The 56182-nt window shown below is 69.1% G+C and carries 60 protein-coding genes and 3 pseudogenes; 8 read left to right on the top strand and 55 right to left on the bottom strand.

The window, feature by feature from the left end; genetic code table 11:
* Positions 1-46: 46 nt before the first annotated feature.
* The 5 genes and pseudogenes from MUU72_RS30015 to MUU72_RS29995 all read right to left on the bottom strand — a co-directional run bounded on the left by MUU72_RS30015 (position 47) and on the right by MUU72_RS29995 (position 7239).
* Positions 47-1968, bottom strand: a pseudogene (locus MUU72_RS30015) (ABC transporter permease/substrate-binding protein).
* Positions 1961-3667: a sugar ABC transporter ATP-binding protein gene (locus tag MUU72_RS30010; RefSeq protein ID WP_248016571.1), complete on the bottom strand. Its 1707-nt coding sequence runs from the start codon at positions 3665-3667 to the stop codon at positions 1961-1963. Before MUU72_RS30010 ends, MUU72_RS30015 begins: the two are co-directional and overlap by 8 nt.
* A 279-nt stretch (positions 3668-3946) precedes the next feature.
* The gene (locus MUU72_RS30005) at positions 3947-4948 is read right to left on the bottom strand and encodes a LacI family DNA-binding transcriptional regulator (RefSeq protein ID WP_248016570.1); all 1002 of its coding nucleotides are present in this window, start codon (positions 4946-4948) and stop codon (positions 3947-3949) included.
* Between the two features lie 474 nt (positions 4949-5422).
* A complete protein-coding gene (locus MUU72_RS30000; RefSeq protein WP_248016569.1) occupies positions 5423-5851 on the bottom strand; it encodes an organic hydroperoxide resistance protein in 429 nt (142 codons plus the stop codon).
* Positions 5852-6216: 365 nt separating this feature from the next.
* Complete coding sequence (locus MUU72_RS29995; protein ID WP_248016568.1) at positions 6217-7239, bottom strand: NADP-dependent oxidoreductase; 1023 nt, start codon at positions 7237-7239, stop codon at positions 6217-6219.
* 87 nt (positions 7240-7326) lie between these two features.
* Between MUU72_RS29995 and MUU72_RS29990 the strand changes: the two are divergent.
* From MUU72_RS29990 to MUU72_RS29980, 3 genes and pseudogenes are all read left to right on the top strand, one after another.
* Positions 7327-7755 (top strand): annotated as a pseudogene (locus MUU72_RS29990) (MarR family winged helix-turn-helix transcriptional regulator); the annotation flags it as partial.
* Positions 7756-8376: 621 nt separating this feature from the next.
* Complete coding sequence (locus MUU72_RS29985; protein ID WP_248016567.1) at positions 8377-9000, top strand: mycothiol-dependent nitroreductase Rv2466c family protein; 624 nt, start codon at positions 8377-8379, stop codon at positions 8998-9000.
* 871 nt (positions 9001-9871) lie between these two features.
* A complete protein-coding gene (locus MUU72_RS29980) occupies positions 9872-10483 on the top strand; it encodes a hypothetical protein (RefSeq protein ID WP_248016566.1) in 612 nt (203 codons plus the stop codon).
* Between the two features lie 136 nt (positions 10484-10619).
* On the opposite strand, the gene MUU72_RS29975 is transcribed toward MUU72_RS29980, so the two are convergent.
* Entirely contained in the window at positions 10620-11219 is a 600-nt protein-coding gene (locus MUU72_RS29975) for a cation efflux transmembrane domain-containing protein (RefSeq protein WP_248016565.1), read from the bottom strand.
* Positions 11220-11868: 649 nt separating this feature from the next.
* Between MUU72_RS29975 and MUU72_RS29970 the strand changes: the two genes are divergently transcribed.
* The gene (locus MUU72_RS29970; RefSeq protein ID WP_248016564.1) at positions 11869-12900 is read left to right on the top strand and encodes a rod shape-determining protein; all 1032 of its coding nucleotides are present in this window, start codon (positions 11869-11871) and stop codon (positions 12898-12900) included.
* 233 nt (positions 12901-13133) lie between these two features.
* Here the strand turns inward: MUU72_RS29970 and MUU72_RS29965 are convergent, their stop codons facing one another.
* The 3 genes from MUU72_RS29965 to MUU72_RS29955 all read right to left on the bottom strand — a co-directional run bounded on the left by MUU72_RS29965 (position 13134) and on the right by MUU72_RS29955 (position 15755).
* Positions 13134-13730, bottom strand: a complete 597-nt coding sequence (locus tag MUU72_RS29965) for a histidine phosphatase family protein (protein WP_248016563.1) — start codon at positions 13728-13730, stop codon at positions 13134-13136.
* A gap of 214 nt (positions 13731-13944) precedes the next feature.
* The gene (gene trxA, locus MUU72_RS29960; protein ID WP_248016562.1) at positions 13945-14349 is read right to left on the bottom strand and encodes a thioredoxin; all 405 of its coding nucleotides are present in this window, start codon (positions 14347-14349) and stop codon (positions 13945-13947) included.
* A 458-nt stretch (positions 14350-14807) separates the two neighbouring features.
* Positions 14808-15755 (bottom strand): maleylpyruvate isomerase family mycothiol-dependent enzyme, encoded by a 948-nt coding sequence (locus tag MUU72_RS29955; RefSeq protein WP_282504893.1) that lies wholly within the window; start codon positions 15753-15755, stop codon positions 14808-14810.
* A 176-nt stretch (positions 15756-15931) separates the two neighbouring features.
* Between MUU72_RS29955 and MUU72_RS29950 the strand changes: the two genes are divergently transcribed.
* A complete protein-coding gene (locus MUU72_RS29950; RefSeq protein WP_248016561.1) occupies positions 15932-16807 on the top strand; it encodes a glycosyltransferase family 2 protein in 876 nt (291 codons plus the stop codon).
* Positions 16808-17344: 537 nt separating this feature from the next.
* Here MUU72_RS29950 and MUU72_RS29945 read toward each other — a convergent pair.
* From MUU72_RS29945 to MUU72_RS29805, 29 genes and pseudogenes are all read right to left on the bottom strand, one after another.
* Positions 17345-17884 carry a DUF6349 family protein gene (locus MUU72_RS29945; RefSeq protein WP_248016560.1) on the bottom strand — a complete coding sequence of 180 codons (540 nt, stop codon included), beginning with the start codon at positions 17882-17884 and terminating at the stop codon, positions 17345-17347.
* Positions 17885-17941: 57 nt separating this feature from the next.
* Complete coding sequence (locus tag MUU72_RS29940) at positions 17942-18808, bottom strand: hypothetical protein (RefSeq protein WP_248016559.1); 867 nt, start codon at positions 18806-18808, stop codon at positions 17942-17944.
* A gap of 67 nt (positions 18809-18875) precedes the next feature.
* Entirely contained in the window at positions 18876-19064 is a 189-nt protein-coding gene (locus MUU72_RS29935; protein ID WP_248016558.1) for a DUF4314 domain-containing protein, read from the bottom strand.
* A gap of 88 nt (positions 19065-19152) precedes the next feature.
* Positions 19153-20208, bottom strand: a complete 1056-nt coding sequence (locus MUU72_RS29930) for an N-6 DNA methylase (protein WP_248016557.1) — start codon at positions 20206-20208, stop codon at positions 19153-19155.
* A 70-nt stretch (positions 20209-20278) separates the two neighbouring features.
* Entirely contained in the window at positions 20279-20878 is a 600-nt protein-coding gene (locus MUU72_RS29925) for a hypothetical protein (RefSeq protein WP_248016556.1), read from the bottom strand.
* Between the two features lie 41 nt (positions 20879-20919).
* Positions 20920-21264, bottom strand: a complete 345-nt coding sequence (locus tag MUU72_RS29920; protein WP_248016555.1) for a hypothetical protein — start codon at positions 21262-21264, stop codon at positions 20920-20922.
* Between the two features lie 135 nt (positions 21265-21399).
* Positions 21400-21807, bottom strand: a complete 408-nt coding sequence (locus MUU72_RS29915; protein ID WP_248016554.1) for a hypothetical protein — start codon at positions 21805-21807, stop codon at positions 21400-21402.
* Between the two features lie 164 nt (positions 21808-21971).
* Complete coding sequence (locus MUU72_RS29910) at positions 21972-22643, bottom strand: hypothetical protein (protein WP_248016553.1); 672 nt, start codon at positions 22641-22643, stop codon at positions 21972-21974.
* Positions 22640-22864 carry a hypothetical protein gene (locus MUU72_RS29905; RefSeq protein ID WP_248016552.1) on the bottom strand — a complete coding sequence of 75 codons (225 nt, stop codon included), beginning with the start codon at positions 22862-22864 and terminating at the stop codon, positions 22640-22642. The genes MUU72_RS29910 and MUU72_RS29905 overlap by 4 nt, the downstream gene beginning before the upstream one ends.
* Positions 22861-23205 carry a hypothetical protein gene (locus tag MUU72_RS29900; RefSeq protein ID WP_248016551.1) on the bottom strand — a complete coding sequence of 115 codons (345 nt, stop codon included), beginning with the start codon at positions 23203-23205 and terminating at the stop codon, positions 22861-22863. The genes MUU72_RS29905 and MUU72_RS29900 overlap by 4 nt, the downstream gene beginning before the upstream one ends.
* Complete coding sequence (locus tag MUU72_RS29895; protein WP_248016550.1) at positions 23202-23636, bottom strand: hypothetical protein; 435 nt, start codon at positions 23634-23636, stop codon at positions 23202-23204. The genes MUU72_RS29900 and MUU72_RS29895 overlap by 4 nt, the downstream gene beginning before the upstream one ends.
* 49 nt (positions 23637-23685) lie before the next feature.
* On the bottom strand, positions 23686-24435 hold the full coding sequence (locus MUU72_RS29890) for a hypothetical protein (RefSeq protein ID WP_248016549.1): 750 nt from the start codon (positions 24433-24435) through the stop codon (positions 23686-23688).
* 72 nt (positions 24436-24507) lie between these two features.
* Positions 24508-24825 (bottom strand): annotated as a pseudogene (locus MUU72_RS29885) (HU family DNA-binding protein); the annotation flags it as partial.
* Positions 24826-24866: 41 nt separating this feature from the next.
* A complete protein-coding gene (locus MUU72_RS29880; protein ID WP_248016548.1) occupies positions 24867-25244 on the bottom strand; it encodes a hypothetical protein in 378 nt (125 codons plus the stop codon).
* 21 nt (positions 25245-25265) lie between these two features.
* A complete protein-coding gene (locus MUU72_RS29875) occupies positions 25266-25721 on the bottom strand; it encodes a hypothetical protein (protein WP_248016547.1) in 456 nt (151 codons plus the stop codon).
* Complete coding sequence (locus MUU72_RS29870; RefSeq protein WP_248016546.1) at positions 25718-27214, bottom strand: DNA cytosine methyltransferase; 1497 nt, start codon at positions 27212-27214, stop codon at positions 25718-25720. Before MUU72_RS29870 ends, MUU72_RS29875 begins: the two co-directional genes overlap by 4 nt.
* Positions 27215-27284: 70 nt before the next feature.
* Positions 27285-27767 carry a hypothetical protein gene (locus tag MUU72_RS29865; RefSeq protein WP_248016545.1) on the bottom strand — a complete coding sequence of 161 codons (483 nt, stop codon included), beginning with the start codon at positions 27765-27767 and terminating at the stop codon, positions 27285-27287.
* Between the two features lie 59 nt (positions 27768-27826).
* A complete protein-coding gene (locus MUU72_RS29860; protein ID WP_248016544.1) occupies positions 27827-27982 on the bottom strand; it encodes a hypothetical protein in 156 nt (51 codons plus the stop codon).
* The gene (locus tag MUU72_RS29855; protein WP_248016543.1) at positions 27982-28194 is read right to left on the bottom strand and encodes a hypothetical protein; all 213 of its coding nucleotides are present in this window, start codon (positions 28192-28194) and stop codon (positions 27982-27984) included. The genes MUU72_RS29860 and MUU72_RS29855 overlap by 1 nt, the downstream gene beginning before the upstream one ends.
* Entirely contained in the window at positions 28194-28847 is a 654-nt protein-coding gene (locus tag MUU72_RS29850) for a hypothetical protein (protein WP_248016542.1), read from the bottom strand. The genes MUU72_RS29855 and MUU72_RS29850 overlap by 1 nt, the downstream gene beginning before the upstream one ends.
* A 71-nt stretch (positions 28848-28918) precedes the next feature.
* A complete protein-coding gene (locus tag MUU72_RS29845; RefSeq protein ID WP_248016541.1) occupies positions 28919-29347 on the bottom strand; it encodes a hypothetical protein in 429 nt (142 codons plus the stop codon).
* 101 nt (positions 29348-29448) lie between these two features.
* Positions 29449-30426: a helix-turn-helix domain-containing protein gene (locus MUU72_RS29840; RefSeq protein WP_248016540.1), complete on the bottom strand. Its 978-nt coding sequence runs from the start codon at positions 30424-30426 to the stop codon at positions 29449-29451.
* A 90-nt stretch (positions 30427-30516) separates the two neighbouring features.
* Positions 30517-31647, bottom strand: a complete 1131-nt coding sequence (locus MUU72_RS29835) for a PD-(D/E)XK nuclease family protein (protein WP_248016539.1) — start codon at positions 31645-31647, stop codon at positions 30517-30519.
* A 31-nt stretch (positions 31648-31678) separates the two neighbouring features.
* The gene (locus MUU72_RS29830; protein ID WP_248016538.1) at positions 31679-32770 is read right to left on the bottom strand and encodes an AAA family ATPase; all 1092 of its coding nucleotides are present in this window, start codon (positions 32768-32770) and stop codon (positions 31679-31681) included.
* 23 nt (positions 32771-32793) lie between these two features.
* Complete coding sequence (locus MUU72_RS29825) at positions 32794-33138, bottom strand: hypothetical protein (RefSeq protein WP_248016537.1); 345 nt, start codon at positions 33136-33138, stop codon at positions 32794-32796.
* A gap of 217 nt (positions 33139-33355) precedes the next feature.
* Positions 33356-33943: a hypothetical protein gene (locus tag MUU72_RS29820; RefSeq protein WP_248016536.1), complete on the bottom strand. Its 588-nt coding sequence runs from the start codon at positions 33941-33943 to the stop codon at positions 33356-33358.
* A 161-nt stretch (positions 33944-34104) separates the two neighbouring features.
* A complete protein-coding gene (locus tag MUU72_RS29815; protein WP_248016535.1) occupies positions 34105-34359 on the bottom strand; it encodes a hypothetical protein in 255 nt (84 codons plus the stop codon).
* A 26-nt stretch (positions 34360-34385) separates the two neighbouring features.
* Positions 34386-35231, bottom strand: a complete 846-nt coding sequence (locus tag MUU72_RS29810) for a peptidoglycan-binding protein (protein ID WP_248016534.1) — start codon at positions 35229-35231, stop codon at positions 34386-34388.
* A 36-nt stretch (positions 35232-35267) separates the two neighbouring features.
* Positions 35268-35591: a hypothetical protein gene (locus MUU72_RS29805; RefSeq protein ID WP_248016533.1), complete on the bottom strand. Its 324-nt coding sequence runs from the start codon at positions 35589-35591 to the stop codon at positions 35268-35270.
* 186 nt (positions 35592-35777) lie between these two features.
* On the opposite strand from MUU72_RS29805, the gene MUU72_RS29800 reads away from it, so the two are divergent.
* On the top strand, positions 35778-36395 hold the full coding sequence (locus MUU72_RS29800) for a hypothetical protein (RefSeq protein WP_248016532.1): 618 nt from the start codon (positions 35778-35780) through the stop codon (positions 36393-36395).
* Between the two features lie 189 nt (positions 36396-36584).
* Here the strand turns inward: MUU72_RS29800 and MUU72_RS29795 are convergent, their stop codons facing one another.
* The 17 genes from MUU72_RS29795 to MUU72_RS29715 form a co-directional block, all read right to left on the bottom strand.
* Positions 36585-38168, bottom strand: coding sequence for a hypothetical protein (locus MUU72_RS29795; RefSeq protein ID WP_248016531.1), 1584 nt, complete (start codon positions 38166-38168; stop codon positions 36585-36587).
* A gap of 2 nt (positions 38169-38170) precedes the next feature.
* Positions 38171-39241 carry a hypothetical protein gene (locus tag MUU72_RS29790; RefSeq protein ID WP_248016530.1) on the bottom strand — a complete coding sequence of 357 codons (1071 nt, stop codon included), beginning with the start codon at positions 39239-39241 and terminating at the stop codon, positions 38171-38173.
* Between the two features lie 17 nt (positions 39242-39258).
* Positions 39259-40188, bottom strand: a complete 930-nt coding sequence (locus MUU72_RS29785) for a hypothetical protein (RefSeq protein WP_248016529.1) — start codon at positions 40186-40188, stop codon at positions 39259-39261.
* 15 nt (positions 40189-40203) lie between these two features.
* Complete coding sequence (locus MUU72_RS29780) at positions 40204-41100, bottom strand: phage distal tail protein (protein WP_248016528.1); 897 nt, start codon at positions 41098-41100, stop codon at positions 40204-40206.
* Positions 41100-45368 (bottom strand): phage tail tape measure protein, encoded by a 4269-nt coding sequence (locus MUU72_RS29775; protein WP_248016527.1) that lies wholly within the window; start codon positions 45366-45368, stop codon positions 41100-41102. The genes MUU72_RS29780 and MUU72_RS29775 overlap by 1 nt, the downstream gene beginning before the upstream one ends.
* 3 nt (positions 45369-45371) lie before the next feature.
* Entirely contained in the window at positions 45372-45677 is a 306-nt protein-coding gene (locus tag MUU72_RS29770) for a hypothetical protein (RefSeq protein ID WP_248016526.1), read from the bottom strand.
* A gap of 26 nt (positions 45678-45703) precedes the next feature.
* Entirely contained in the window at positions 45704-46315 is a 612-nt protein-coding gene (locus MUU72_RS29765; RefSeq protein ID WP_248016525.1) for a hypothetical protein, read from the bottom strand.
* A 14-nt stretch (positions 46316-46329) separates the two neighbouring features.
* On the bottom strand, positions 46330-46824 hold the full coding sequence (locus MUU72_RS29760; RefSeq protein WP_248016524.1) for a phage tail tube protein: 495 nt from the start codon (positions 46822-46824) through the stop codon (positions 46330-46332).
* A 132-nt stretch (positions 46825-46956) separates the two neighbouring features.
* Positions 46957-47373 carry a hypothetical protein gene (locus MUU72_RS29755; RefSeq protein ID WP_248016523.1) on the bottom strand — a complete coding sequence of 139 codons (417 nt, stop codon included), beginning with the start codon at positions 47371-47373 and terminating at the stop codon, positions 46957-46959.
* Positions 47374-47390: 17 nt separating this feature from the next.
* A complete protein-coding gene (locus tag MUU72_RS29750; RefSeq protein WP_248016522.1) occupies positions 47391-47822 on the bottom strand; it encodes a hypothetical protein in 432 nt (143 codons plus the stop codon).
* Positions 47822-48226: a hypothetical protein gene (locus MUU72_RS29745; RefSeq protein WP_248016521.1), complete on the bottom strand. Its 405-nt coding sequence runs from the start codon at positions 48224-48226 to the stop codon at positions 47822-47824. Before MUU72_RS29745 ends, MUU72_RS29750 begins: the two co-directional genes overlap by 1 nt.
* A gap of 39 nt (positions 48227-48265) precedes the next feature.
* Entirely contained in the window at positions 48266-48691 is a 426-nt protein-coding gene (locus MUU72_RS29740; RefSeq protein WP_248016520.1) for a DUF6093 family protein, read from the bottom strand.
* 1 nt (position 48692) lies between these two features.
* Entirely contained in the window at positions 48693-49124 is a 432-nt protein-coding gene (locus MUU72_RS29735; RefSeq protein WP_248016519.1) for a DUF6093 family protein, read from the bottom strand.
* Between the two features lie 81 nt (positions 49125-49205).
* Entirely contained in the window at positions 49206-51128 is a 1923-nt protein-coding gene (locus MUU72_RS29730; protein WP_248016518.1) for an ABC transporter ATP-binding protein, read from the bottom strand.
* Positions 51129-51204: 76 nt separating this feature from the next.
* On the bottom strand, positions 51205-51918 hold the full coding sequence (locus MUU72_RS29725; RefSeq protein ID WP_248016517.1) for a lasso peptide biosynthesis B2 protein: 714 nt from the start codon (positions 51916-51918) through the stop codon (positions 51205-51207).
* The gene (locus MUU72_RS29720; protein ID WP_248016516.1) at positions 51909-53756 is read right to left on the bottom strand and encodes an asparagine synthase-related protein; all 1848 of its coding nucleotides are present in this window, start codon (positions 53754-53756) and stop codon (positions 51909-51911) included. Before MUU72_RS29720 ends, MUU72_RS29725 begins: the two co-directional genes overlap by 10 nt.
* Before the next feature lie 106 nt (positions 53757-53862).
* Positions 53863-54009, bottom strand: coding sequence for a hypothetical protein (locus MUU72_RS29715; RefSeq protein ID WP_248016515.1), 147 nt, complete (start codon positions 54007-54009; stop codon positions 53863-53865).
* A gap of 207 nt (positions 54010-54216) precedes the next feature.
* On the opposite strand from MUU72_RS29715, the gene MUU72_RS29710 reads away from it, so the two are divergent.
* Both MUU72_RS29710 and MUU72_RS29705 read left to right on the top strand, forming a co-directional pair.
* A complete protein-coding gene (locus MUU72_RS29710) occupies positions 54217-55593 on the top strand; it encodes a helix-turn-helix domain-containing protein (protein WP_248016514.1) in 1377 nt (458 codons plus the stop codon).
* An 89-nt stretch (positions 55594-55682) separates the two neighbouring features.
* Positions 55683-55889, top strand: a complete 207-nt coding sequence (locus MUU72_RS29705; RefSeq protein WP_248016513.1) for a hypothetical protein — start codon at positions 55683-55685, stop codon at positions 55887-55889.
* Positions 55890-56182 lie beyond the last annotated feature (293 nt).

Raw genomic sequence — 56182 nt, 5'->3', positions numbered from 1 at the left:
GCCGTCAGCCGTCAGCCGTCAGCCGTCAGCCGTCAGCCGTCAGCCGTCAGCCGTCGAACTTCGCCGCGTTGGCCGCCGTCACCAGTACCACCGGCACCTTGACCGTCCGCGGCAGCCGCTCCCCGCGGGCCGCCTTCAGCGCCCAGTCCACGGCCTGCCGGCCGAGGAGTTCGGGCTGCTGGGCGACGGTGGCGGTGAGGGTGCCGTCCCGCACGGCCCGGACCCCGTCCGGGGTGCCGTCGAACGCCACCACCTTCACGTCCTTGCCGGAACGGGCCCCGAGCGCCTTGGACGCCCCGAGCGCCATCTCGTCGTTGGCGGCGAACACCCCGGTGATGTCGCGGTGTGCCTGGAGCATATTGGACATCACGTCCATGCCCTTGGTCCGGTCGAAGTCGGCGGGCTGCCGGGCGACGACCTGGATGCCCGGGTACTGCTTGATGCCCTCCTCGAAGCCCCGGCCGCGTTCGCGGGCGGCGGAGGTGCCGGGCTGGCCTTCGAGGAAGGCCACCTTGCCCCGGCCGCCGAGCGCCTCGGCCAGGGTCCGCGCGGCGAGCCGGCCGCCGGCGACGTTGTCGGAGGCGATGGTCGAGCCGACCCGCCCGCCGTTGACCCCGCGGTCGATGGAGATCACCGGCACCTCGGCCCGGTTGGCGACGCCGACGGCCGGGACGGCGGCGTCCGAATCCACCGGGTTGATGATGGCCGCCTTCACCTGCTGGCTGGTGAAGGTCTCCATCTGGTTGATCTGCTGCATCGGGTCGTTCTGCGCGTCGGTGATGTTGATGCGCAGCCCGCGGGCGCCGGCCTCGGCCTGCGCGCCCTTCTTGATGCCGACGAAGAACGGGTTGTTCATCGTGGACAGGGCCAGGCCGAGGTCGGTGTGGCCGCCGCGGTCGCAGCCGGTCAGGGCGAGGGCGCCGACCGCCAGGGCCGCGCCGAGGAGTGCCGTGCGCCGCCTCATCGCGCGCTCCGGCGCCGCAGGGTGTCCAGGAGGACGGCGAGCGCGATCACCAGACCGGTGGCGACCTGCTGCCAGAAGGCGGAGACGCTCAGCAGGTTCAGGCCGTTGCGCAGCACGGCGAGGATCAGCGCGCCGATCAGGGTGCCGGACGCCTTGCCGGAGCCCCCGGAGAGGCTGGCCCCGCCGATGACGACGGCGGCGATGGCGTCGAGTTCGTACCCGCCGGCGGCCTGCGGCTGGGCCGAGGTGAGCCGGGCCGCCAGGACGATTCCGGCCACCGCCGCGAACAGGCCGGACAGCGCGTAGATCACGAGCTTGCGGCGTGCGACGTCGATCCCGGAGAGGCGGGCCGCCTCCTCGTTGCCGCCGATCGCGAACATCGCGCGGCCGGAGTACGTACGGGCCAGGATCAGCGCGGCGACCAGCCCCATCGCGATCATGACGAGGACGGGCACCGGGAGCCAGCCGCCCAGGGTGTCCCCGAGGTGGTTGACCGCGCCGGGGAACGGGATCGGGGTGCCGCCGGAGACGACCAGGGCCAGACCGCGGCCGACCGACAGCATCGCCAGGGTGGCGATGAACGCGGGCAGCCGGCCGTAGGCGACCAGGGCGCCGGATATCAGGCCGGCGACCACGCCGACCGCGAGGCCGAGCAGCACCGCGAGCCACACCGGCAGGCCCTGGCCGGTGGCGGCCCAGGCGGTGACGGTGGCCGACAGCGCGGCGACCGAGCCCACCGACAGGTCGATGCCGGCCGAGACGATCACGAAGGTGACGCCGAAGGCCAGGATCGCGGTGACCGACGCCTGCACGCCGACGTTGAGGAGGTTCTGCCCGTTCAGGAAGTCGCCCGACAGTGCCGCCATGACGGCGACCAGGGCGATCAGGCCGCCGAGCGGCCCGTTGCGCAGGACCGCCCGGGAGAACCACGGGCCCCAACCGTCCGGGGCCGCCGCGGCCCCGCCCACCGCCCGTGGGGCGGTTGCCGTCTTCACCTCAGACATCGGAGCCCTCCATCGCGCTCTCGTCGGTGTGCGTTTCGCCGGTGACGCCGGGCGGGGACTGGAGCGCCAGTTCCATCACGGCGTCCTGGGTGGCTTCGGCGGCAGGGAGTTCGCCGGTCAGCCGGCCCTGGGCCATCACCAGCACCCGGTCGCTCATCCCGAGCACCTCCGGCAGGTCGCTGGAGATCATCAGCACCCCGCAGCCGGCCGCGGTCAGCTCGTTGATCAGCTGGTAGATCTCGACCTTGGCGCCGACGTCGATCCCGCGCGTCGGCTCGTCCAGGATGAGCAGCCGGGTCTGCGCCAGCAGCCACTTGCCGATGACGATCTTCTGCTGGTTGCCGCCGGACAGGGTGCGGGCGGACTGGCCCAGACCGCTCATCCGGACCTGCAACCGCTCGGCGACCGCGGCCGCTTCGCGCCGCTGGCCGCGCCGGTCGACCAGCCCGCCGCGGGTGTCCCGGTCGAGCCGGGCCAGCGTCAGGTTGTCCTGGAGCGAGGCGTCCAGGACCAGGCCCTGGCCCTTGCGGTCCTCGGGGACCAGGCCGAGCCCGGCCCGCATCGCGGTGCGCACGTCACCGGGGGCCAGCCGCTCGCCGGCCACCTCGACGGTGCCGGCGTCGTAGCGGTCCACGCCGAACACCGCCCGGGCGACCTCGGTCCGGCCGGCACCGACCAGGCCGGCCAGTCCGACCACCTCACCGGCCCGCACCTCGAAGTCGATGCCCTCGAAGACCGGCCGGGCCGCGCCGCCGTCCCGGCCACCGCCTTCCCTTCCGGCGCCGTCCCGCTCGCCACCGTTCCGCCCGGCGCCGTTCCGCCCCGCACCGTTCCGCCCGGCGCCGAGCCGGGTCAGGCCGCGGACGCGCAGCAGCGGCGGGCCCGGCGCGTCGGGGCGGCGGCGCGGGTACTGCTCGGCGATGTCCCGGCCGACCATGAGCCGGATCAGGTCGTCCTCACCGGTGGTGGCGGGCACCTCGGCCACCGAACGCCCGTCGCGCAGCACGGTGACGCGATCCCCGAGCGCACCGATCTCGTCCAGGTGGTGGGTGATGAAGATGATGCCGACACCGGCGTCGCGGAGTTCGCGGACGATGCCGAAGAGGGTCTGCACCTCCTCGGACGTGAGGACGGCGGTCGGCTCGTCCATGATCAGGACGCGGGCGTCCAGGCTGAGCGCCTTGGCGATCTCCACCATCTGGAGCCGGGCGATGCCGAGTTCGGCGACCGGTGCGGCCGGGGAGACGTCCAGGCGGACGCGGCGCAGCAGGTCGGCGGCGCGGGCGCGCATGGCCTTCTTGTCGATGAGGCCGAGCGCGGTGCGCGGCTGGCGGCCCAGGAAGAGGTTCTCGGCGACGGTCAGCCCGGGGACGAGGTTGAACTCCTGGTAGATGGTGGCGATGCCGAGCCGTGCGGCGTCCTGCGCGGACCGGATCTGCACCTCGCGGAGGCCGTCGGCCGAACCGTCCGGGCCGCCGTGCACGAGGATCCGCCCGCTGTCCGGGCGGTGGGCGCCGGAGAGCATCTTGATCAGGGTGCTCTTGCCCGCGCCGTTCTCGCCGAGCAGCACGTGCACCTCGCCGGCGCGCAGGGTGAGATCGACGCCGTCCAGCGCGCGGACGCCGGGGAACGCCTTGGTCACCCCCTCGACGCGCAGCAGTTCGCGGCCGTCCGGAACGTCGTCATTGACGCCGGTCATGCGCTGCCCCTCTCTGGGTGGGTGGTGGGCGGGTGGGGTGGGGGTTTGTCTGTGGGGGGGGGTGGTGCGGTGGTCGGAGGGTGGCGGTCGGGGGCGGCCAGGAGGTAGGGGGAGGTAGAGGGTGTGGTCAGGGAGGAGCAGGGGCGTTCACGGCAGGTGGACTGCCGGTGTCAGCGGCCGGCCCCTGGTCGGCCTGACCCGTGGGGGGAAAGGCCGTGGGCGGCCGGAACGGTGCTCGGCCCGGGCCCTGGTCGATCAGTTCGGTGGTCGGCCGGGCGGTCATGTGCCGGGCCGTTCTCCGCAGGAGCGGCGGATGACGAGGCGGGCGGGGAGCAGTACCGACTCGGCGGGACGGCCCTCGATCCGTTCTAGGAGGGTGCGCACCGCGGCCCGGCCCAGTTCGCGGGTGGGCTGGGCGATGGCGGTCAGCGGCGGGTCGGTGTGCGCGAACCACGGCACGTCGTCGTAGACCACCAGCGCCACGTCGTCGGGAACCCGCAGGCCGCGGGCGCGGAGTTCGTCCATCGCGCCGAGCGCCATCAGGTTGTCGGTGGCCAGCACGGCGTCCGGTGGTTCGGGCAGGTCCAGGAAGCCGCTCATCACCCGGCGACCGCCGCTGGGCTGGAGATCGGGGGTGGCCCCGACCCGTTCGCCGGGCAGTGCGATGCCGTGGCCGGCCAGCACCGTACGGAAGAGTTCCAGCCGTTCATCACCGGTGGGGGTGCCGGCCGGGGCGACGATCACCGCAGGGCGGCGGCGGCCGAGCGCGGCGAGGTGGGCGGCGAGGTCGGTGAGCGCGGCGCGGCCGTCGGCGCGGACGCACGGCGCGTCGATGCCGGGGACGGCGCGGTCGAGCAGGACGAGCGGGGTGCCGGAGGCGACGACCTCGCGGAGCATCGCCGAGCCGGTGCCGGCCGAACTGACCAGCAGGCCGTCGATCCGGCGGTCGAGCAGGGTGCGGATGTAGTCGTCCTGTTGAGCGGGGCGTTCGCCGGCGTTGCCGATGACGAGGCTGTAGCCGAGGCCGCGGGCGGCGTCCTCGACGGCGTCGGCCAGTTCGGTGAAGAACGGGTTGGTGAGGTCGCTGATCACCAGGCCGAGCGCGCCGGTCCGGGCGGTGCGCAGGGCGCGGGCGACGTTGTTGGGGCGGTAACCCAGCTCCCGTACGGCGGCGAGCACCCGCTCGCGGGTCTCGGCGACCGGGCTGTTGCCGTTGAGGACTCGGGAGACGGTGGCGACGGAGACCCCCGCCCGCTCCGCCACATCCTTGATGTTCGCCATGGCGCCATCGCCGCCCGTCCTGCTCGTGTAATCGATTACGCGCACTCGCGTGAGGGCTACGTAATCGATTACACGGCTGATGCGTCAAGAGGCCGAGAATGTTGCCTGCGTCACATGCTGGCAGCCGTCGGACGCAGGCCGGGCTACCCGTCGGACCGAGAGACGGCCGGACCCCCGCGCCACTGACGACACGCGCCCGGCCCCCACCCCACCGCACGGGGCTCCACCGGGGCGGCCCCACCTCACCCCGCCCCGCCACGCGGATGACGAGGCGGAACCCTCCCCTCCCCGCCCCCGATGGCCAGGAACGGCCGAGGGCCGCACCCCATGACGGGATGCGGCCCTCTGCGAACGCGACGGACGCCCGAGCCGGACGCACCACCTCAGCTACCGAGCTGAGCGAGCGGCCCGTGTCGCGCGGGCCGCGGCTGGCCGGACGAGCCGCCCAGCCGCGGCCAGGTTGCCCGAACCGCCTCAGGCGACGGTCAGCTTGACCTCGATGTTGCCGCGGGTCGCGCTGGAGTACGGGCACACCTGGTGCGCCTTCTCCACGAGGTCCTTGGCGGTGGCCTCGTCGACGTTGGGGATCGAGGCGATGATCTCGACGGCGAGGCCGAAGGCACCCTCGGCGGTCTTGCCGATACCGACCTTGGCAGTCACCCGGGAGCCGGAGACGTCAGCGTTCTCCCGGCGGGCGACGACGCTGAGCGCGCCCTGGAAGCAGGCGCTGTAGCCCGCCGCGAAGAGCTGCTCGGGGTTGGTACCGGCGCCGCTGCCGCCCTGCTCCTTGGGCGGGTTGACGACGACGTCGAGCTTGCCGTCGTCGCTCGCGACGCGGCCGTCGCGGCCGTTCTCAGCGGTGGCGACGGCGGTGTAGACGACGTCGACGGTCTGGATGGACATACGAATCCTCCTGTGGTTCGCCGCGACTCGCGCCCACGCACCGCGGCGGCTTGCCGATGAGCCTAACCGGCCGGGGCACCGCGACGGGAGGCGAGTCTCACAGTACGGCGAACGGGCCGGGCCACCGAGCACAGACAAGGCCACGCAGCGCCGACAAGACAGACGGAAGACCGAGCGGCCAGCGGGCGGTACCGGAACCGGCCCGCGCCGGCCGGCGCCGGTCAGCACCGGGCCGAGGCAGGGCGGGACAGATAGGGCGATGCAGTAACTGCGCTCAGCGCAGGGCACCCACACCGGCACGCGGCACCCGGCACCCGGCACCCGGCACCCGGCACCCGGCACCCGGCACCCGGCACCCAAGGGTCTCAGTCCGCCAGGCTCACGATCATCTTCCCGGTGTTGGCGCCGCGCAGCAGGCCCAGGAACGCCTCGACGCCGTTCTCGATCCCGGAGACCTTGGTCTCGGAGTACTTCAGCTCACCGGAGCGGATCCAGGCGGAGACCTCCTCCACGAACTGCGGCCGCAGCGCCTGATGGTCACTCACCAGCAGCCCCTCCAGGCGCAGCCGCTTGCCGATCACCAGCGCGAGATTGCGCGGCGCGCAGCTGGGCTCCGTGGCGTTGTACATCGAGATCATGCCGCAAATGGCGGCGCGGCCATGGACGTTGAGCGCGCTGATGGCGGCCTCGAGGTGGTCACCGCCGACGTTGTCGAAGTAGACGTCGATGCCGTCGGGGGCGGCGGCCTTGAGCTGCTCGGTGACGTCGCCGTTCTTGTAGTTGAAGGCGGCGTCGAAGCCGTACTCCTCGGTCAGCAGCCGGACCTTCTCGTCGGAACCGGCGGAGCCGATGACCCGCGAGGCACCCTTGAGGCGGGCGATCTGGCCGACCTGGCTGCCCACCGCACCGGCCGCGCCGGAGACGAAAACGGCGTCGCCCTCCTTGAACTCGGCGACCGCCAGCAGACCGGCATACGCGGTCAGGCCCGGCATGCCGAGGACGCCGAGGTAGGCGGTGAGCGGGGCGAGGGAGGCGTCCACCTTGGCGGCGCGGCCGGCGTCGAGGACGGCGTGGTCGCGCCAGCCCAGACCGTGCAGGACGTGGTCGCCGGCGGCGAAGCCCTCGGCGCGCGAGGCGAGGACCTCACCGACCGCGCCGCCGTCCATGGGCTGGTCGAGCTGGAAGGGCGGGACGTAGGACTTCACGTCGTTCATCCGCCCGCGCATGTACGGGTCGACGGAGAAATAGAGGTTCTTGACGAGGATCTGGCCGTCGGCGAGCTCCGGCAGCTCGGCCTCGCGGAGCGCGAAGTCATCGGGGGTGGGCCAGCCCTGCGGGCGGGCGACGAGGTGCCATTCGCGGCTGATGGTCGGCAGCGGTGCGGACATGGGGGAATCCTCCAAATGCTTCAGATGCTGAAACAATCATGCAGCTGAATATTTCATGTTGTCAAGCAATTGGGTATCCTGGTGTGTATGACTCCGCGCGCAGACTCCTTGACCGTCGAGGTGGTCGATCTCATCGGCACCGTCGTCGCCCGCTTCCACGAGGAGTACGAGCGCGCGGCGGCCGAGCACTCCCTCACGGGCGCCCAGGCCCGGCTGCTCAGGCTGCTGGCGATGGAGCCGATGCCGATGCGCCGCCTCGCCCAGAGCCTGAAGTGCGAGCCGTCGAACGTCACCGGCATCGTGGACCGCCTGGAGTCCCGCGGCTTGGTGGAGCGCCGCCCTGACCCCGCCGACCGCCGGGTGAAGCTGGCCGTCCCGACGCCTGAGGGCCGGGCAACGGCCGAGCGGCTGCGCACGTCACTGGACTTCGCCCGCGAGCCGCTCGGCCGGCTGACGGTGACCGAGCGGACCCTGCTCAAGCAGCTGCTCCAGCAGATGCTCGGCATCGATCCCGAGGAAGCACCCACGGACCCGGCGGGCTCCGGAGGGCCGACGGACCCTGGCCGGGCCAGGCGGACGGACCGGCCCGAGCGGACGCACCCGCCCCAGCGGACGGACCGTCCCGAGCAGATAGGCGCAGCCAAGGAGACGGACCCAGCCGGCGAGAGGGCCGGGGGCGAAGGGACGGGCCTGCCGGAAGCGGCTGAGCGGGGCCGCTCGACGGGCCGGAGGAAGGAGACGGGGTGGCATCGGACGACGAGCTGACGAGCCGGCGAGGACTGACGGGCCGGGGGCGCAGGGCTGCCCCCCGGCGGGGTGCTGGGGCGCATAGGGGGGCCGGATGCGTACGGCTCCGGGACGCGTACGGGCGGAGCCGGGGGTGCGTACGGGGCCAAGGCATGGGCGCAGGCCAAGGTGCGTACATGAGCTGGATCGCGCACCGAGGGCCGGGCCCACGTACGAAGGCCGGGTCCGCGGCGGGCGAGGTGGCGCACGGGGCCGGGCGAGCCAGGAATGCGCGGCACGCAGGAGGCTCCTGCGGCGCTCCGGCCGGGGAGCATCACGGGCCGAATTGGCCCACGTTTCCCATGGCGGAGTGTCCCGGACAGCCGGCCGGTGGCGCCGTAATCTGGCCGCATGACGCACCAGAACCCCACCCGCCACTCCGTTGACTTCTACTTCGACCCCATCTGCCCGTTCGCCTGGATCTCCTCCCGCTGGATCCTGGAGGTGGAGGCCCAGCGGGACATCGACCTGCGGTTCCGGGTGATGAGCCTGTCCGTCCTCAACGAGGGCCGCGAAGACCTCCCCGAGAAGTACCGCGAACTGCTCGACGCCGGCTGGGGCCCGGTGCGGGTGTGCATCGCGGCGGCCCAGGAGCACGGGGAGGGGGTGCTGCGCGACCTGTACACGGCGCTCGGTACCCGTATCCACAAGGAGGGGCGGGAGGACACCGCGACCGTCATCGAGGAGGCGCTCGCCGAGGTCGGGCTGCCCGCCGAACTGGCGCGGGCCGCCGACACCGATGCCTATGACGACGCGCTGCGCAAGAGCCACCACGAGGGCATGGACCCGGTCGGCGAGGACGTCGGCACGCCCACCCTCCACATCGACGGGGTGGCGTTCTTCGGTCCGGTCCTGATGTCGATCCCGCGGGGCGAGGACGCGGTGCGGGTCTTCGACGGCGCCCGGCTGCTCGCCGGCTACGACCGGTTCTTCGAGCTGAAGCGGACCCGCACCGGCGAATTCGACTTCAGCTGAGACGGGACGGGGCAACGCTGAGCGGGGGCGGGGCCGAACGGGCGGGGCCGAACGGGGGCGGGGCCAGGGGCTGGGGCGGCGGTGAGGGCGGGCACCTGGGGGTGGTGGGGGGTGGGCACCTAAGGGTGGGGGCGAACGCATCCCGTAAGGGTTGCGAGCGCCCCCTGCGGGGCCACAACCCGGCGGAGCGGGTGGCCCATTCCCACCCCACGGCAAAGCCACCCGCAAGCGTGACAGCCCCCGGCCCCCGCCCCCCGTGGTTCGCGTCGCGGTCCTGGCTGGTGCACTGGCGGGCTGCTGCCTCCGGGCTACGGGAGGACGCCGAGCCCGGCGCGGAAGGGCGCCGAGCCTGGCACAGCCGGACGAAGGCGCAGCCGGACAAGGGCCGGGCCAGGCGAAAGCGCCGGCAAAGGCACTGGCGAAGGTACGACCGGCCGAAGGCTGGTCCGACGCAGGCACAACCGGGCAGAGGCTGTGACAGACGAAGGTACAGCCGGGCAGAGGCTGGGCCGGATGAAGGCTGCCCCGACGACGCACGCCCCACGAAGCAAGGCGCCCCAACGCACACCCCAGCGACACAAGGCAACGCCACGGCGCCACGGCGGCGCATGCGAAAGCCCCCTCGTCGTCCGGACGTTGCAGGCCGCACCTCCACACCTCCACGCAGTCACCCACGGCCGCACCCGGGGACGGCCCGCCCATGGCGATCGCAGCCGGCCCCCACCACACCACACCGGCCGTCGACTCCCGGCCGCCAGCCGCCAGCCGCCGGCTCCCGGTCCCCGACTACTAACTCCCGGCTCCCGGCCGAGTGGCTTCGCCACCCCGACCGCAACCTCCCCTCCTCCCACCATCCACCACCATGTCCAGCATGAACCCCACCCGTGACCACGACTCCCCCGGCGGTTCCGGCGCGTCCGCCGACCTGCCCGGGCCCCTCGCGTTCCAGCTCGTCCTGCTGCGCCGGATGGCCGACCACCAGCCGGGCCTCGTCGAGGACGCCCTCCGCCAACTCGGCGTGACCCGCGCGCAGCTGCGGGAGGCCAATCGCCGCTGGCAGGCCCGGATGCACAGCCCGCGGGCGCGCGCCGGCGTCCAGCCCTACCGGGCGCTGCTGGGCGCGCCCGAGGCCGCCGCCACCCGCCGGATCGGCGACCTGACCTGCGAGGCGTTGAGCTGGCCGGTACCGCTCTGGCCGGACCTGCGGTTCGAGGTCCTCAGCGCGCCCGGGGGCGGCGTCTGGAACGCCTGGCTGGTACGCGCGCCCGGTGCGTCCGGCCCGGAACTCCGTACGACCGCCGACCTGACCCCGTGGTCCTGCACGGTGGACGAGGTGGCGCGCGCCTTCGCCCCGGCCCGCCCGATGGAGGGCAGCGCGCCCACCCGCTGGCGCCTCTCCTGCACGGCCCCCGGGCCGACCGGGGAGCGCGAGCCCGTCATCGCGGAGTTCACCTGGGGGCTCTACCAACGGCGAGTGGAGTAGCGGGCGCAGGGCCTCGATATCGGCAGGGGGCTTTGGTCACGAGTCGTGACGTCACTTGCTCAGCACTTCGGGAGGCGCTCAGCCGCGCCATGTTCGATGTTCACGAGAGGCGACAGCACCGGTGTGGTCCCAGCCGTCAGTGCTCGCCGAGGAAGATCTCCCTGACTTCGCGCAGCGCGTAGTAGACCAGCACGTACCCAGCGGCCGGGTCGGCCCACCACAGGCCGGCCAGAGAATTCAGCAGGAGGCCGAGCAGCACGGCCGTGGCCAGCAGGCCGTCGATCAGGGTGACCCGACCCTCGGTCTTCAGCACCGGATTGTCCAGCGCGTTGCCGGTGCGTGCCTTGCCGGCGGCGAGCGCGAACATCACTGCGGCCGTCACCGCAGTCCAGCCGATGCCCAACGGCGAGTGGTGGGGCCGGAAGCCGCTGACCAGCACCCACGTGGACTGCACCAGCAGGTACGCCGCCAGCAGTCCGAAGCCGACACCGATCAGCTTCAGCGCACGGCGCTGGCGCTCCACGCCGGTACCGGACAGCTCCCAGATCACTACAGTGGAGGCGCCGATCTCGATCAAGGAGTCCAGGCCGAACCCGGCCAGTGCCACGGACCGCGCCGAGATCGCGGCGACGGCGAGCACCACGATGCCGATCACATTCCAGCTGAGGGTGGTGTACTCCAGAGCGAAGCCACGGCGGACAAGCGTTCGGCGGGCGGCGTCATCGGTTCTGGTCACCGCGAGATCCTCCCAGACCTGCCTGCCGGGCCTGAGATGCGCCTCGGGCAGTGCTATCGAATCTCGTGAAGAGTTCGCTTCGCGCCCTCACCCATCTGCCTCCCAAACCGGTGAACACGTGCTGACCGTTCTCGTGGATGCAGCCGGCAGGGGGTGAAGAGGAAAGGGGGCGGCGGGCGGCGACACCGGCCACAGTCACACCATCCTGACGCGCAGTCAACTGCCGCACGCGCGCCGGCCGATCACAGTTGACAGCCGATCAGTTCGCCTACAGGCGTGCGCCGATCACCTCACCGCCACCACCATTACCACCCTCACCATCCGTGGTTAACACCCCCCGAGCCCCCCTCACCCACGGGTCAGGTCGGCAGCGCCCGCGCTCCCCAGCTCGGCCCCGCGCGCCGCGCCTCACCCCCGGCCTGGGCCTCGGCCCCGCCTCAGGCAGTGCCTGCCCTCCGGCCCACGCCACCCCAGCCCCTCCCCCCTTTTCGGCCTCCTCCCCCGCTCCCCTCCCCCGAGTGGACGCGCTCGGCGGGCGGGAAAGGGCGGCGGCTCGGAGGATGGCGCACGAGCGCTCACGTGCGGGCGCTCGTGCCCAGTACCGGTCCACCGGGGACGTTCACACCGGCCCATCGGGGAGGAATCCGCCATGACCATCAGCCTCGCCCAACTGCGGCGCTGCTCGGCCGCCGTCGACCTCGGCGCGGCCCGGACCAGGGTGTATGTCAAGAACCAGGGCCTGGTCGTCGACGAACCGACGGTCGCCGCGATCAACACCCGCACCGGCTCGATGCTGGCCGTCGGCGCGCAGGCCGAGGTGATGGACGGCCGCACCCCCGACTACATCCGCGTGGTCCGGCCGGTGTCCAACGGGACGGTCGTGGACATCGACATGGCCCAGCGCCTGCTGCGCCACCTGGTCGGCGACAAGTTGCGCAAGACCTGGCGGCGCAGGCCCACCATGCGGGCCGCGGTCTGCCTCCCGTACGGCAGTGAGCCGCTGGCGCAGCGGGCGGCCGTGGAGACCCTGACCGGGCTGGGTGCCCGCCGCGTCGAGCTGGTGGACACACTGGTCGCCGCGGCCGTCGGCTGCGGGCTCCCGGTGGAGCAGCCGGAAGCGACCATGATCGTGGTGTGTGGTGCGGGCACCACACAGGTGGCGGTGCTCTCACTGGGCTCGATCGTGGCCGCCGAGACCGTTCCGGTGGGCGGCAACGCCATCGACCACGCGGTCATCCAGCACCTCCGGCTGCACCACGAGCTGATGCTGCCCAACCAGTCGGTGCGGCCGCTGCATCTGATGCTGTCCGGGGACGGTGAGCTGACGCCGGGTTCGACGGAGGTGCACGGGCGGGACGTGATCAGCGGACTCGCGCGTTCCGTGCATGTGGACACCGAGCGGGTGCGGCGCGCGATCATCACCCCGCTGACGGCGATCCTCGACGGGATCGGGGCGGTGCTGCGACGCTGCCCGCCGGATCTGGTGGCCGACCTCGGGGAACGCGGGATCATGCTGGCCGGCGGCAGCGCGCTGATCCCGGGCCTGGAGCCGATGATCCACGAGGCCACTTCCATGCCGGTGCACATCGCGGACCAGCCCGGCACCTGCGCGGTGCAGGGGCTGGGCGCCATGATCGAGGGCAAGGTACAACCGCTGCACCTGGACCCGATGGCGCCGTAGCCGGCCAGCAGTTCGCGTCGAGGGAGAACGGAACAGGCCGCACGGACGGTCGACAGTTCGCGCAGACGGTCGACAGGTCGCACAGCCGGCCATCAGGCCGCGTGGACGGTCAGCGGGCCGCGTACGGTCAAGGGCCTGGAAACGGTGGACCAGGGGCGGCAGCCCGGCCCGCCCTCGCCTACCCGGCCCCGACCGTCCCCCTCCGGCCCGGCCCCTACCAGCTCCTCCGCGGCCTACAGACTCCGCGCGTTCCAGGCCACCACCGCCGGGCGGTCGTGTTCGGTGCCGAGGACGCCGACCGCGCCGGTGCCGAAGGTGAACAGGCCGCCCGCGGTGGCCGGCAGGCCGAGGCGGCGAGCGGTCAGGACGCGCAGGAAGTGTGCGTGTGCCACCAGCGCCACATCGCCCTCATCCGCCTCCAGATGCGGCGCGATCAGGGCCAGCACCCGGTCGGCGCGCGCCCCGACCTCCTCCGGGGACTCGCCCGGGTGGTCGGCCGGTCCCGGTGCCACACCGTCGTCGAAGAGGTACCAGCCGGGTCGGGTGCGGTGGATCTCGGCGGTGGTGATGCCCTCGTCCCCGCCGTAGTCCCATTCCCGCAGGTCGTCGACGATCTGCGGGGAGGGCAGCCCGGCGAGTTCGGCGGTGCGCAGGGCGCGGGCCATCGGACTGGCGTAGACCTGGGCGATCTTCCGTGCCGACAGCAGCGGGCGCAGCGCGCGGGCCTGGTCCTCACCGTTGGCGGTGAGGGGGAGGTCGGTCCAGCTGGTGTGCCGGCCGTCGCGGCTCCACTCGGTCTCACCATGCCGGATCAGCAGCAGCTCACTCATGCCGCGCACCCGCCCCACAGGCCCCGGAAACCCCGCGCGCCCCGGGCATTTGGGACGCCCCGATCACCGGGTACGCCCCGGACCCCGGATACGCCCCGGCCACCCGGTACGCCGCGCGGGCGCAACGCGGAGCGCGCACTCTCCGCACCCCACGCTCTTCGCACCCCCGCCCCCGCACCCTCCCCGGCCTCCGCGTTCGCCGCGCTGCGCTCGCTCACTCGCCCTGCGTCCGCTCTCCCGTGCCGGCCTGGCCCTCCTGCGCCTGGGCCTCGGCGACCGACGCGCGGACCTCGTCCATGTCGAGGGCGCGGGCCTGGCCGATCACGTCCTCCAGGGTGGCCTCCGGCAGTGCGCCCGGCTCGGCGAACACCGCGATGTTGTCCCGGACGATCATCAGGGTCGGGATCGAGCGGATATCGAAGGCGGCCGCGAGCTCCGGCTGCCGCTCCGTGTCGATCTTGGCGAACAGCAGGTCGTCGTGCTTCTCCGACGAGCGCTCGAAGACCGGCCCGAACCGCTTGCACGGTCCGCACCACTCGGCCCAGAAATCGATCAGCACGAAATCGTGGGCGGAGACGATCTCGTCGAAGTTGTCCTTGGTGAGCTCTACGGTGCTCATGCGCGCTCCTGCTTCCGGGGGTCGGGGCTTCGGGCGGTTGACGCGCCGGCCGTCGGACCGCCGCGGCGGGCGGCCGCTTTCGGCGACGGACCCGCTTCAGAGATCTCGCCCGCCCCGGCTCCGAACGAGCGCGGGACGGATCGACGGCCGGTCGGCCGACTCGGTTCGTTCTTCTGATGTGTGCGGTGTGCGGTCTCCGGTGGTGCGTGCGGTGTCCGACGACGGTAGGCGGGCCGAAGCGCCCCTGGTGTCGGCGTACGTCCCACCCGGCGCCCGCACGGTGTAACAGCGTCACCCCGTACGGTATTCCGCCCACCGGGCCGCCCGGCTCCCCTGCCCAGCCCGCGGCGACCTAGACATCCCGCAGCCCACCGCACCCCGCCCCGTGGCGGAGATCACGCCCAACCGGAAGCCCCCGGCAGCCGCCCCGCCCACCGTCGCCCCCCGGCCCCACCCCCTCAAATCCAGTAAGGCGCCACCGGTACCGCACCGCCCCCGGGCGACGTCAGCCCCGCCCCGTCCTTGGACCGCCCGGTGAGCCACCCCAGCAGGTCCGCCGGCCCGCCCCGGACCACAACCCGGCCTCCCCCGACCACCGACCCGCCGACCACCGACCCACCGGACACCAGCCCGCCGGCCACCGACCCCCCGACCGAGCCCCCCTCCCCCGAACCACCCTCGACCGAACCGTCCTCAGCCGCACCGCCCCCGCCCCCGCCGCTCCCGGGCGACGGGCCCACCTCCACCACGAGCCCCGACCCCTCCGTGGCCTCGATCCGCAGGGACGGGGCGTCCGCCCTGCGGGACACCGCTGCGGCGATGTCCTCGATGATCCAGCGGGCGAGGCGTTCCGGGATGTCGGCGAAGGTGTAACCGGCGGCCAGGTCGGCGTGGTGCACCTCCAGTTCGCGGAGTCTGGTGGCGAGCAGGCTGTCCGGCGTCCGGAGTTCCCCGGTCCGCAGCCGTACGCGGCGCTGCCAGGCGGCCTCGGGGAGGGTCCGGACAGCGGTGTCCAGGCGGGCGGCGCTGGCCGCCACGTCGTCCAGCAGGGCGGCGACCGGCCGCCCCGCGCCCGCCTCGATCTCCGCGTCCCGGGCCGCCATGTTCGCGTACTGCGGGATCTCCTCGCCCGTACGCGCCCCCTCCAGGAGCCGGCACAGGCTGTCGGCGGCGCGCGCCACGTGGGTGATGACGTGTCCGCGCGTCCAGGGCGGCACCAGGGAGGGGGACCGCACCTGACCGTCGGTCAACTGCCCGACCGTGCGCACGAACCGCGCCATGGACGCATCGATCGGCCCGAGCAGCCCCTCGACACCCACCCGCACCTCCCCTCCCGGCAACTCCGGCACGTCCGGCACCTCCGTCAACTCCCCCACCTCTCCCTCCAGCCCCTCCCGCCATTCCATTTAACGAAATCCCCATCCCGCGATGCGAATAATCGCCTCCCCGGCCCTGAGGGCTCCGCGGCCCCCTCCGCGCCTCCGGGAGGAGCGCTTGCAGTGGCGCCTGCGCCGTGGCACGCGGCGCCCCCCGGCGGCGGCTAGCATCGCTGGGGAGACCGCCAAGAACGGAGTGTTCATCTGTGCGTCAGCTGCGCGTAGGCGTCGCCATCTTGACCATGGGGAACCGCCCCGCCGAGCTCCAGGAACTGCTGGATTCGGTGGCGAAGCAGGATCTCCCCGCGACCCACATCGTGGTCGTCGGCAACGGCTCGCCGCTGCCCCCGCTGCCCGACGGCGTCACCGGTGTGGCGCTGAGCGAGAACCTCGGGGTCTCCGGTGGCCGGAACGTCGCCCTGGACGAGCTGCGCAAGCTCGGCGACCTCGACGTGGTGGTCGACCTCGACGACGACGGACTGCTGATCAGCAACGACGTCTTCAGCCGGCTCGCGGAACTCTACGAGCAGGACCCGAAGTTGGGGATCGTCAGCTTCCGGATCGCCGACGAACTGGGCCGCACCCAGCGCCGCCACGTCCCCCGCCTGCGGGTCGGGGACCCGCAGCAGGGCGGACTGGTCACCACGTTCCTGGGCGGCGGGCACGCGCTGTCGGTGCCGATGCTGGACCGCGTCGGCGGCTGGCCCGACGAGTTCTTCTACGCCCACGAGGAGACCGACCTGGCCTGGCGGGCGCTGGACGACGGCTGGCGCATCCGCTACGCCCCCGAGATCGTGCTCCAGCATCCGTACACCTCGCCGACCCGGCACGCGGTCTACCACCGCATGGTCGCCCGGAACCGCGTCTGGCTGGCCAAGCGCCACCTGCCGGCCGTGCTGGTCCCGGTGTACCTCGGCGTCTGGGCGGCGCTGACCGCCGTCCGCAGCCGCTCGGCGGCGGGCCTGCGGGCCTGGGGCGCCGGCTTCGCCGAGGGCGTGCGGACCCCGTGCGGCCGGCGGAAGCCGATGCGCTGGCGGACGGTGTGGCGGATGACACGACTGGGCCGGCCCCCGGTCATCTAGCCGCCGGCCCCGGGTGCCCCGGCCGGCCTCCGCCCCCGGGCCGGGGGCCCGGCCGCCGGCCCCACGCCCCGTCCCGGCCCATGCGCAGAGGCCCCCACGGAATTCCCTGGGGGCCCCTGCAATGCCGTGTGCCGTCCGGTCAGATCGTTTCTGCGCCGGAGGGCCGTGGTGGGGCGGGTGGGACTCGAACCCACGGCCGACGGATTATGAGTCCTCCGAGGATCTTGGTGGCCCTTGCCGATCAACGGCCCTCTTTGCCGTTTTGCCTGGTCAGAAGGGGTGCGCCATGTGAGCGCACCCCGGACCTTGTCGGTCTCTTCCTATCCTTGTGTCCCAACCGCGTCCCATCACAACCGCGTTTGGACAGACCCGGCCAAGGTCCCCACAGATCGTGGCTGGTCGCAGCCGGGTCTCGAACCCGGCTGCAGCGGATTTCCGTTCCAACGCACAGAGGCTCCGCCCCCGGTGCCAGGGCGGAGCCTCTGTGGCCGTTCTCGCAGGCCAGACGTCATGTAGAGCTTATCGGTCCTGACTCATTCATTCCAGGGTGAGCTGACGCGTCTCAGGAGGCGTGGCCTTGTGGGGGCGTTCCGCGTAGAGGGCGAATCCCCCTCCAGGTGCCGCGCCGGCCTTGTGACGACGGGCGTACGGCTCGGCATAGAGCCGCAACGGTCCGCCGGCGTCGAACCGCCCCGCGGGGTACCTCTCCGTCACATGGAGCAGCCAGGTCTTGTGCCCCTTGGCGCCGGGGGGACGGTCGAAGATCGGAAGGGTGCGCCACCCGGGGTGGGTGTGGTCATGGGCGTCTTCAATGGCGTGGTCTCGCTTCGGCTGGTCCGGCCCTTCCCAGGCGCAGGCGAGACAGGCGCCGCGGTAGAGCCATTGAGCATCGCCGAGGACTTTGGTGAGGGAGGTCGCGGTGTGGCGGGGAGCCGGGTTAGGTGGGGTGCCGAACTGGGTCGTGTATCCGGGGTCGTCCCAACCGATGGACCAGGTTTGCCTTAGGACTTCTCTGCTGGCACCGCGGAGGGTGGTGTAGTGGCGCTGGCGGGCGATAGCGCCGGTGGTGTTCGTCATGTCGCTCCGAGTGGGGGCGCGGCCGGGCCGCGCCCCGTGGGCGGGTCGGTGGGGGGTTCAGCTGGTACTGGTGTCCGAGCGCCGCTTGGGCGTGCGCTTACGGGGGCGTCGGGTGGCGGCGGTTCCGCTGCGGCCGCTGGCCTTCTTGGTAGGGGTCGCTTCCGGGGTGCCGTCTTCCTTCGGCGTGGGCGCGGGGTCTGCGGCGGCGCCCGGTTCTGTGGTCTCCGGCTGAGGTTCGGGTTCCGGCTCAGTCAGCTCGGGCTCCGGGGCGGCTTCCGCCTCGGTTGGGTCTGACTGGGGCTCACGCTCTATCGCTTCCGGCTGGGGCTCGGGCGTGCTCGGCTCGGGTTCGGGCTGGTTGGTGTCCGGCTGGGGTTCCGTGGCCGGCTCGGGGGTGTCCGGCTCCGGCTGAGCTTCGGCATGCGGCTCCGCCTCGGTGCTGTTGGTGGCGGTTGCGGTCTGCGGGGTGTCGGTTTCGGTGGTGACCGTGGCGAGGGCGTTGTCGAAGAAGTCCTTCCAGGGCTGGTGGCCGACGTAGTTCGGCTTGTACTGGAAGGCGGGCAGGAGGTGTTCTTGGAGGGTGTTGAGGATGATGGTGGCGGGTTCTTCGTCGTCGTCGGTGATGAGGGTCGTGGCTTTGTTGTAGCGGTGCCCTTCGGGGAGGCGGGCCAGGAGCTGTGCTTCGTGGGCGGCCTGTTCGGCCGGGGTGGCGTTGTCGGGGAGGTCGGGGGCGGCGTTGCCGGTGATCCAGAGCTGGACGGTCGCTCCGCCGAAGATGGGACGGAAGCTGATGGCGCGCCCGTCGCCGTGGATGAGGTGGGCGGCACCGTCGGCGGGTGCTTCGGGGTCGAGCGTCCAGCCGGGGCCGAGGTTCTGGGTGAGAGTGGCTGCCGTTTCTCGGACGGCGGTGTCGGTGATGAGCATGTTCGGTTTCTCCAAGAGGTCTGCTGGTGGCGCGGGGGCCCGTCCGGCGGGTGGGCCCCCGGCATGGTTATGCGGGACGCACCTCGTCGCCGTCGCCCAGGAGCATCGAGAGGGTGGAGCCGTTGTCCCAGTTGACGTAGAGCTGGGCGAGGCCGGCGTCGTACCGCTTGACGGCGCCTTGGTCTCCTTCGGTGAGGTGGGTGTGCGGGTCGGTGGTGTGGACGAGTGCGATGCGGTCGCCTCGCTTATAGGTCATCTCGAACCCCTTTCCGTTGGCTCTATTCTATATGCACTCTGGAGAGGCTCAAGATCACCTGCGAAAATCTTTGAGGCATTTCCCCTGGTCAGGCCGCTGCACCGCGCACCAGCGCCTCGACCTTCCGGATGGCCGCCAGGAACATGGCCTGCTCGTGGAGCCTGTCTCGGCGTTCCAGCGACTCCCGAGCTTCCCGCGCAGCCCTCTCGATCAGATCACCTTCTGCGAGAGTGTCGCCGCAGGCGATCAGCACATGAGGGCCGAGATCCCAAAGAATCGCGTTGACAGCAGCACCGGCCGCCGCGAGTTCGTCGACATCGTTGAGGGACCACCCGAAGTCATGCGGATTGAGGCCCCGTTCTCGCAGTAATTGAGCAATGGCGCGATACATGGTGCCCGTTCCGCTGGCGGGATCGTGGAGTTTCATGCCGGGTTCGAGCGACTTGCCGTCGAGCACCACGCTGGCCATTACCTCAGCGACGCTCGGCGGCGTGTAGACCTCCGCGAGCGAGTCGTGTGCGCCTGCCGCGCGCATGACGGTCAGCAGCGGGCCCATCACGTCGGTGGCGGAGTTCACGTAGGGATCGTCGCTGCTGGTCAGGTGCAGCAGTCCCCTGGTCAGGGCGGCGGTAAGGACGGCTCTGACTGCACCGGCGCGACTCGATGGGGGGTCCTCGTCGTCCAGCCACTTGTGCAGTGGCGTGGCTCGGTCGATGAGGTCGGGGCGCATGATCCACCAGCGCGCCCAGCATTCGCGGAACGCGGTGAGGAGTTGGGTGTCGTCCAGGCTGAGCCACCAGTCGGCGGCAAGGTAGGCGTCCGGTCCGCGAAGTGGCCACAGGGCGAGGGTGGCCACCACGCCTATCGGGACCTCGATACCGGAGCCGCCCTGGGCGTGGTGCCAGGCGTAGCTGACGGCCTCGGCGATTTCGAAGGCGGCCTGGTGCGGGTTTGCCTGCGCAGGCCGGTAGTGGGCCGCTTTCGGCTTGGTCGGGGCGGGTGTCGGGCGGGGGTGCGGCGAGATCGTGACGGGGGCGGGTGCCGGTGGGAGGTCGGCGAGGTCCCGGCGCGGCGGCGCGGGCGTGGGTGGCGCCGGTGCTTCGTGGGCGGCGTTGAGGTCAGCGAACAGATCGAGCTGGCTCATGCAGCGTCTCCTGGAGGATGGGGGCGGTGGCCGGTGGCGGCCCGGCCGGATCGGGCCGCCACGGCAGTGGTCAGCGGAACTTGCGCAGCATGCGGCGCAGCTCGGTGTCGGCTTCCTCGGTACGTCCGTCCGCCAACTTGGCGGCGTGCGACAGCATTTCGGTCAGTTCCGGGGCGGTGACTCCCGTGAGGATGTCGGTGAGGGACAGGGGCCAGTGGCTGCCGACGCGGTGGGGGTAGCCGGCGGCGAGCGTCAGCACGATTTCCGGTATGAGCTGGTCGGTGCGGTCGTCGCTGAGGCCCAGGCGGCGGCCGATGCGGTGAATGGCGTCCGGGTTGCCGAGGGTGGCGGTGGGCGGGACGGCCTGGTGGGCGCGGTTGGCAGCATCGATCTCGCGCTGCACGAAGGCTTCCCAGTGCAGGCGGGCGTCGGCTTTCCGACCGTCGGCCTTCAGGGCGGTGGCCGCGAGGAAGGCCGCGAAGCGGGGCGTTTGGATGGCGGTCTGCAGGTAGTCGGCCGGCGCCAGTCCGGTTCGGGCGACGGTGGGGCTGTGCGATTCGGTGTGGAAGTGCTGGAGGGTGGCGTGCAGCGCGGCTTCAGCGGCGGCGGGTGTGACGCCGAGCGTGGTGACGAGGCTGGCACAGAGGATGTCGATGGGGTTGGCGTTCACGCCTGGTTCTCCTGGTTCGGTGGGTGGGGTGGCGGGACGTTTCAGCTGTGGGCGGGTGGGCCGTAGTGGATGAGGAGTTCGGCAATCTCGCGGGCGATCTGGTCCATCAGGGCGCGGATGTGCTTTCTGTCGCCGCCCAGGTACAGGGCGAGGTCGAGGACGTGAGGGGCCGCGGCGTAGTCGAGGAGTTGCCGGTACTGCGGCTGGGTGAGCGGCAGAAGGCCGTCGGGGCGGAGGGCCCACGAGGCGGTTGCGGCGTTGTCCACAAGCTCTGCGGCGGCGCGGAGCATGGCGTCGCCGGGGGCGCGGGTGAGGATGACCAGGGCCATGGCGCCGATGTGGTGGGCCGGGGTGTTGATGACCGGCGTTGAGGGTCTGGTGGGCACGGTGGGTCTCCGGTTGGAATGGGCGACACACCCCCCCCTGGATCTTTTCTATGTGCATTCGGGGTATGGGGGTGCATCTGACGCGGCGGGGTCAGTCCTGCGGGAGGTCCGCGGCCGACGCGGGGGTCGAGCCCGTCACCAGAGGGGGCCGACCGTACGAGGGGGCAGGCCGCGGGGGTTGGCGGGCAGGGGAACGGCGATATCGCGCGGATCCTTCAGCGGATGGACGTAGAAGTAGCCGGGCGGGTGGGAGCGCAGGTCGGCGAGCCTGGCGAGGAGGGAGGCGTCGGCCGCGACCTTACTCCAGGCGGCCCCCGGGCCCCGGGCGAGGTCGAAGCGGAGCAGGAGGCGGCCGTCGTTGCCGTGCAGGCGCCACAGGGTGTACTCGCCAGGGGTGTCGGTTCGGGTGGCGACGAGCGTCTTGACGCCCGGCTCGATCCTGCCGGTATTCACGCACAGGCGCCGCAGTACGGCGCGGGCGAGGTCGCGCGCCGCCCGGCAGACCTGGCGGTCCGCGAGGGGGCATGGGTCGATCGGTGTCACAGGGCTGACTCCTTGATGTAGGCCCGCCCGGCGACCGTGGCGCGAAGCACCTGGTCGCCGGGCGGAGTTCGGCGGGGCTCCCCCCTTGCTCTGACTGGTTCTATTCTATATGCATCAGGGGGGTTTGCAAGTTTCCGTGTGGATTTTCTTGGTTGGGTGCTTGCCTATTTCCGCAGATCACCGGCTACCTCGACAGCCGTGAGTTCACGGACGTGGAGCACGAGACGCGATCCACTGACGACGTGCCCCAGCCGCATGTCCGGGCCGATGACGCGCGTGTGGTCGTCATCGTCCAGGACGCCTTGGTCTACCAGCCCATCGACGCACGCCTTGAAGCTCGGGTACCAGTTGGCCGGGTCTCGTCTCTGCCGGTCTTCCGGGTGCAGCACCCCGATGATGTGCGCCCTCTCCAGGTGCGGGACCCCTCGGCAGGCTGCCCAGGCCGCCCGCCGCAGGACTTTGGTCAAGTCAGCGCGCTTATGGTGATGAAGACGCTGGTTGGAGTTGAGGAGCAGCAGCCGCGGGGGCAGGGCCACCCGGAACCGGCGTCCTGGCATCCCCTCGAACCAATCTTTCGCCTCTGCTGGGACCTGGGCGAGCTGCGGTGTCGCCGTCGGCGCGTCCTCGGGCGCATATCCGCTCTTGCGTCTCTGTCCGGAGCTGGTGATACCGGCAGGATGCAACTTGTCGGCGAGGATCAGGCGTCGGTGGGCGCCGGTGTCAGCGTCGGCGACCAGAACATACCTGTCACCGTCCTCGCACCGCACAATGCGAATGCGAGTGGGGTCCTGCGAATGGCAGGCCGTGAAGATGCGGCCAGCCTGTATGTGATTCATGGACGTTCCCGTTTCACGAGCGCCTCGACGGCCCGTACGGCAACGAACGCGGGCAAGAAGACGGCGGCGACAGCGAGGTACAGGGCGACCGCGGCGGGCCGCAGTTGGGCGGCGAGGCGCAGCATCGGTTCGTTGGCCAGCAGCGAGGAGAAGAAGCCGGCCAGGAAGACGGTCCCGAAGAGCCAGAGGAGAAGCACGAGGGCAGCAAGCAGGCCGGTCACGCTCTGCTCTCCTCGTCCGGCTGCACGAGGACGATCCTCAGCACGCCGGCTCGCGCGAGCCGGAGCGCCAGTGAGGCCGCTCGTCCTCTCGGGTGCTTGGCGAACCCTTCACAGATGGCCGGGGCTGTGGTGCCGAGCGTCTTGTGGCAGACGATGTGGCCTTCGTCGGCTACGGCCCTGTTGACCATGTTTGCCACCCGGCCCGGCGCCAGGTTCATGAGGTTTCCGGGCCGGAAGATGCACGTGGTGCAGCGGTCCTGGCAGACCCGGACGGTCCACGTTGCCGGGTCGGCGACGTCGTGGCGCAGACCCTCGGCTGAGTAGCTGGCGGGATCGGTCACCGCTCGGCCCCCGCGGTGGCCAGGAAAACGGCCTCGCCGGTCGCCGCGAGGAGCGCGTGCATGCACGCGGGCCACAGCATCTTGTCCTTGGCGGTGTAGGCAGCCTGGTAGAGAGCCAGGGCCATGTCGCTGTCCCCGTTGAGGTTCGCGGCGATGAACCGGGCGGCGAACAGGGCGGTCGGCGGGATGGTGCTCTCCGGCCGCGAGCCGTCGACGGCGCCGATGCCCCAAAAGCAGGCGCGGTGGTGGTGGCCGTGCACCTTGAGCACTGCGGCCTTGGCGACCGTGGCGATGCCGCAGGCGACTCCGTACATCATGCTCGGGGTCTGGGTCTTGGTAAGGGCGGTGAGGATCTGCGCGGACTCCTCCCGGCGGCCTTTGACCCACTGGTAGACCGCTTCCCAGATGGCGTCGGCTATCTCGTCGTGCATCAGCACACCTCTTCGTTCGTTGCTTGGTCGTGGTGGAGGAGCCCGTGTCTCATGCGACGGGCAGCATGGGCGCCGCCTGGTGCTGGCGCCGGAGTTCGGCCAGGGGCAGCGGGCGGCTGACGCCCTTGTGTCGCTGGCGCAGGATCGTGACGGGACCCAGCAGTCGGCGCAGGTCCTCTTCCTGCGCTTCGGCGTAGGCGTACCGGTCGGGCATGACGTCCAGGAGGTGCTTCCACTGCCGCATGCCGGCTCGCACGCAGGTGCCGCCGCAGTTGTTGTGGGAGAAGCCCAGCTCGTACAGGCGGGGCGGGGGAACGCCGAGTGCTCGTGCTTCTTGGAGCAGTTCCGCCTTGGTCCGCGGGGGCTCCCACTTCGAGCACAGGGGGAACCGGGTGTGCCACGGCTTCCAGGCACGGGCGATGGCGGGAATGCGGGCCCGGTCCCGGGCCGTGGGCTCGATGCCGATATACACCAGCGTGTCGGCGGGATTCGTGTGTGCCTGCATCCAGGCGCGGCAGGGGACCTGCTTCAACGTCCGTGTGCAAGGGGCAAGTCGGTCGTTGCCGAGGAACCGCTTGTCGCGGAAGACCTGCCAGGGCGTACGTCCGTCGGCAACCTTGGTCAGCGGCACCCCCAGCAGGCGGCTGGTGTCGTCGGCGAACCTCCACAGGTCCGGGTCTTCGATGCCGGTGTCGGCTATGAGGAGGGTGAGGTTGGCGGTTCCGTGCTTCTCGGCGACACGGACGGCGGCTGCGAAGGAGCCGATGCCGCCGCTGAACTGCACGACGTGAGTGATCACTGTGCGCTCCGGGGTCAGGGCCGCCCCGGTGGTTGCCGGGGCGGCGCGGCGGGCATGTCAGGCGCGGGGCGTCTTGGGGGCCTTCTTGATGGCGCTGCCGTGTTCCGGGAGGGGCTTGGTGCCGTCGACCAGGGCCTTGAACGAGGCACCGGGCCGGAAGCGGACAAATCGAGTCGCCGGCACTCTCACCCGGCCGCCGGTCTGCGGGTTGCGGGCGAAGCGGGCCGGGCGCTGCACCGGGGCGATCGAGCCGAACCCGGTCACGGTGACCCTCTTGCCGTCGGTGACCGCGCGGACGATGGAGTCGAAGACAGCTTCCACCGCCTCTGCGGCGACGGCGCGAGATCCGAGCTTGGTGGCGACGTCCTCGATGAGGAGCTGCTTATTCATGTCGTACTTTCTGCGAGATGGGATGTTGGTTGAGCTGGAGGTCAGGCGGCGGGTTCGCGCACCGCCGGCGGCCTGTGCTCGGCCGCTCGGGGCGTTGCCGGCGGGAGGTAGGCGACGGCCTCGATGGGGATGTCCGCGTAGCTGCCGAAGGTGCGGCGAACCACGTTGCCGCGGGCCGTCGGCACGAAGTCGGTGTGCGAGTCCGGGTTGTTGCTGCCGATCAGCTGAGCCCACCGCTCATACACCCCGGCATGGGGCTGGTGCAGGTGCAGGCGGACACCCATGCCGAGTTCCAGGGCGTCGTTGTAGATAGCGGCGAATTCGATGCTGGGCGCGGGCAGGTCGGGGTTGACCTGGGCGATGAGTGCCACGGCCGCGACGGGGCCGAGCAGATCACGCATCGATCGGTCTTGAAGCATGTATTCAACTCCTTCGGTGAATCAGGCGACGCAGGGAAGTTCGAGCTGCTGTGTGTCGTCGTCCGCCTCCCCGAGCGGGTTGGCCGCGGGGGTGTAGAAGGGCTCGCAGTCGGGGCACTGCTGCTCGACGGCGCGTCGGTGGGCGCGCGAGCCGGCGGCGGTGCCGCACGCCTTACGGATGACCGGCGGCGGCAGCTCGCTGGGGTCGGCGTCCGGGAGGGCGCTGACGATCACGCCGTTGAGCCAAACCCGCCCGCCGCACACGCCGTCGAAGGCGCTCTTGGCGGGACGGACCTGTCGGATGCAGGCGGCGCGGTAGGGGCAGCCACTGCACACGTACAGGACGGGTTCGCAGATGGCGACCAAGTCCTTGCCGTTCTTCCACCGGTTGTCGGCCACGGCGAAGTCGGGGTCGCCCCAGCAGGGCGCGTGCTCAGTGACGTAGGTGCCGGGCTGGGCACCGCGGGTTCCGGTCACAGGACGGGTTCCAATCGCTGGCCTATCCACCGCGCGACGTTGACGGAGACGGCGTTGCCCGCCTGCATGGTCTGCTCGGCCTGGTTGCCGTAGACGACGTACTTCTTGGGGAACCGCTGGCCTTCGAGCTGTTCCCGGGGTTTGAGCATCCGGAAGTAGCAGTCGTTGATGTCGGGCGCGCTGCGCACGAGCGCCGCCGAGTCACGGGTGGACAGGGTATGGATGGGTTCGGCGGCCGTCTTCACTGCGGCCTTGCGGTAAGGGATGACGAGGGTGTTCCTGGCGCGCTCGGGCACGCGGCCGGCGTGAGTGACCAAGCCGTGGTGGTTGCCCTTCGCGGTGATCCCGGCGAGCGGGGTGCTGGCGGGACTGGCTGTGGCGTGGTTGCGGAATTCGACGATGAACGGGTCCACCGTCAGCAGGGCTTCGCTCTCGCGGGTGGTGCGGGTGCGCAGCGGCACGTCGACCGGAACAGCATCCGTGTTCCACGAGCCGCCGGTCGGTACCAGAAGCGCGTCGCCCTGCTTGGCGGTGCGGGTCGGCAGAGGCCGGTCCTCGACGGCGTACGCCCTGTCTCCGCCGTCTTTGCCGTGCGTGAGCGTGATGGAGCTAGGACGGTAGGGGAACTTGGTGAGGCCGGCGCGGATGCGGTCCATCGTCGTATCGGCCAGGGGCTTCTTGCGGTCTCCGATCCGCGTGCCGAGGTCGTCCCAGTTGATGATGTCGCTCGCCGGGCGGACGTACGGCTCGACCATCGCGTGACGGCAGCGACTGTTGGGGCAGCGGTAGATGTAGTCGCGCCGGTACTTCCCGATGCGAACGCCGGCGACGTGCCACGACTGTACGGCGTGCACGTCACCGCCGCAGTCGACGCAGTACGCCAGCGGCCTGGGCTCCAGGTCCGGCTTCCGCATGGTCTTGAGGGTGAAGACCACGTACATCCGATCACGCCACTGCGGAGCGCGCAGGTTGGTGTCGTCACCGATGTGGGCGCTGCTGACGGACACGGTCTGGTACTGGTAGCCGAGCAGCTCCATCGCTTCGAGCCACTTCGGGAACAAGATCCAGTCGAGACCGAACTCGACGACGTTCTCCACGACGATGGCCTTGAACCGCTTGGCTTCGGCGGCGCGCACCACGCACCAGGCGGTGACCCGGGTCCGTTCGAAGGCTTCCTTCGCCAATGTCTGCCAGTCCTCGCCTTCGTCGAGCAGGTCTAGCAGGTTCATCTGGTCGGTCTCACGGGGCTTCCCGCCAGCGGGGCTGATCTCCGTGCAGATGACGCCGGCCGACAACACTTCTGCCTTGGGCAGGTGACGCATGGGGAAACCCGACAGGTCGATGCAGGCATGGTCGGCGTGGGGATGGTTCGCGGCATGGGTGTCCAGGGCGAGCTGCCAGTGGTTGACCCCGAGGATCAACTCGTGTCCGGCTTCCACGAAGCCGGTGCTGATCCCTCCAGCGCCGCAGAACAGGTCGATGACGGTGGCCATAGTGGTGGTCGCTCTCCAAGAAGTTCGCGGGGCCCGGCCCCGTCTCGCGGGGCCGGGCGGGAGCTGGGGGTCAGTGCGCGCGGAGACCGCCGTGCTTTTTGGCCCGGCGCAGGAAGGCCACCCAGTGCCGCCAGGTGGGGTTGCCGACCGGCACCTCGGCGATGTCCACGTGCGGGTGCGCCTCGTACGTGGACAGGGCCGCCGTGATCTCGGCGAGGGCGACCAGGAAGCCGCCGTTGTAGGTGAGCTTGTAGCTGGGGATGCCGGCCGGCTGCGGTTCCGAGGCGTCCTTGACCGCCTGGTAGGCGGCTCGGTACTCGGCGATGCGGTTCGAGGTGGCCTGGTCGCGCTGGGCGTCGGGCTGGAAGTCGCGGTCAGTCAGCCCGTACGCCGACAGCGACGGGAAGGAGGGAACGGGAAGCTCAACGAGCATCCTGAAGTTGGCCATCGCGTCGAGGGTCCGGGGCATTGCCGTCCACGGGATGCGGAAGTAGTTCTCGTCTCCCGCGGCGGGCTTGCCGTCGGCGGTCTGGATGTAGAAGTCGTATCCCACGGGGGTTCTCCAAGAGGTCGTTGGCTGCCCGGCCCGGCCAGTGCCGGGCCGGGCAGGGTTCAGCGGTGGGCGGCGTGGCGGTGGTGCTGTTGGCCGCAGGTGGTGCTCCGGGGGAGCCGGTTGCGGGCCTCCCAGCGGAGTTCGCCGACGACGAGCGCGGTGAGGCCGACCGCGACGACGACGGCGAACGCGAGGAGCGCGTGCATCGTGGTCATCACTTCGCCGCCTCGCCGTTGGCCTGGCAGGGCTGCATGAGCTGCAGGCAGGCAACCAGCACGCCCTGGGCGTCGTTGGTCTTGAGGGCGTTGTCCAGTGCGGCCTGGGCCTGGGATCGCTCCTCGTCGTTGTGCGGGTGCGCGATCAGACAAGTGCACGGGCGCTTGGCGGGCTGAGGTGGATGCGGCCGTGCCGGTTCGGCGCCGGGCATCAGGCGGTGACCTGGCCGACGTGCGCGAGGAAGACGGTGGCGATTTCGCCTTCCCGCTCCCACACGGTGAGGGGCCATACGGTCCCGCCCTGCTCGTGGATGCACCTCCACCCACGCTGCATCAGGTCGTGGGTGGCGTAGCCGTACTCCTTGACGGCCACGTGGCGGTCATCGAAGGGGCCCTGAACCAGCTCCGACAAGGGACGGTGTTTCGCCGAGACACCCTGAATCTGCACCGAGAGCAGGTCGATGAGTCGGACGGCCAAACCTCGCTCCGCGACGAAGGCTGCGACGGCCTGGATGAGGGGCACGACGTTGTTGCCGTACCGGGAGTCCTCGCCGTCCTCGGTGGAGTCGTAGACGAGCTCGTCGATGGTCGGGTTGTCCTGGTGCGCGCGCCGCACCTGGTAGCCCTGGACGTCCGTGGGGTCGAAAGGCAGTCCCTCGACCGAGGAGACCCACAGGTGCGACCCGTCGGTGAGCTCCGCGGTGATGCTGAACATGCCGCCGCTGATCTCGACGTCGGTGGAGAGCGGGATGCGCCGCAGTGCGGTGATGAGCGGTTCGTATGCCTGCCACAGCTTCCGCCACAGCGGGTGGTTGATGTTGCTGTGGGTCGGGAACGGGGCGGTCTGCGCGAGGTCAGTGCTCACGGGTTTTCTCCAAGAGGTCCAGTGGTACCCAACTCTACAGAGTTGGGATCTAAATTGCGCGCGGAACATGGTCAGCAGAGAGGGGGCTTCCGGCGCGCCTCCCGCACCCCTCGTGCCGCTGCAGTCAGGACCGCCAGCTCCTCGGCGCGGCGCCGGGCCGCCTCGCAGATCTGACCGGCCTGATGAGCGAGGCTACGCGCCTGCATGAGGGCGTGATGATTGACGCGGGGATCGAGGTGGGTTTCAGCGCCACCGATCTCGTCAAGCACTTCCTGGACGATCTCATCACGCATGTGCTCGACGTAACCGAGCCCATCCAGGTTGCGTTCACACTCGGCCTGATCCTTGAGCTCTGCGATCTGGATCAGCACGTCTCCAACCCCTTCGGGATCCTCGCGATAGAGGTCCGCCAGGAGGCGGATCAGCTCGCGGGCGGCGACGCTGCCATCGAGCACGAGAACACCCTCGCGTTCGCGGCGCAGGGCGGGCAAATAGGGCACGTCACTCCTTCCGTTAGAGGGAGGTTCCCCCTCTTTCTGGTTCTATTCTATATGCACTACTGGAGAATGTCCAAATTTTCAGCGTATTTTCTTTTCACCACCTAACTGCGGTTCTGTCTGCGCGACTTGGACTCACGCGCCGCCTCACGTGCAGCCCGGCGGGCAGCTTCAACCACCTCCAAGGTCTCCTCGACACGCCGTCGGCGTCTGGCTGCACCGTCGTGCCACTCATCCCAGAAGCGCCCGTTCGCCTCGTGCTCCGCAGCTTTGGACTCCTGGCCCTGCCTCGCCCGTTCGGCGCGCGGATTGGTGCCGCACCCACGACAAGAGGCTGCAAGGCGCCCACGGTGCCGCGGACAGTCCCTCTCCGGCGCCGCCGCGCTCGCTCCAGGTCTGTCCGCCACAGCGGGAGCGGGCTCCCCTACGGCGTCAGCCGTGGGGGTAGGGGGGAAAGGAAGGTCAGAGGAAGAACCAGGAAAGGAAGGGGTTCCACCGATGGAACCCAGTGGGTTCCCCTCGTGGAACTCATCGGGTTCCACCGGCGGAACCCTGCTCTCCGGCTCCTCCGGGTTCCCCCCGTGGAACCCTTCCTCTCCTGGGTTCCCCGCGTGGAACCCAGGTTCGACGTGGGCGTTGTCGGCTTCCTGCTGGCGTGCGGCCTCGCGGGCCTCGATGTCCTGGTACGTCATCGCGGGCCTCGCCGGCGCCGCGCGCTTCACTCCGCTGCGGGCCTTGCGAGGGTTCTTGGGGGCCTCCTTGCGGGCCTCAGCAGCCGCCTTGAGTTCGGGCGTCGTCGGGGTGGGCGGCACGCCGAGCGGGAACACACGGTAGACGGCGGTACGACCGGCCTTGCCGGTCTCTACGCGTTCAACGAGCCCCTTGGCTATCAGCTCGGTCACCAGGGTGATGGCCCGCTTGTCGGTCACGCCGACCCAGGCGGCAAGGCGCGTCAGGCCGGGCCGCGCGATGCGTGTCTCGTCGTCGGCGCTGTCGGCGATCTTCATGAGGGCGAGCTTCTGACTCTGGCTGAGCACGTCGGGCGGCAGATACGCCGCGGCGATCATGAGTTGGATGGACACGGTTCCCCTTGGCGGTACAGGCACAGCAGCAGGATGGGAGGCCCCGCCCGCGGTTCACGGGCGGGGCTGAGGAAGCAGGAGGGGACCGGATCAGGCCGGCGCAACGCTGATGACCGCAGGCGTCGTCCTGCCGGTCTTCCGCCGGGGAATGGCGAGCCCCGCCGCCTTGAGGTTCTTGACCATGCGATCCGCGTCCGGCTTCATCGGGACGGGGATGCCTGCCACCTCGTGGAGGTCGACCATCGCCTCCACATCGTCCGCCTCCTCGTCGTTCCCGCCGCGCCAACTGAGCCTGTTGGGCCCGTAGATGCCAGCCGGGGAGCGATCGAGCTTCTTGCGTGCAAACTTCTTGATCCGATCGCCCTCGCTGGCGAGCTCGTGACCCTTCACGTACTCGATCAGCGCCTGCTCACGGTCGGCGTCGTGGTGGATGAGCGCCGTCTGCTCCGGCACCCCGGGCGCGGTCCCCGGCCAGCACACGGACCGGAACGGGCAGTAGTCGCAGATGGCGTCGAGTCCCGGCCCGTTGAAGTCGCGAGGCATCTCCTCGGGGTCCCGGGTATCCCGTACGCGCTCCACCCACCACTGCGCCTCGGCCGCACGCTGGGGATCGAAGTCGATCTCCTGGATGTGCTCGGCACCGCTGTCGCGGTTGATGAAGCGGAAGCGAATACGCTTGATCTCCAGCGGCCCCAAGCGGGCCAGGTACCGCTGGCCCGGAACGTCCTCGAACCCGACGTCGTACAGCGCGCCCGCGTACAGGTGCACCTGCCGCAGCTCTGCAGCCGTGGCTCCGTACCGCAGAACGCGGTCCCACATGTACGTGGACTTCGTCTTGACGTCCTCCACGGTGAGCGCGTCGGCGGGTATGACGGGCCGGTGCCGCGCAGGCAGGCAGGCGGCCGTCGCCGCGTCGAGCTGAACGACGTCGACGTGGCCCCTGATCAAGTCGTCCTGGACGCTGCGCTCGACCAGCCACCCGTACTCGGTGCGCGCGGACTCCAGCAGGCCGGCGTGGATGTACGTGCCGAGGATCGCGGTGCGCTTGTCGGCCTGGTCGGTCGGGGTGACGCCGTGGAGGATGTAGGCGGCGCGTCGGCCGCACACGGTGTCGGATGCGCCGAGCTGGGTCTGCAGCGACCGGGGACGGCGGGCGTCAACGTCGTGCGCGGCGTTCCAGATGGAGGGTGCGACGCCATCAACGATGGTGGCTACGGACATGCGGGGACTCCAAGAGGTGCGTGCGGGCCGGTCACTGCTCGGCGTCCGCGTCCTGCTCTGCGGCCTTCCGCTGGGCGGCGGCGCGGAGCTTGTCGGCGTCGGTCAGAGGGCCCTCGCCCATCTCCGAGCGCGGATTGTCCAGTTCGGCAGCCCGCTGCTCGGCGGCGGCCCGGACGGTGGCGATCTCCTCACGGCTGAGCCGGTTGGCCGGGTCCGGGACGGACCGCCACAGCGCGCCGAGGGCGTCCTTGTCCTTCAGCTCCGCGATCCGCGTCAGCCACGGCTGCACCAGGTCGCCGGCGAGCGCGGGCATGATGCGGGGCTGGGACTCGACGGAGCAGCCGAGCTTGTTGAACACCAGGTCCTCGATGCTGAAGTCCCTCAGCGTGAGCGGCCTTTTCTGCTCGACGCGCATCCGCAGGGACCGGACCTTGATGACCTGCGGGTCGGCGTTGCGCTTCATCCGGACCCAGCAGGTGGAGTCGAAGCCCAGATCCTTCTGGGCGGAGACCTTCCACTCGTTCCGGTTCGGGATCGGCTGGCCGTTGTCGTCGGTGGCGCTGACCTGCTTGCCTCGGGCCAGGACGATGGCGATGCCGGGGAGGGTGCGCAACAGATAGATGATCCTGTTCCACCGCTCCAAGGCGTCGTTCCATAGGTTCCGGCCGATGTCGTACGCGGCGTCGGGGTCCTCCTGAAGCAGCGCCCGGTTCTTGCGCGTTCGGCGGCCCCGCTCGTACGTCCAGTTGGTCAGCATCCGCCACAGGGCCGAACCGGAGTCGATGGTGAGGACAACCGGAGGTTCCCCGGCCGCCGCAGCACGCCGGGCTTCGGCGTGGACGGCCTCGACCTGTTCGAGGATGTCCCGGTAGGTTCCGTCGTGCTCGATGATCAGGTAGTTCGCGCCTTCGATGGCCGCGTACTCGTCGGCCGACCCTTCGTCGAGGTCGATCCAGTACATCTGGCCGATGCGCTCGCTGCTGGAGAACTGGGCTGCCGAGTAGGTCTTGCCGGCGCCTTCCTCTCCTTCGATGAGGAGCAGCGGCCAGGGGACGATGCCGGTCGGCTTGCGGGTCTTGAGTTTGATGGCGGGCGCCTTGGTGGCGCCCGCTGGTGCGTTCACGATCTGGCTCCAAGAGGTCGTGGTCAGTCCGTACGCAAGGCGCGGACCTCGAAAAGTGCTCTCCACTCCGGGTGTTCGGCCAGCAGCAGCCGGACGTACCGGGAGCGGTAGTCGTTGTTCAGCGCGAACTCGTCGCCGCGGGTCGCCGCGCCGTACTGGTAGCGCAGGAGCTCGAAGAGCATCCCGATGCCGATGCGGCTGAACCCCTGCTTGATGCAGTCGGCGGTCATCCGCGCCAGCGACCTGAGCACCCAGGGGTTGAGGGCGTGGAACGCCTCGAACCGCTGCTGGATGGTCAGCCCGCCGGCATCGGCGGGGTGGCGAACGGGCTGGATGGTGCCGAACAACGGCGGCTGGTCGATCAGCAAGGCTCTCCCCCTCAGATAGAACCTCGACACATGGAGTGTTGGAATCTATCTTTGCCGAAGAGAATTGTCGATCGACAGCCACACCGGCCACCCAACGGGCGGCCCCCTGGAGCATCCCATCTCACCACCAAGCGAATAGAGGTGCACCCGAACGGGTACGCTTCTATTCTATATGCAGTAGTGGCGCGGATCAAGCACAAGTCACGTACGGCGCTGGCTAGTTGGAAGCTTTGCGGGCTGCCTTGCCGCGCGGCACGATCCTGGCTCCGGGACCGTCGTACGTGCCGTCGCGCAGCGCGGCCAGGACTTCTTCATCGAGCGCCCAGGCCACACCGCGGGCGCCGGCCTGAAGCGCGGGTGCATCTTCCACCACCGGCTCAAGGAGCCAGATCGGCGATCCGGAGAGGGTGTAGTCCGGGGGGCGGAAGCGGCCCGTGCTGACCGCTTTCCGCAGCAGCGCCGCGTCGGACAGCCGGAAAAGAGCCGTCAGCTCGGCCTGCCCGACCAGCGGCGGGAGCTGACTGACCTCCCCGACCCAGTACCCGGGATCCTGCTCCTTGATCAACCGGTCGAGCTCCGCCTCGTTGAGGTGCTTCACGCGCGGGGTGGACTGTCCGAAGTCCTTCACGAATTTCAGCAACCAGTAGGGCGACCCACTGATGATCTTCGCGTACCGGTAGTCGAGCGTGTGGTCACGGCTGATCCACTGACTGACCTGGAGCCGCTTCACACCGTAGAGCGCAGCGAACTCCGCCCCGCCGGCCAGGTATGGCTTTCTCGCCACTTCCCGCTCGTCCCCTGCCACTCCTGGCCTCCTGATCGCCCTACGTGCGCACATAGATTGTAACCAGCGCGGGAGAGGGGTTCGAAGACTCCGGAGATCGAGTAGTGTGGGTGCTTCCAAGAGGTCGAAGGCCCCCGTCGCGAGACGGGGGCCTTCTTCCTGTTCACACAGCGCCGATCGGATCAGGTCTTCGGCAGCGGAACCCGCGGGGCCTCGTACCTGGGCGGGCGGGCGTAGCCGAGCAGCCACCCGAAGCGGGGTGACAGGTGCTCCTCGGCGAAGCGGAACACGCCGTAGTAGACGAAGATCACGATCGGCGTGAGCACTCCGGTGACGGCGGTCGGGTCGAGGTCGAGGCCATGCCGCAGGGCCACTGCGACGAGCCAGCCGACCACGGCCGGCACGCCGGTGCGCAGGAGGGATGCGTACAGGTTCATCGTGTGGGTCCTTTCAGGTGCGGGGTTCAGGCGAAGAGACGGGCCCAGGTCTGCGGGCCGGGGTAGCCGTCGGCATCGGAACCGCTCCAGTTCTGTGCGATTTGGAAGGCCCGGACGTTCAGACGGTCCGCCTCCCCCCAGTCGCGCGACGGGCCGACGCGGTAGTGCTTGCCGAAACCGCGCCGAACGAGCTGCTGCCCGAGGAGGAGGATCGAGGCGTTCGACTTGCCGGGCCCGAAGGCGCCGCGGCCGGGAAACGGCGGCGGTCCCGGCTTGGGCCCCGGAGTCGTGGTGGGCCAGGTCGGCATCGGTCCGGGGTCGTTGTGCTCGTTCTCGGGCACCTGGCTGTGACCGTAGTGCCCGCCAGCGGTCTCCCACGTGTGCTCGTCGCGGTTCGCGCTCCACGTAGGCAAACCCATCGGCCAGACGTCGGGCACGCCCCAGCTCCGGGCCCAGGCCAGGATCGCGTCCAGTCCCTTGGCAGGGGTGTCCCGCACGGTTGCGTACGACTTCCCGTTGACGCGGCAGTAGGGGAAGAACAGCGTCTCCACCTGGAGGCACAGCCGACCCGTGCGGTTCGTCCGTGTGCCGCCGGCGGTGTCGACTACGGACTTGGCACGGCTGTTGGCCGGGTAGAACTGGGCGGACCTCCCGGTGAACGGGTCCCACAGCAGGTGCGGAGCCGCTCCGCTGCCCGCGCCGGTGAAGTACCGCACGAGTTGGTCGAACGGGACGAGGTCGGCGGGCTTTGCGGCCGTGCCGTTCTTGTCCCAGGTGATGTGCCAGATCACGCGCGGGGCGTACTGGGTGTCGGTGGGTGCGGTATCGCTGAGCGGGTGCCGCTCGGCTCCGGGCAGCCACAGGTCAGGCATGGCGCGTTCCAGTTCTCCCCCGCGCCTGCTGCGAGCTTACAGTCCGAGCTTGCCGATCACGATCGCGACGATCACCCCGACGACAACCGGCGCGACGAGGGCCGTAAGCGCCAATCGGCGGACGGACCGGGCCTCTTGACGCTCCTCGTCACGCTCACGCTGAATGGCCGCGACGTCGTCCTCGACGGCCTTGATTCTCAGCTCGTCGGTGCGCCGGTCGGCCTCGTACTGGATCTTTGTCACCATCTCGGCGAGCCTGGCCCCGAGCGCGGCAAAGTCGGAGCGCAGGTCGTCGCGCATCTGCTGCATGGCCCGCAGCAGCTCCCACGGAGTGGGGTCCTGGCCCTGCGGCTCGGTCACGGCGTCGTCCTCCATCGCGGCCCCGCACCGTACTCCGAAGTCTAGTCTCCGACGTGACGTCTCCAACGTGCATGTTGATGGGGTCACCACGCAGCCTGCCCCGCACTCTGAAAGAAAACCTCGGCGAAACCGCAAATGTTGCTCAACCCGAAGCTAGACGAGTCGGCCCACGGGAAGGATTGCAGCATGTCACTGCCTACCATCGCCATCATCGTCTCCTCGGCAAGTGCACTATTCACCGCTTGCAGCATGCTTATCGCCTACGCCACGTACAGGAGAGCAAAACCGCTCGCAAGAATCAAAGGAGTGAGAGTGCTTCATTCCCCCGGTTCCTCTGATTCCGAAGACACGGTATCTTTCATCCTTTTCAATCACGGTCAAAACTCAACAAAGGTAACCTCGATGAGAATTTACCTGAGCGAGCGCGGCCGTCGGCGATTCCTGGCACCCACGGAGGCTTTCCCAAGTAGGCCCGTAAAAGCAATTCGACACGCCAATCCGGTAGAAGATGAGCCACTTGGGGAAGTTGAGCCTTTCGGCGCAGCTCCGTGCATCTGCGACATCGAATGGATCGAAGGCGAGTCACCTTGGCGTGGAGAGAAATTCACTCATTTCAGGTTGGTGGCGCAGCTCTCCAATGGCTTGCATGTGTACGGGCCATGGCACAATAGGAAAAACCGCTGGGCCGTGTGGGCCGACGGCCTTGAGAGCAAAGATCAGGCGCGCCAACTGAGCTTCGATGACCTGGTGCGCCAACAAGAGCAGCGGTCTACAGGAGAGATCACTAGGCAGGGGCACCCATAGGAGTCCGCAGGTCTGAGACCTGCCCGCACTGCCCGCACTGGCCTCGATAAAGAGGAGGCTCAAGGTTTTCGAAGTAGACGCCTTCGAAAGGGACCCCTTCGGCAGGGCAGCCCCGGGTTCTGCAGGTGGCGATGAGCGTTACGCACGGCCATTCGGACACTTCAGTGGGGTACGGATTGGTCATTTCGATCAGCTCCCGATGATCAGGTACCAGACGCTCGTGGTTGCGGTTGTGGACCGATTGATCCATACCGTCAGGCCGTTCGCGGTGACGTTAGTCGCGGTGCACTCCGCCACTGAGCCAGGCACCGAGGCATTCGCCGTGACGAACGCGCGGAACACTGTCCCCGCGACACTCAGTCCACTGACTGTGACAGATGTGGGCGTATTAGCCGTGGGGGTGATCGACACAGCGCCAGACACGATGTTCGGGGCCCGCAGGACGCCTCCGCTGAAGGTCATCTGCCGCGTGCCACTGTTCCACGTGATCCCGGTTCCCTTGAGCACCATGGAATGGGAGCCCCCGCCCACGTTGCCGCCGCGGGAGCCGTAGAGCGTGAGTTCAGAGTCGCCGTTCGGACCGCCGTTCTTCACGGTGATGTGGGCGTAGCCATCCAGTTGGTCGGAGGGCTCCAACCTCACCAGGCCCATGCCGTTCAGTTCCGGCGAGCGAAGTGTCACATCCGCCCTGGAGCTGGCCACCGCTGGGGACTCCAATACGACTTCCGGCTGCAGCCAGTTGCCCATGTCCAGCACGCTGGCACGCACTCGTCCGGGTGCCGTCTCCGACGAGGATCCGGAGTAGATCTCCAGCGCGGGTTCGGAGTCCGAAGACGGGTTGAGGACGATCCGCCGACCGCTGTCCGCCGTGCGGATGGTTGCGCCGGTGACGACCTTGCCGTTGATGGCGCCGGCGTCGAGTTTGTCCGCAGTGATGGCGCCTGCCTTGATGTGGGTGGCGTCGATGGCACCGGCAGCGATCTTCGCCGCCGTGATTGCGTTGGTGGCAACCTTGTCAGCGGTAACGGCGAGCGCGCTCAACTTGTCGGTCGTGACCGCGAGGGCCGCGATTTTCTCGGCGGTCACGCTTGAGGCGAACAGCTTGTCCGTTGTGACCGCCCCTGCCAGGAGCTTGGGTGTGGTGATGGCGTCATCGGCGATCGCACTGGTATTGACCGCGCCGAGCGCGAGCGCCGCGCTGGTCACGGCGTCGCGGGCCAGCTTGGTTTCGCTGATGATCCCGTCCAGAACTTCCTGCGCGATGACTGGGGCTGGGCCCACGGGCCCGGCCTGGGCAGATGGAGCTGACGCGGCCCCTGAGGTGTTTCGCACCAACAGGCGCACGTAGAGCGGCTGGTCGGCCGGGATCGTCAGCGTGCCTCCGCGCGGGGAGTCGAGCGTGCCGCAGAGAGTGGCCGCGCTCGGCGTGAAGCTGTCAAGACCGGCCGCGTGGACCTCGATCCTGGCGAAGTCCAGCGGTGCGGCCACCGAGTCAACGAAGTTCCCATCCCATGCTGCGGCCACGCCACCGAGGACCGAGTTGACGGTGGGGGGAGCCGGTGTGGGCGGCGGGGGGCCGTTGACGATGTTGATGCCGGTGGTACCGTCCGGCTGCTGGCCGATCACCGCACGCAGGGACCCGTCCTGGTCGAAGACGTTGATCGCGCCGTCCTCGATGGAGGAGTAGGCGAGCTGGGCCGTACGAGCTGTGCTGGCCAGGCGCCGTTCGACCGCTGCCAGGCGGGCCGCCAGGTTGGCAATCTGGTTGGTCATGGTCAGGCTCCATAGGTATAGCGGTCTGCCCGCACCAGCTGCACAGTGACCTGTTCCGGTTCGTCGTCGGACGGCGGCCTCAAGCTCCACCCCGTGATGCGCGCCCAGCCGTCGTACTGGGTCCATTCGTCGTTCAGGCGCACGCGCACGTCGTCGCCGATCTGGAACGAGCCGATACGGGCCGCCGGGTGGTCGCGCAGAACGACCTCGGTGACCTCTCCGATGACCGACCGGCTCACCCGCTCGGTGCGGGCGCGCGCGGCGAGTCGGTCGTTGGCCTTCTCGTTGGGCACTTCAAGGACCTGCTCCAGGCGCAGGCGGCCGTTCCGGGCGGCGTCCACAGCTCGGCGTCGGGACCGGCCTTCCCCGGCGCCGAGTCCAACGACGACCTGGGCGTAGTTGTCGGCGTCGTACTCCACCGGCACGGTGGTGATGACGTTGATGCCCGAGGTGAAGCTGATGTCTTGCCGCCGCGTCCCCAGGCGCGGCCAACCGATCCGGATGCGCCGCGTCGGAGCGTTGCCGGACCAGGCGACGGTCTCGCTCCACTCCGGACCGCCGGCCACGGCCACCATGTCATCGACCACCGTGTTGAGGGGCGGCGCCTCCCACCACGCTGTGGAATAGGGCTCGGCCGGCGTGCCGACCTTCGCCGCGGACGTCGTCGCGTCAACCGTGACGTCGAGGTCTCCATCTGGTTGGGCCTGGCAGTAGGCCCAGGCATCGCGAATCACCTGGCACGGGTCAGCGTTCACCCACGGCCCGCGGCCGTCGAGGTTGCCGTGGAGGTCGTGCCGCTTGGTGAGGTAGGAGCCGAAGCCGGCCGCCTCCAGCCGCACCTTCTGTCCCTCGGGCTCCGCGCGCCAGATGACGCCGCCCCACATCAGGGTGTGGTCTCGCTCGGCGAACAGCAGCGTGGTTCCGGCATCGACGTGGGCGGTCGTGAGGTTGGCCAACCGCGGCTCGATGACACCGGTGAAGCTGCCCGGCCCGCATAGCTCCGGGCCGAACTCGACATCGGTGAGCGGCAGATCCCAGGCGAGGACGGTGCCGGTGAGAGCGTGCAGGGTCAAGTATCGGTACGCCATCGTCAGATGACGCCCTCGTTGAACTCCACGTCGCACACCAGAGACGTCGAGCCGTCTACCCCGAGGTTTCCGGTCTCGCTCTTAGACATGAAAGTTTGCACGTAAAGGACCTGGTTGGTGCCCCGCATCGAGGACGTCACACTGATGTTGTCGGCCAGGACGATGGTGGATCGGCGGACGCCCTTGCCCTGGTCGTCATCGATCGCGGTGTTCTGCCCCTGCACCGTTCCGATCACCTGCTGCATCTGCGCGTAAACGTCCGCGCTATCCATGCGCAGTCCCGCCATCGTCGTCACGGCCTTGACGTCGACGGCCCAGTCGGGCACGGCGATCGTCCAGCGCGCGGCTGTCGGCCACGTGTACCACTTGTTGTCCTGGTAGGTGAGGCGGGACAAGCTGCCCGGGAAGGCTGTGTAGAGGCGCCGGTCCCTTCTGGGGTTCGCGATGCGGCGCAGGTCCTTGATCATCGCGTCAGTGATCGTCGCGGTGTTCGGCGGGATGTCCAGCCGAGCGAGCGGGATGGCGGTCATGCCCATCGGCACCGTCGTGGTGGTCGCGGACACGTTGGGGATCACCTGGAAGTAGCCGATGTCGTCCTTCGCCGGGTCCCGGGTGCCTTCGTACTCAGGGTCCTCGATCCGCTGCACCAGCAGGTCGGACCGGCCCGAGGCGCCGGTCGGCGCAACGGGCACGATAGCGTCACCAACGTTGTACTGCGTGTACGAGCCCTGGCCCCACGAGGCGCCGCGTATCACCGAGGACCCGTCTCCGACGCGCACGGCGGAGCCCGGCGTGGAAAGCTGCCGCACCTTGAGGTCGTTGGCTTCGGTCACGCCCTGCGAACCACGGGCGAGGTCTCTGACCATCATGCGGAACGCTCGGGCGGGGTGGGTGCCGCCGTGCGTGAGCATGGGTGGCTGGACGAGGGTCACAGCGGGTTCTCCTTCTTACAGTGCGGTCCACGCCGACCGCCAAGTGACGGTAAGGCGGGTGGCGTTGGTGTAGTCGGAAGCCGTCCAGCGGATCTCGCTGCGGCCCGGGGGGACCTGGAAGAGGTCCAGACGCGAGGCCCCTGAGAGGGCGGGGGCGGCGTTGCCGCTACCGTTGCGCAGCACCCACCGCGTGCCGGGGCGGGTCTCGATGTCGATGTGCTCGCCGACACCGAGGGTGATGTCGAGGTCGATGACGCGGCCGGTCTCAGCGTGCAGGATGCGGGGGTTGGAAACGGGGCCGGTGATACGGATGGTCGGCCACGCCCCCGTGTTGCCCTCGTTGACCACCCACCCTGGTCGGGTATCCGGTGTGGCGATGCCGGTGGTAATCGGGGCCATGAGCGGCGCTTTGAAGCCTCCGCCGGTGCGGGAGATGTCCAGTGGCAGCGTGATGCTGGAGAGCTGGTCGTCGTGGAAGCGCGGGTCGAGCGCGGTGAACTCCAGATTCAGAGGGATCCAGCCGTGGATGGCATCCGAGGTGGAGACCACCTCGGCACGCCTGATGCGCCCGAACAGCAGCTTCGTCTGGCGACCGGGCCAGCGGAACCGTAGCGCCGCCAGCGCGCCCGCGGTGCGGCGGATCTTGGCATCGGAGGCGGCAGCCTCGATCTCGGCGAGCTTGTCTAGGGCCGCTGCGGGTTCCCCAGGCGTGCGGATGCCTGCCTCGATGCGGACGACGCGCGGCGAGTACAGGTCCACGCCAGGGAATGCCCCATCATCAGCCGGGTTTGAGACGTCTTGCGTTCGGAGCTCGGCGGGCCCGAGCCCTTCGACGTTGGAGGTCGGCACGGAGGTCTCGTGACCGATCAGGACGCCGGCGAAGTCGATCTGCCATTCGTTGAGACCAGACATCAGATCCGTCCTCCGCGCTGGGCGTTCCGCAGCCGTCGCATGATCTCTCCGGACAGCTCCTGCGGCGAGCTGCCGCGTCCTTGAACGGTGATCGGCATGTTCTCCACCAGGGCTTTCGGCTGCTGCTGGACGACGGTGACCTTGATGGCGGTCGTCGGCCGGGCATCGACGAGCCGCGTGGGAGGCGCGGCGGCGCCGGCCAGACGCATCCCGAAGCGTGTGGCCACGTCGTGGAGGACGGCGAGCGCGCTGCTGCGCTTCGCGGCGCCGAGCGGGATGAACGCTTCTCCGCCGGTACTCGGCTCGGCGAACTTGATGAGGCCGCCGGAGGTGGCGTACAGGCCCGGAGTGAGGATGCCGCCGTTGGCGTACGACAGCCCCTTGTTCGCACGGCTCAGGTCATTGAAGAACCTCGCGCCCTTGGAGCCCAGGGCGCTCTTCAGGCGGGACAGGCCCGAGTTCGCGATCTCGATGATGTGGTCCTCATCGAGCCCGGTCGCCTCCGCCACCGCGTGCAGGCCGGTCGTGGAGCTCTTGATCGCGCCGGTGATCGCGACCAAATCAGGCAGGTCGCCGCCTGCCACTGTCTTGTTGGCGCTGATCGCGGCGTCGTTCGCCGCCTTCGCCTTCTTCTTGTCCTTCACGGCCTGCGCGGCGAGCTCGGCGGCGTCCTGGTCGCCCTGCTCGGCGAGGCGTTTCGCCAGCGCGCCGAAGCCGCCGGCCGCGAGCTTGGCCAAGTTCTGCTCGAACCCGGTCTGGTCCTTCACGGCCTGACGGAGCTGCCCGGTGTATTCACCCAGGCTCGCCTTCGACGCGGCAGCAAGGTCCTGCAAGTCCTTCACCATCGACCGCAGGTATTTCGAGCTGCCGGTGGCCATCTTGTGGGTGAGGGAGACGCCCTCCTCGCCCATCTCTTCCAGAGCCGCCGCTACGTCCTGTCCGGCGCGGCGAGCAACGGTGTCCAGGTCGGCGCGCCAACGCTTGGCCGTCGACACCGACTGGTGGAGCTTCTTGGAAAATAGGTCGAGGCTGAAGTCGCCCTTCTTGTCCTGTGAATCGCTGGCGATTCCTGACAGGGAGTACAGAGTCCGCGGTCGGTAGGTAAACGCGGATAGCCCGCCGTCAGCGTGGTAGGTGATTTCGCCGCCGAACCGGTGGGCGACTTCTTCCAGAATGCGTTTGGACCTGGCCCGCTTGGCTCCTGCAAGGGGAATGTACGCCTCCCCCTGCGTTTCGGGCTCTGCCCACACGCGCCACGCTCCCGCGGGAGCAATCTGCGCGGTGTGGTCCTCGCGACGGATTCCGCCTCGGGCGTAAAAATCCAGCAGTCCACCGTTGGCCTGGCGTGTGGGGGCCTGGATCAGGTCAGGGACACCATTGGCGTCCTTGTCCCATGACGTAGCCTGGACTTTGGCAATGAAAGGGATGGTCACTGCGGCCGGCTTGTTGACGGAGATGGTGATCGTCTTGTTCCCGGGAATTCGCCCCACAGAAGCACCAATGCCGTCGAGTTGGCTTTGCACGGCGGCCATGTCACCGGAAAGCAGGGCGCTGGTGAGGGCAGTGGCTGCCTCTGTTCCCTTGGCTTGAGCAACCGCCACGACGAGGCTGAGCATCCCGGACCATTCCGCGTTCGACTGAACGCCTGCCTGCTTGAAGGCGTTCACGACTCCAGACAGATCCGGGGCGTTGATCGGCATGTCGGCCCCGTACATGTAGCCGAGCTGCGAACGAATCTGCTCGACGTCGCCGTTGAGGAAGGACTGCGCAAGGGAGGTGGACGCCTCTTTGCCGTACTTGGCGGAGACGTCCGCGAGCAGCTTCATTCCCTGTTCAAGCTGTGCGGAGGCAGCCTTGGGTAGTTTCTTCGCGGCGTTCGACATGTCTGCGACGGCCATGTCACGCATGACGCGAGCGAGCTTGCCTGGATCATTCGTTGCCGCAGAATCGGTCCAGGCTTCGGCGATCTTCTTCCCATACTTCGCCGCGATGGCCGGTAGCTTTTCCAAGCCGGCGCGGAAGGCTGGAGTGGATCGGGCAGTCGACTCCGAAATAATCGATTCGAGTTCGTCGGCAACCTTCCCTTTGCCCCGCTGGAGCTGCTTCACCAATTCGTCGAGGATGGACGCCGAGTCGGGTCCTAGCGTGGAGAAATGGTCAGCAAGGTCCAGGCGTCCATCAGCGGCGAGCCGTCCCAGGTTCTTCTGGAAGTCACGCTGCGCCTTGAGCTGCTTCCGCAGCTCCTCGACATAGTCAGCGAGCGACGCCTTGGACGCGTCGGCGGAGCGGCCCGCTTTACGGTTCGCCTCGGCGATCTTGTCCTGCGCGGCCTTCCACGCCTTTGCCGGGTCCACGATCGAGGCGAGTGTCTTTCCCATCGCCTCCATCTGCTCCGTGAACTGCGGGGCACCGTTCTTGTCGGTTGGCAGGTCCTGGGTCAGGTCCCACGCCCCGAGCATCTCCTTTCGGTTATTCTTGATCTTGTTGTTGATGATGGCCATGTTCGCGGCAAGTTCGTTCTCCTTCTTGACCGCGTCCGACCAGATCTTGTGCTGCTTGTCCAGGACCTTCTTGGCTCGGTCGAAGTTGATGTCGTACACGTAGACGTTGCCTTTGACCTCCCACGAGGCGTCCTTCCCCCGTTGCAGCTCCTCGCGCAGGCTCCTTAGCTTCTCGCCCCCGGAGGTGATGGCGTCGATAGCGGTTGTGACGTCTATGCCGGCGTCCTTGAGCTTCTTGACGTCGTCGCTGTTGGTCAGCTGCTCGGTCAGCGCCCTCAGGCCCGCGCCCCGTTCGCCCTCATCTCGCTCCTTGCGAAGGGCGTCGACCAGTTCGTCCGTGGCGGCCTTTGCCTTCTGCTTGCTGGCCGAGTACGCCGCGTAAACGCCGACGCCGATGGCCATCAGGGCGGTAAGACCCGCCACCGCGATGCCCGCGCCGCTGAGGACCGCGGGGAGCGCCGAGCCCCCTGCTCGCGCTGCAGCCAGTTCCGTGCGGAACACAGTGAGCTGCGCGCCGAACTTCAGGAACGCGGCCTTCGACAAGAGCACGACGGCCGAAAGCGCGATCACGATGCCCATCAGCGACTTCACCGGGCCCGGCAAATCATTGATCCCTCCGGCCAGGACGTTCAGGTACTCCCCCACGGTTTGCAGGGCCGGTAGCAGCACCCGAGCCATGTCGATGCCAAGAGCCTGGGCCCGGTTCTGGAAGAGACTCCACTGGCCAGCCGTCGTGTCCATCTGGATCGCGTACGCCTTCTGCGTCGCCCCGGCCCGCTCGACCTCCTGGCTGATGCCCTGGTAGGTCGCGGCGTAGTTCTTGCCATCGGCGGCAGAGAGTGCCAGCGCGGCGCGGACGGCCCGGATGTCCCGCAGGAGGGGAACAAGCTGGTCGGCGCTGCCGCCCGTTGCGTTGCGTACCTTCTGCATGACGACGTACAGGCCGTCCTGCTGAAGCGCCGCGGCAGCCGACTCGTACCCGAAGCCCTTAATCATGGCGGACAGCTCTTGGGTCGGCTTCATCATGCGCGTCAGCAGCATGTTGAGGGCCGTCGCGCTCTCGGCAGCCGGGATGCCGGACAGGGTGATCGCCGCGAAAGCGGAGCTAAGGTCATCGAACTTCACGCCCGCCGCGGCGGCCATCGGTACAACGTCGCCGAGCTGCTGGGCCAGCTCCTCGAAGCTCACGACGCCGTAGTTCACGGTCTGGAACATCACGTCCATGACGTCGCTGGCCTGCGAGGCGTCCATTCCGTACGCCTTGAGCACGCCCAGCAGGGCGCGAGCGGACGTCTCGGTGGTCGTCAGGCCGGCCGCAGCGCCGCGCGCCGCGACGCGCAGGATCGTCATGGCGTCCGCGCCATCGAACCCTGTCGAGACGACCTGGTACAAGCCTTCAGCGAGCTGGTCGGCGGACTGCGGGAGCTGCGTGCTCAGCTCAACGATCTGGTCCGTGAACTTGCTGATGTTGGCGGCGTTGATCTCCTTGGAGATCGTCATGACGTTCGCCATGTGCTTCTCAAGCTCGATGGCGCTGCGCACGCCCATGGCGAAGGCGCCGCCGAGCGCGACGCCCATCACCGTGAACCCGGTGGCCATCGCGCGGCGAGTCCGCTCCGACCGTGCGGCGAGGGCATTGAGGTCGCCGTCGAGGCGGCGTATCTGCCCGCCGAACGCGGTGACTTGGCCTGCCGCTGTGCGCAGACCACCGACCAGGCCGGACACTCCGGCCTGGACCTGGACGTACAGGGTGTAGGCCCCAGCCACTGGCTACGCCTTCTTCCTGGGCCGAAGCCCGACCTTGACCCCACGCCCCTCCGGACCCTCCGGGACCTGCTCCTGCTCCATGGCCATCAGCTCGCAGCCGATGCACCGGTGTGTCTCGGTGACGTACGCGAAGCGGTCGCCACCTGCTGCCTCGTCCCACTCCTCGGCCCTGGTACCGCACGATTCGCACACGGCCCGCGAGTAGGTTAGGTAGGCGATGGCCTTCGCACGGTCGAGCGCCGACCACCGCCCGTCCCCCGCCCCGGTGAACTGCGAGTGCGGGATGCCGTACGAGGCGCAGACCTCCATCTCCGCACGGAAGCCCGGATCGGAGATCAGCCTTTTCCCAGGTCAGCCCTCAACGTCTGGTTGACCAGCAGTGCGCAGGTGAACAGAGCCTTGGCCTCGGAGTCCGGCCAGGCGTCCAGCAGTTCCTGGGCCTCCCGCTCGCTCATGCCAGGGACCTCCGTACCCGTCTCGTCGCGTTCGACGTGGCAGGCAGCGATGAGCGCCGCGGGGTAGGTCTCGACGTTGTACTCCATGCCCCGGTCGGCCTGCGCCTCGGTCGGCGGATGGTCACGCAGAAGCTGCTCCCACGCCGGCCGTGGCAGGGCTCGGAAGGTCAGGACGACCGTCGCGTCCTCCAGGGCGCGTTCGGCGGCGTCGAGTCGAATCTGTGCGGCAACCACGTCGGGATGGACAACGATCCAGTCCTCACGACCAGCTTCCGCAACGCCCTGCTCGACTGACTCGGCGCGCGCAGTGGTGCGCGCCTTCGCCAGCTCCAGGGCGGCGTCGGTGACGGTCTTCTTCGCCTCGTCGTCGTCGCACACCCGCAGGCTGCGCTCGGGCAGCTGGCGGGCCTTGAGCTTGGCCATCTTGGCAGCCCAGTGGGCGTCCCGGGTGACCGCGGCGGCGGGCGGGGCGACGTGTGTGGCGGTGGTCATACGGCATCCCCCGCTCAGGCGGCCTTCGTCGGCACGGCGGCGTCGAGGGTCGGTTCGTGGGTGATGCCGAAGGTGACTTTGAACTTGGCGGGCTCGCTCGCCGTCGAGTAGGACGGGCTGCGGCTGCCGACGCGGACCGGAAAGATGTCCATCGACTTGGACATCGGCACGTCGCCCTTGCGCAGGATGACGACGAAGCCGGTGACCCCCTTGGACAGCAGCGTCTCCACCGAGTCACTGACCTTGTCCTCGTAGAAGGTGAGCGACGAGTTGTCAGCCTTGTCCTCGCCGGGGATCGCGCTGGCGAACGTCGACCCCATGTCCGGGGTGTCGATGGGGCTGTTCTCCAGCGACCATCCCTCGACGTCCGAGATGGTTTCCGACAGATTGGTCGCGTTCGAGGGCGCGAGCTCGGCGCGGGTGGGGACGTTGTCGTCAGCGGCGATCTTCTGCAAGAAGTAGAAGATGCTGGTTCCGCGGCGCATGAAACGCTGCTGCGTGGTGGACACGCGACTCTCACTCTCCGGGGACGCTGACGGCCCCGGAAAGCGGCAGGCCCGTCCCCAACAGATCAAGCTGGGAGTCGGCCCGTGCCGAGTGGCCGGGCGTCCGCGAGGGACCTCCGCGGTGAGGTGGGGCGGTTAGCCGCCGAGGGTTGTGACCTCGATCGCGAACCGCTGAACGTAACTGTATACGCCGCTGGCGGCGGCCACGCCTTCTTCCTTGTCCAGCTCCCGGGACATGACCACGTAGCCAGCGGCGGTGATGGGGTAGGTGTAGCCGAGTGCGGTGCGGGCGAGCATGCCCGCCCGCACCTTGTCCGCCATCCACTCGGCCTGCTCGGCCGTCGTGGCCACTGACGTGACCTGGTAGACGATCCGCGCATCTGCGCTCGCGTCACCGAAGGGCGGCCCGTCGCTCATGGAGCCGACCGGGTACAGCACGCTGTACGGGGTGGCGGCGCCAGTCGGCAGGCTGCTCGCGGTCGGCGCGGTGCCGTACCCGCAGGATCGGCCCGTCGCAGTGCCGAGCATCGTCTGAACGGCCAGGCTGAGCACTCGTCCAGATACGGCCATCAGTCGCCCACCGCCGCTCCAACAGCCGCCAGGAACAGCGGGCGGATCTCTTCCACGGCTGGCCCGACGTGGGGAAACGGCGGCTGGTTGTAGATCCGCCCAAGAATGTCCGCCCCAACGAAGCCGTACTCAAGGCGCCGGCCCTGCGGCTTGTTCGTGCCGACGATGGCCTCCGCGTTCATGCCGCTGATGCTGAACTCGTGGGTCCAGGAACGGCGGTAGTCGCCTGTTGGCGCGTTCGGGCCGGGCCTGCCGCTCGCCTGAACCTTGACCGCAGTCTCCAGCAGCATGGCGTAGTGCTGGACGACGCTGGCCACCGCTGGCAGTGCCGCGGCAGCACGCGCGTTCAACTGTGCAGCGACCTGGGGTGCGTTGCTGTGCGCCCCGGCCAGCGGGTGAGCGTTCGGGTGCGGATTCCGAGGGGATGCCATCAGCTGCTCTCCTCGGCTTGGTCGAACTCCCCCCGGGACCACTGCTGAAGCTGGGCAAGGACAGCTTTCGTGAAGCCGTACGGGCCGCCGTCCAGGTCGGGTCGGGCCAGAGCCGACTTCTCCAGCAGCCCGGCGTCCATGGCCGACAGGAACGCGGCTGCTGCCGGCCCGGGTTCGTAGGGGACTCCGACCGCGACCCGCGCGTACCCGTCGAAGTCCGTACCGGATTGGCCCTTGGCGAGCTGAATGATCACCTCCGCCGGCTGGCCGGCCTGCTGGTGGATGGTGTAGCCGGAAGCGACCCGCGAGAAGTCTGTTCCGTCTATGTGTAGCGACGCCTTGACTCCGTCCGTCGCGACCCGCACATGGTGAAGGGCGGCGGCCGGAGTGTCCGTGATCTCCATACGCCGAGCGTAGGCCGGTTCTCGGATACTCCGAATCGCCTACGACGGCGGCGTGATCTCGTCCAGGCGGGTGACGCGAACCAGCTCGACGGTAGACGCCTCCGCCGGGTCGAGAACCTGCCAAACCCTTCCGCCCGTCGCCGCGCTGCCGGAGCGAGCGACGGTCACCTCCACCCGGTCATACCGGGCGGGCACCGGCGCCCCGAGGGGGGTGAGCAGGCGATACCAGGAGACTGTGTCATCGAGCCACTGCTTCCCGACGATCCCCTCTGCCGTGACCTGGCCGTGCCCCGACAGCATGGCCCCAGGTCCCTCGTAGACGAGCACCGCGGGCACCTCCCCCACGAGGCCGGTCTCGGGATCGAGCACCGGCGTGCCAGTCGGACGGGTCACGCGAACGGTGTCGAGGAGAAGCTTGGCTTCCAGCTCCTTGCGTACTTCCTCCGGATCGATGGCGGTGGTCACCTCACTCCCCCGTCTTCTGCGTGTTCTGGTCCACCCACGTCGTCCGCACGACGCTCAATGTCGAGGTCTCCCCGATATCGATCACTCGCCACGTCCGGCCGATGGCCGACTCGTCGTCCGCCTCCACGACGATCACGGTGTCCTCGCGGGAGGCCACCGGGGCGGAGAGCGGGGTCAGGAGTCGGTAACGGGACGGGGTGTCATCCACGTACGCCTGTCCGGCCAAATAAAGGACCACGGAAGGACCGTTCGCCGGAAAGAGCGCCCCCGGACCGTCGTAGACGGTGACGGGCGGGCCGGGCTCGTACTGGCCCGTGTCCGGGTTGAACACCGGTTCGCCAGGCCGGAAAATGCGGATCTTGTTGTTTAGGATTTTCTTTTCGACGATCGCGCTGACAGCCCCCAGAGTCAGCCCTTCTGTAGGCACGCTCATGCGTTCGAGCGTATCTATACTGGCCGAAAGCCCAAGTCGTTCCCATCACCTGCCCGGACAACTCAATGCGTCCGCATACTTTCACTCACCGTTCGCATAGGTGTCCGCCTGCGCACGCCACATCGTTGCGTAGGTACCGTTTCGCCGTTCGATGAGGCTGCTGTGTGTGCCTTCTTCGGTGATCTCGCCGTTGTCGAGGACCAGGATGCGGTCGGCTGACCGCGTTGAACCCAGCCGATGGCTGATCAAAATCACCGTGCGCCCCTCGCTGAGCGCGCGGATCCGCTCGTAGAAGGCGGATTCCGCGAGAGGGTCGAGCGCGGAGGTGGGCTCGTCGCAGATGAGGACCGGGGCATTACGGTAGAACGCGCGTGCGCCAGCGATGCGTTGCCATTGACCGCCGGAGAGATCGCGACCTCCCCACCATGAGGGGGCAAGGTTGGTGTCGAGACCGTCCGGGAGCCCGTCGAGCACACTGTCTGCTCCCGCAATGCGGGCAGCGGCAAGGATGCTTTCCTCGTCGCATGCGCCTTGGCCGAGGGTGATGTTGTCACGGGCGCTCACTGGCCATCGGCCGAACTCCTGTGGCAAAAGGGCGAGTTGAGCCCAAACGCTTTCGGGGTTCACGGTGGAAAGATCGACGCCTCCCCAGGTGACCTTTCCCGTGTCGGGGCTGTAGAGGCCAGCCAGGAGTTTCGCCAACGTTGACTTGCCGGAACCGTTGGCGCCGACGATGGCCAGAACCTCGCCTCTGTGGACGGTGACGTTGATGTCGTGGAGAGCGGGATGCTTGCTGCCAGGGTAGGAGAACGTGACTGCGTTGGCCTCGATCGTTTTCGGGTCGGCCGGCGCAAGCTGATCACCTCCGCTTCGTCGGGATCGGCTGGCGCAGTCTGCGAGGAAACTCGCCCAGTCGCTGAGGTACAGGCCAGTCTTGAAGGCATTGTTCACGCCTTGGACGAGGCAGCCCAAGAGGCGTTGGCTGGTCTGGATCGCGATGACAGCGGTGCCGGCCGCTGCCGGAGCGACGGCTCCAGCAGCGGTCAGGCCGATGAGGGAGGCATAGACCGCGCCGGTCGCCGTGCCGGCGATGGCGTCGCCGACGAGCTGGTAGCGGGCGGCGGATCGGCCGACCTCTGCCGCTGCGGATTCCAGTCGGGTGGCAACGGTTCGGAACCGTTCCAAGAGCCAGGGACGCATGGTGAACGCGCGCACTTCCAGGGCACTGGCGCGTCCTGCAGTGGTGTACATCACCGAGTGCCGCAGGCGGCGGTCCGCAAGCGTGTGCCGATCGGCGAGGTAGGCAGCCCGAGCGGATCGAACCGCTGCCCATCCACGGGGGATCACTGCAAGCAGCAACAGGGGTAGGAGCACTGGGTGGAGGTGGGTGAGTACCCCCGCTGCCGCGATCAGACCCAGCACCGACGCCAGGACGGCGGTTAGGGCCTCGGGCATGAGATGTGCGTCCTTGGCCGCTCGGCTGGCGGCTTCGCTGTGGTCGCTCCAGGCCGAGTCGTCGTAGGCGGCCAGCGGGGCTTGGGTGGCGGCCTCCAGGTAGCGCACCTCGGCGATTCCGTCGACTCGCGGACCGATGCGGGCGGTGGTGGCGAGGGTGAGGGCCGCCACGACGGATCGGGTGCAAGCCGCTGCGGTGATAACGACGATCGATGGAATGGCGTGTAGAAGCCGTTCGGTCGTCGGGCCAGCCGCGAGGAGCGGCGCCAAGGCGGTGGTAGTGGCGTAGAGGCCGACGGCGGTGACCCCTCCGGAGAGGAGTTGCAGCAGGCACGTAAGCACAACGGCGCGTGGATCGGCGGTCCAGGCAAGTCGGATGGCCAGGCCGGAGAGACGAGGAAGTCGACGCACGATGGTCGACCACGACGCCTCCAGAGCGTCGTCGTGGCGCTCTGCGCTGACGGTATATTGCGCGATCGCGCTGTGTGGTCGACTGGTGTGCTGCCGCCGTGCGGACCCGGTGTGCGGCTTTGATGCGGAGATCGTCATACCTGCGCCAACGATTCACTCCTTCGAGTGTCACACTGGCGCAGGGTGGCGACGGGTAGCGAATGTATGTGCTGTTTCAGACCCGCACGGCGGGACGATACGGCCAGATCTCGTCCCCGAGGTCCTGCCCGATGACCTGACCTTCGGCCTCCACCCACGCATGGGTGGCGGTAGGCGTGGCCCGGGCGCCGATGGCCCAGGCGGCTCTGCGGCCGCGCAGCCGAAGAGCCAGGTAGCACCCCAGCGACTCTTCCAGACAAGCAGCTCTGCCCAGCCAAATACTTCGCGCCCAGCGGACGGCCAGGAAGAGGGCCTCGGCCTCGCGTGCTGTGGCGTCGGATCCGGGCAGACGTGCCAGGAGGCGGCCGACCCAGATACCGAAGCGGAAGGGCGTGCAATGCAGCAGGAGTAAGGCGGCCGCCAGCCCGGCCGCCGCTGCAAAGCGGTCAGTCCGGGACGGCTGAACTTCCGCGGAGGGGAAGGGCCGCGGACGGCACCATTGAAGCGGCGGGAGTGCCTTTTGAGCCCTAGCCAGGTCTGCCTCAAGGAGCCGGTGGGACAGGGCCGCCATATCCGCCCGGACGGTGTCCTCGTCCGCGCCAAGCCCGATGAAGTGGTCCGCTGCGCTTTCGGTTGCCGCCTTGAGGGTGGCCCCGGCGAGAAGGTAGTGCCAGACACGTCCGGCGGACGCGTTGAGGTGGAGCCACCGTCCGCGGCCCTTTCGGGTGTCCATCACGGCCAGGCTTCCGTTGGGCAGGATCGCGGTGTAGACCTTTGTAGTCAGCGGCACGCCAAGGCCTCCTCGGACCACCACGTGGCGTAGGCCGTGGAGGTTCGACGGATCCACAGCTCGGTGACGACCAAGGTATGAAGTTGCGCCAGAGGAGCAGCCACACCCGAGATCGCGCTGTCCAGCGCAGTGGCGACGCTGTCGTAGTTGAGGAGTCCCGCCTCGACGAGCTGCGAGCTGCCCAGGATCCGCCGCAGGGTGGGTGCGTTGCGAGACAGGCCAGCGTAGAGACTACCCGTGAAAGCGGTTTTGCTGCTTCTGGTGAACAGCCAAGCGGGGGCAAGCCCCGCGAAGGCTGCCTGCGCCAGCGGTTTGTACGTCCCGGGACGGGCGCGTTGGTAGGTGGGGATACTCAGGCACGCGTCGACCACGGTGGTGTCGAGGAGCGGAGCGTGGATGGCGAGCTGCCACCGCTGGAGCCCGATCTCGGCATACTGCGCATGGCTGGTGGCCATCCACTCCAGCGCAAGTCGCTCGTGCAGCCTGGCAGGGGTTACGTCAGGGTCAGCGGTGCCGGCGCGGGCCCGGATGAGTTCCGTGACGAGGGACTGGCCTGCGGCTGTAAGCCAAGAGGCACCTGGCGTCACCGAACACCACGCAAGCGCCCCAATGGGCGATCGTGGGTGCGCTGTCGAGGCCGTGATGCCGGCAGCCAGGCGTTCGAGGGCGTCGGGGTAGGCCGTACTGGCGGTGTGGTGAACCTGCTGCCATGCCCGCCAGGGAGCATCGCAGCGGGAATGAGCGTACGCGGTCGCGCACCGCAGCGCGGGGAGCCGCTGCCCAGACAGGAACTGGTCAACGAGGTGAGCGGTGACAGCATCTAAGACGTTGTCGCCTCCTCGTCCCGTGAGGTGGGCCTGCGCGCCATATGCCGTTGCCGGGGCCAGTTGCGCGTCCTTAATCGCCAGCAGCCCCAAAGTCAACGAAGGGGTGTCCGTGACGGGGAGTTGATCAACCTCTTCCAGGCCGTCGAAGTGTCGGACGTCCGCGACTGTCCCGTCGATCACCACGTGGTTGATTCCATCCACTGCCTCCGCCAGGTGGCGGGCGTACTGAAGATCATCCCCCTTGCGCATCTGGGCGTCCGTGTAGGTCACGGCCAGCAGGGGGCGTGTACACGCCGCAACGGAGGTCACGCTGCTGCTGTCGATGCCGCCCGACAGGTCGCTGGAGAGACGGTCCCAGGACTTCACGCGACGGGTGACCGCCGTGGTGAAGGCGTCACGAACAGCGTCGGCGCCGTCGAGGAAGTCCACGGACTGCGCGGGATGCATGTCGAGGACTTTTGCCTCGTAGGAGCCATCGCCGACAACGAGCGCGTGACCGGGGGGAACTCGTCGCACGCCGTTGTAGGGACCGTCCGTATGCCGCGTATCTACCCCGTTCAAAGCCAGTTCGCCAAGGAGCAGGGCAAGATTCGGGGAGGAGCCGTTGAGCGCGGCCAAGGGCGCAGCGTGAGTGGCCCACCAGATGCCGTTCCGGTCCGGTACCCAATACACGGGCACGACGCCGGCTCGGTCACCGACGATCCAAGTTCTCCATCCTTCGCGGACCACCGTGAGATGCGCCCCCGGCAGCCGGCACACGGCGCGCACGTCGCCGGCGTGAGCAGCACGCACCGCTGCCAACCGTTCACGATCGGTTGCCAGACAGCATCCGGCGGTCAGTACCTGCGTGTCACTACCGTCGGCCGACGGCATGGACACCGCGCAAGTTTCTTTCTTGGAGTGGCCCACGGCCCACACTCGCAGGGCCGAGCTGATCAAGATTTCCCTGCCCTCTCGGGGCACGGGTGCAATCGTGGTTCGCGAGAACCGCCCAACGATGAAACGGCTCATGGCCGCCGCCTCCTATGGCCGGAATGGATTGGAGCAGCGGCGCCCGGGACAGATGGCTTTGTGCCTGTCCCGGGCGCCGCGTTACGCATCCGTCACCGCGGATGGATCACTGGAAGTACTCGGTGTCGTCCGCGTTGTTGCTGCGGTTACTGCCGAGGGTGACGTCCGTGACGCTGCCCAGGTCGGTAACCGCTGCGGGGGTGTACCCCTGCGCCGGCTCGGTGGTCGGGTCCTGCGCCTTGTCGTCCTTCATTTGTCCTCCGTGAAGTCGTATCCCCGCCCGTCGTGTATCTCGGCTTCCAACCGAGGAGCGGGCGGCGACGTTGGCGAGGACAACGTTGATGGACGCGAGTGGTATCGGTGAAGGCGTAGCCCGGGTGCGCTTGGGTGCTATTGAGAGCACCCAAGCGCACCCGAGCTGACGGTTCCTGATGATCTTCTAACGCGCGACACTGGTCAGATGGTGCAGGTGCCGAGTGGCCGAGCCAGAGGCCAAAAGAAGGCTTTTTTACTTTATCGAGCGCGGACAGTTCGGGGCTGGACGGGCCCCGAGTTCGCCCGGCGTCTGATGAAGCTTGCGACCCACCGCGGCGTCCCACTGGGCACGGGCAAGGACGGCGTATACCGGTGGGAAAGCGGCCGCACTCCTGAACCTGAAGCGCAGCGGCTCATCGCCGAATTGCTCGGCATCGATCTGGACGCCCTGGGCACCTCCCCCTGGCCCCACTGGCTGGCCCTGGACCCGCTCCAGCAACCACCCCGCCGCAGCTGGGACGCTCACGGCGCCATCGCCGCGCTCAACGACGTGTCAAAGGACCACCCCATGCCCATGGACCGAAGGAACTTCGTACTGCTGACCGGAGTCGCCCTGACCTCCTCCCTGTGGGAGTGGCTGACTGCCGACCCAGCAGCAGCCGGCCAGATCACCCATGGTGGACGCCTCGGCGAAGCCGCCGTGGCCCGCCTTGAACAGCGCGTGCGCTCCCTACGACACGACGACGACGTCGACGGTGGCGGAGAGCTCATCCGAGAAGCGGACAGTTCCCTAAAGTTGGTAGCCAACCTCTTGGAGCAGCGCACGTACAGCGACGCCCACGGGGCGCGACTTCACGCCGCTGCCGCCGACTTGGCCCGCATGAAGGCGTGGGCCACCTTCGATCTCCATGGCGCCTGCGACGATGCCACCTTCGACGCCGCCCTGCACACCGCCCATGCGGCGGCCGATCCAGCCCTGGGCTGTCACATTCTGGCCTTCTGGGCCATCGCCGCCTATAACACCGATCGCGCTGCCGATGCCGAGAAGATGATCAACGCGGCTCTCTCCGCCGCCCGCGGGCGGGCAACCCCGCGCATCGAGGCCATGCTGTACTCACGGCGGGCCCGAGCGCGCGCTCACCAAAGGGACCCCAGGTGCTGGAACGACCTCGATCGCGCGGCGACGCTGCTTGAGCGCGGGGCCACGCAGGACGACCCGGACTGGGTCTCCTGGTTTGACCGCAGTGAGCTGCTGGGAGCCCTGGCGAGTAGCCAGCTCGATATGGATCAGCCCAGCAGGGCGGAAGGAACCTTCGTCGAAGCGTCGGAGCTCTTCCCTGCCGACCGCGTGCGCACTCAATCACTCTTCCTCGCCCGGCGAGCCGATGCCCAATGGCGCCAGGGAGAAATCGAGGGTTCCTGCGTCACCGCGAACGCCGCGCTTGCTCTCAACGAGACCATCAGCTCACATCGATCCACCGGGCCCCTGCACGAGCTGGCCTCTCGCATGGAATCGCATATGGCTGTCCCGGCGGTCCGGGACTTCCGCGAACGTCTGAATGCCTCTCTGGCCGCGGGATAGGCCCGAAGGGTTTTCCCGAGCCATGCCATGACTGACCCAGCCACCGCTTGCCTCCCCCAAACGGCGGCGGCCGTAGGCACGGTCCTTCCATGACGAGCATCGGGCGCGGTCATCGCTCCCGCGCGAACGCAGGCGAACCGGCGTCAGTCGGCCACGGCTCGGTGACCCGTGTGAAGATTCCGATCTGCACGGACAAGATCAACAAAGAGCGCACCATCGGAATCAGCCTGCCGGTAGGCCACTCCGTCTCTGCCGCCTGCAACAACTTGCCCGGATCCGACGTTTACCGCCTCTGACCAAAGAGACGGAACCGAACCGGCACCCCCGCACCCAGGAGCCGGCCGCCGCTGACCTCCCCCACAGAGGACTGCGACGGCCGGCACGGGCGAGGCTCAGCTCGCCCGCCCTTTCACTAACGCCCGAGGCAGCGCCTCGTGCTGGCGCCCGGCGAAAGGAGACAGCTAAGGTCCCCTCGCCCGCGCGTGCACCGCAACCTCCCCGGCCTGGCCCCGGACGACCGCCGGGCTCGAAGAACCGGCATCGAGCATCTCGTCACGAGGTGGGCCGTGTCCTCGCCACCGGCGAGGAC

It is taken from the genome of Streptomyces rhizoryzae (assembly GCF_023155275.1).
In the GTDB taxonomy this organism is placed as follows: domain Bacteria; phylum Actinomycetota; class Actinomycetes; order Streptomycetales; family Streptomycetaceae; genus Streptomyces; species Streptomyces rhizoryzae.
Note: the sequence above shows the minus strand (reverse complement) of the source record. Positions and strands in the feature narration are given on the sequence as shown.

Bases quoted from the DNA above. Each gene is read 5' to 3' on its own strand.
- MUU72_RS30010 (WP_248016571.1), bottom strand. From the start codon at position 3,667: ATGACCGGCGTCAATGACGACGTTCCGGACGGCCGCGAACTGCTGCGC.
- MUU72_RS30005 (WP_248016570.1), bottom strand. From the start codon at position 4,948: ATGGCGAACATCAAGGATGTGGCGGAGCGGGCGGGGGTCTCCGTCGCC.
- MUU72_RS30000 (WP_248016569.1), bottom strand. From the start codon at position 5,851: ATGTCCATCCAGACCGTCGACGTCGTCTACACCGCCGTCGCCACCGCT.
- MUU72_RS29995 (WP_248016568.1), bottom strand. From the start codon at position 7,239: ATGTCCGCACCGCTGCCGACCATCAGCCGCGAATGGCACCTCGTCGCC.
- MUU72_RS29985 (WP_248016567.1), top strand. From the start codon at position 8,377: ATGACGCACCAGAACCCCACCCGCCACTCCGTTGACTTCTACTTCGAC.
- MUU72_RS29980 (WP_248016566.1), top strand. From the start codon at position 9,872: ATGAACCCCACCCGTGACCACGACTCCCCCGGCGGTTCCGGCGCGTCC.
- MUU72_RS29970 (WP_248016564.1), top strand. From the start codon at position 11,869: ATGACCATCAGCCTCGCCCAACTGCGGCGCTGCTCGGCCGCCGTCGAC.
- MUU72_RS29965 (WP_248016563.1), bottom strand. From the start codon at position 13,730: ATGAGTGAGCTGCTGCTGATCCGGCATGGTGAGACCGAGTGGAGCCGC.
- trxA (WP_248016562.1), bottom strand. From the start codon at position 14,349: ATGAGCACCGTAGAGCTCACCAAGGACAACTTCGACGAGATCGTCTCC.
- MUU72_RS29955 (WP_282504893.1), bottom strand. From the start codon at position 15,755: ATGGAATGGCGGGAGGGGCTGGAGGGAGAGGTGGGGGAGTTGACGGAG.
- MUU72_RS29945 (WP_248016560.1), bottom strand. From the start codon at position 17,884: ATGACGAACACCACCGGCGCTATCGCCCGCCAGCGCCACTACACCACC.
- MUU72_RS29940 (WP_248016559.1), bottom strand. From the start codon at position 18,808: ATGCTCATCACCGACACCGCCGTCCGAGAAACGGCAGCCACTCTCACC.
- MUU72_RS29935 (WP_248016558.1), bottom strand. From the start codon at position 19,064: ATGACCTATAAGCGAGGCGACCGCATCGCACTCGTCCACACCACCGAC.
- MUU72_RS29930 (WP_248016557.1), bottom strand. From the start codon at position 20,208: ATGAGCCAGCTCGATCTGTTCGCTGACCTCAACGCCGCCCACGAAGCA.
- MUU72_RS29910 (WP_248016553.1), bottom strand. From the start codon at position 22,643: ATGAATCACATACAGGCTGGCCGCATCTTCACGGCCTGCCATTCGCAG.
- MUU72_RS29895 (WP_248016550.1), bottom strand. From the start codon at position 23,636: ATGCACGACGAGATAGCCGACGCCATCTGGGAAGCGGTCTACCAGTGG.
- MUU72_RS29880 (WP_248016548.1), bottom strand. From the start codon at position 25,244: ATGCTTCAAGACCGATCGATGCGTGATCTGCTCGGCCCCGTCGCGGCC.
- MUU72_RS29870 (WP_248016546.1), bottom strand. From the start codon at position 27,214: ATGGCCACCGTCATCGACCTGTTCTGCGGCGCTGGAGGGATCAGCACC.
- MUU72_RS29860 (WP_248016544.1), bottom strand. From the start codon at position 27,982: ATGACCACGATGCACGCGCTCCTCGCGTTCGCCGTCGTCGTCGCGGTC.
- MUU72_RS29855 (WP_248016543.1), bottom strand. From the start codon at position 28,194: ATGCCCGGCGCCGAACCGGCACGGCCGCATCCACCTCAGCCCGCCAAG.
- MUU72_RS29835 (WP_248016539.1), bottom strand. From the start codon at position 31,647: ATGTCCGTAGCCACCATCGTTGATGGCGTCGCACCCTCCATCTGGAAC.
- MUU72_RS29815 (WP_248016535.1), bottom strand. From the start codon at position 34,359: ATGAACCTGTACGCATCCCTCCTGCGCACCGGCGTGCCGGCCGTGGTC.
- MUU72_RS29810 (WP_248016534.1), bottom strand. From the start codon at position 35,231: ATGCCTGACCTGTGGCTGCCCGGAGCCGAGCGGCACCCGCTCAGCGAT.
- MUU72_RS29800 (WP_248016532.1), top strand. From the start codon at position 35,778: ATGTCACTGCCTACCATCGCCATCATCGTCTCCTCGGCAAGTGCACTA.
- MUU72_RS29795 (WP_248016531.1), bottom strand. From the start codon at position 38,168: ATGACCAACCAGATTGCCAACCTGGCGGCCCGCCTGGCAGCGGTCGAA.
- MUU72_RS29780 (WP_248016528.1), bottom strand. From the start codon at position 41,100: ATGTCTGGTCTCAACGAATGGCAGATCGACTTCGCCGGCGTCCTGATC.
- MUU72_RS29770 (WP_248016526.1), bottom strand. From the start codon at position 45,677: ATGGAGGTCTGCGCCTCGTACGGCATCCCGCACTCGCAGTTCACCGGG.
- MUU72_RS29765 (WP_248016525.1), bottom strand. From the start codon at position 46,315: ATGACCACCGCCACACACGTCGCCCCGCCCGCCGCCGCGGTCACCCGG.
- MUU72_RS29750 (WP_248016522.1), bottom strand. From the start codon at position 47,822: ATGGCATCCCCTCGGAATCCGCACCCGAACGCTCACCCGCTGGCCGGG.
- MUU72_RS29745 (WP_248016521.1), bottom strand. From the start codon at position 48,226: ATGGAGATCACGGACACTCCGGCCGCCGCCCTTCACCATGTGCGGGTC.
- MUU72_RS29735 (WP_248016519.1), bottom strand. From the start codon at position 49,124: ATGAGCGTGCCTACAGAAGGGCTGACTCTGGGGGCTGTCAGCGCGATC.
- MUU72_RS29730 (WP_248016518.1), bottom strand. From the start codon at position 51,128: ATGACGATCTCCGCATCAAAGCCGCACACCGGGTCCGCACGGCGGCAG.
- MUU72_RS29720 (WP_248016516.1), bottom strand. From the start codon at position 53,756: ATGAGCCGTTTCATCGTTGGGCGGTTCTCGCGAACCACGATTGCACCC.
- MUU72_RS29715 (WP_248016515.1), bottom strand. From the start codon at position 54,009: ATGAAGGACGACAAGGCGCAGGACCCGACCACCGAGCCGGCGCAGGGG.
- MUU72_RS29710 (WP_248016514.1), top strand. From the start codon at position 54,217: ATGGTGCAGGTGCCGAGTGGCCGAGCCAGAGGCCAAAAGAAGGCTTTT.
- MUU72_RS29705 (WP_248016513.1), top strand. From the start codon at position 55,683: ATGACGAGCATCGGGCGCGGTCATCGCTCCCGCGCGAACGCAGGCGAA.